Origin of the sequence: Aquihabitans sp. G128, assembly GCF_019048865.1 — a bacterium.
In the GTDB taxonomy this organism is placed as follows: domain Bacteria; phylum Actinomycetota; class Acidimicrobiia; order Acidimicrobiales; family Iamiaceae; genus Aquihabitans.
Map to the genome: position 1 here is coordinate 969,455 of NZ_CP077604.1, position 57,671 is coordinate 1,027,125.

The 57,671-nt window shown below is 73.6% G+C and carries 44 protein-coding genes and 2 pseudogenes (2 of these 46 running past the window's edge); 24 read left to right on the forward strand and 22 right to left on the reverse strand.

Annotated features, from left to right (window positions below; genetic code table 11):
* The 10 genes from KSP35_RS04560 to KSP35_RS04605 all read left to right on the forward strand — a co-directional run.
* A protein-coding gene (locus KSP35_RS04560; RefSeq protein ID WP_254126987.1) for an ABC transporter permease subunit crosses the window boundary here: on the forward strand, positions 1–521 show its 3' portion. 40 nt of this gene lie to the left of the window's left edge; 521 of the gene's 561 nt are visible here — the last part of the coding sequence; its start codon lies beyond the left edge, outside the window; its stop codon occupies positions 519–521.
* Positions 522–665: 144 nt separating this feature from the next.
* Positions 666–1,457 (forward strand): ABC transporter permease, encoded by a 792-nt coding sequence (locus KSP35_RS04565; RefSeq protein WP_216999322.1) that lies wholly within the window; start codon positions 666–668, stop codon positions 1,455–1,457.
* A 71-nt stretch (positions 1,458–1,528) separates the two neighbouring features.
* Positions 1,529–2,635 (forward strand): ABC transporter ATP-binding protein, encoded by a 1,107-nt coding sequence (locus KSP35_RS04570; protein WP_371748956.1) that lies wholly within the window; start codon positions 1,529–1,531, stop codon positions 2,633–2,635.
* Positions 2,635–3,672 carry an ABC transporter ATP-binding protein gene (locus tag KSP35_RS04575; protein WP_216999323.1) on the forward strand — a complete coding sequence of 346 codons (1,038 nt, stop codon included), beginning with the start codon at positions 2,635–2,637 and terminating at the stop codon, positions 3,670–3,672. The genes KSP35_RS04570 and KSP35_RS04575 overlap by 1 nt, the downstream gene beginning before the upstream one ends.
* Before the next feature lie 80 nt (positions 3,673–3,752).
* Positions 3,753–4,232 carry a TetR family transcriptional regulator gene (locus KSP35_RS04580; RefSeq protein WP_254127185.1) on the forward strand — a complete coding sequence of 160 codons (480 nt, stop codon included), beginning with the start codon at positions 3,753–3,755 and terminating at the stop codon, positions 4,230–4,232.
* Positions 4,233–4,282: 50 nt separating this feature from the next.
* A complete protein-coding gene (locus tag KSP35_RS04585) occupies positions 4,283–4,804 on the forward strand; it encodes a peptidylprolyl isomerase (RefSeq protein ID WP_216999325.1) in 522 nt (173 codons plus the stop codon).
* 29 nt (positions 4,805–4,833) lie between these two features.
* The gene (locus tag KSP35_RS04590) at positions 4,834–6,462 is read left to right on the forward strand and encodes an acyl-CoA synthetase (RefSeq protein WP_216999327.1); all 1,629 of its coding nucleotides are present in this window, start codon (positions 4,834–4,836) and stop codon (positions 6,460–6,462) included.
* A gap of 98 nt (positions 6,463–6,560) precedes the next feature.
* On the forward strand, positions 6,561–7,457 hold the full coding sequence (locus tag KSP35_RS04595) for a DNA-3-methyladenine glycosylase (protein ID WP_216999329.1): 897 nt from the start codon (positions 6,561–6,563) through the stop codon (positions 7,455–7,457).
* 106 nt (positions 7,458–7,563) lie between these two features.
* Entirely contained in the window at positions 7,564–7,848 is a 285-nt protein-coding gene (locus KSP35_RS04600; RefSeq protein WP_216999331.1) for a hypothetical protein, read from the forward strand.
* Between the two features lie 53 nt (positions 7,849–7,901).
* On the forward strand, positions 7,902–8,108 hold the full coding sequence (locus KSP35_RS04605) for a hypothetical protein (RefSeq protein ID WP_216999333.1): 207 nt from the start codon (positions 7,902–7,904) through the stop codon (positions 8,106–8,108).
* Between the two features lie 21 nt (positions 8,109–8,129).
* Here the strand turns inward: KSP35_RS04605 and KSP35_RS04610 are convergent, their stop codons facing one another.
* Positions 8,130–9,779, reverse strand: coding sequence for a glycosyltransferase family 39 protein (locus tag KSP35_RS04610; RefSeq protein ID WP_216999335.1), 1,650 nt, complete (start codon positions 9,777–9,779; stop codon positions 8,130–8,132).
* A gap of 212 nt (positions 9,780–9,991) precedes the next feature.
* On the opposite strand from KSP35_RS04610, the gene KSP35_RS04615 reads away from it, so the two are divergent.
* The gene (locus KSP35_RS04615; protein ID WP_216999336.1) at positions 9,992–11,593 is read left to right on the forward strand and encodes an NAD(P)/FAD-dependent oxidoreductase; all 1,602 of its coding nucleotides are present in this window, start codon (positions 9,992–9,994) and stop codon (positions 11,591–11,593) included.
* Positions 11,577–12,332 (forward strand): annotated as a pseudogene (locus KSP35_RS24005) (ArnT family glycosyltransferase); the annotation flags it as partial. The gene KSP35_RS04615 and the pseudogene KSP35_RS24005, both read left to right, overlap by 17 nt.
* 647 nt (positions 12,333–12,979) lie before the next feature.
* Here the strand turns inward: KSP35_RS24005 and KSP35_RS24010 are convergent.
* Genes KSP35_RS24010 through KSP35_RS04630 form a run of 3 tightly spaced genes read right to left on the reverse strand, consistent with a single transcriptional unit; the run spans position 12,980 to position 18,205 of the window.
* Positions 12,980–13,777, reverse strand: a complete 798-nt coding sequence (locus tag KSP35_RS24010; protein ID WP_254126989.1) for a polyprenol monophosphomannose synthase — start codon at positions 13,775–13,777, stop codon at positions 12,980–12,982.
* Between the two features lie 10 nt (positions 13,778–13,787).
* Positions 13,788–15,554: a hypothetical protein gene (locus KSP35_RS04625; RefSeq protein WP_216999340.1), complete on the reverse strand. Its 1,767-nt coding sequence runs from the start codon at positions 15,552–15,554 to the stop codon at positions 13,788–13,790.
* Entirely contained in the window at positions 15,551–18,205 is a 2,655-nt protein-coding gene (locus KSP35_RS04630; protein ID WP_216999342.1) for a glycosyltransferase family 39 protein, read from the reverse strand. Before KSP35_RS04630 ends, KSP35_RS04625 begins: the two co-directional genes overlap by 4 nt.
* Before the next feature lie 100 nt (positions 18,206–18,305).
* Here KSP35_RS04630 and KSP35_RS04635 point away from each other — a divergent pair, with 100 nt between their 5' ends.
* Positions 18,306–18,623 carry a hypothetical protein gene (locus KSP35_RS04635; RefSeq protein ID WP_216999344.1) on the forward strand — a complete coding sequence of 106 codons (318 nt, stop codon included), beginning with the start codon at positions 18,306–18,308 and terminating at the stop codon, positions 18,621–18,623.
* The gene (locus tag KSP35_RS04640) at positions 18,620–20,041 is read left to right on the forward strand and encodes a GMC family oxidoreductase (protein WP_216999346.1); all 1,422 of its coding nucleotides are present in this window, start codon (positions 18,620–18,622) and stop codon (positions 20,039–20,041) included. Before KSP35_RS04635 ends, KSP35_RS04640 begins: the two co-directional genes overlap by 4 nt.
* Positions 20,042–20,267: 226 nt before the next feature.
* Here KSP35_RS04640 and KSP35_RS04645 read toward each other — a convergent pair whose 3' ends face one another.
* The 3 genes from KSP35_RS04645 to KSP35_RS04655 are packed head-to-tail and all read right to left on the reverse strand — an operon-like array spanning position 20,268 to position 24,228.
* A complete protein-coding gene (locus KSP35_RS04645) occupies positions 20,268–22,175 on the reverse strand; it encodes a hypothetical protein (RefSeq protein WP_216999348.1) in 1,908 nt (635 codons plus the stop codon).
* Complete coding sequence (locus KSP35_RS04650) at positions 22,172–23,200, reverse strand: NAD(P)-dependent oxidoreductase (RefSeq protein ID WP_216999350.1); 1,029 nt, start codon at positions 23,198–23,200, stop codon at positions 22,172–22,174. Before KSP35_RS04650 ends, KSP35_RS04645 begins: the two co-directional genes overlap by 4 nt.
* Positions 23,197–24,228 (reverse strand): NAD(P)-dependent oxidoreductase, encoded by a 1,032-nt coding sequence (locus KSP35_RS04655; protein ID WP_216999351.1) that lies wholly within the window; start codon positions 24,226–24,228, stop codon positions 23,197–23,199. The genes KSP35_RS04650 and KSP35_RS04655 overlap by 4 nt, the downstream gene beginning before the upstream one ends.
* Positions 24,229–24,345: 117 nt before the next feature.
* Between KSP35_RS04655 and KSP35_RS04660 the strand changes: the two genes are divergently transcribed.
* Complete coding sequence (locus KSP35_RS04660; protein ID WP_216999354.1) at positions 24,346–26,241, forward strand: hypothetical protein; 1,896 nt, start codon at positions 24,346–24,348, stop codon at positions 26,239–26,241.
* 9 nt (positions 26,242–26,250) lie between these two features.
* Here the strand turns inward: KSP35_RS04660 and KSP35_RS04665 are convergent, their stop codons facing one another.
* From KSP35_RS04665 to KSP35_RS04675, 3 genes are read right to left on the reverse strand one after another with little or no spacing between them, the layout of a single operon-like run.
* Complete coding sequence (locus KSP35_RS04665; RefSeq protein ID WP_216999356.1) at positions 26,251–27,603, reverse strand: glycosyltransferase family 39 protein; 1,353 nt, start codon at positions 27,601–27,603, stop codon at positions 26,251–26,253.
* Entirely contained in the window at positions 27,600–28,292 is a 693-nt protein-coding gene (locus KSP35_RS04670; protein ID WP_216999358.1) for a glycosyltransferase family 2 protein, read from the reverse strand. The genes KSP35_RS04665 and KSP35_RS04670 overlap by 4 nt, the downstream gene beginning before the upstream one ends.
* Before the next feature lie 43 nt (positions 28,293–28,335).
* A complete protein-coding gene (locus KSP35_RS04675; protein WP_216999360.1) occupies positions 28,336–29,091 on the reverse strand; it encodes a class I SAM-dependent methyltransferase in 756 nt (251 codons plus the stop codon).
* A 159-nt stretch (positions 29,092–29,250) separates the two neighbouring features.
* Here KSP35_RS04675 and KSP35_RS04680 point away from each other — a divergent pair, with 159 nt between their 5' ends.
* From KSP35_RS04680 to KSP35_RS04690, 3 genes are all read left to right on the forward strand, one after another.
* Entirely contained in the window at positions 29,251–30,438 is a 1,188-nt protein-coding gene (locus KSP35_RS04680; RefSeq protein WP_216999361.1) for a glycosyltransferase family 4 protein, read from the forward strand.
* Complete coding sequence (locus KSP35_RS04685; protein WP_216999363.1) at positions 30,435–34,865, forward strand: alpha-(1->3)-arabinofuranosyltransferase family protein; 4,431 nt, start codon at positions 30,435–30,437, stop codon at positions 34,863–34,865. The genes KSP35_RS04680 and KSP35_RS04685 overlap by 4 nt, the downstream gene beginning before the upstream one ends.
* 137 nt (positions 34,866–35,002) lie before the next feature.
* Positions 35,003–36,892, forward strand: coding sequence for a bifunctional diguanylate cyclase/phosphodiesterase (locus KSP35_RS04690; protein WP_216999365.1), 1,890 nt, complete (start codon positions 35,003–35,005; stop codon positions 36,890–36,892).
* A gap of 23 nt (positions 36,893–36,915) precedes the next feature.
* Here the strand turns inward: KSP35_RS04690 and KSP35_RS04695 are convergent, their stop codons facing one another.
* From KSP35_RS04695 to KSP35_RS25600, 7 genes and pseudogenes are all read right to left on the reverse strand, one after another.
* Positions 36,916–37,236: an STAS domain-containing protein gene (locus KSP35_RS04695; protein ID WP_216999367.1), complete on the reverse strand. Its 321-nt coding sequence runs from the start codon at positions 37,234–37,236 to the stop codon at positions 36,916–36,918.
* 100 nt (positions 37,237–37,336) lie between these two features.
* A complete protein-coding gene (locus KSP35_RS04700) occupies positions 37,337–38,347 on the reverse strand; it encodes a Gfo/Idh/MocA family protein (protein ID WP_216999369.1) in 1,011 nt (336 codons plus the stop codon).
* A gap of 74 nt (positions 38,348–38,421) precedes the next feature.
* Positions 38,422–39,006, reverse strand: a complete 585-nt coding sequence (locus tag KSP35_RS04705; RefSeq protein ID WP_217002121.1) for an ATP/GTP-binding protein — start codon at positions 39,004–39,006, stop codon at positions 38,422–38,424.
* 1 nt (position 39,007) lies between these two features.
* On the reverse strand, positions 39,008–39,361 hold the full coding sequence (locus KSP35_RS04710; RefSeq protein ID WP_216999371.1) for a DUF742 domain-containing protein: 354 nt from the start codon (positions 39,359–39,361) through the stop codon (positions 39,008–39,010).
* Positions 39,358–39,780, reverse strand: a complete 423-nt coding sequence (locus tag KSP35_RS04715; RefSeq protein ID WP_216999373.1) for a roadblock/LC7 domain-containing protein — start codon at positions 39,778–39,780, stop codon at positions 39,358–39,360. Before KSP35_RS04715 ends, KSP35_RS04710 begins: the two co-directional genes overlap by 4 nt.
* Positions 39,777–41,486 carry a sensor histidine kinase KdpD gene (locus KSP35_RS04720; protein ID WP_216999375.1) on the reverse strand — a complete coding sequence of 570 codons (1,710 nt, stop codon included), beginning with the start codon at positions 41,484–41,486 and terminating at the stop codon, positions 39,777–39,779. The genes KSP35_RS04715 and KSP35_RS04720 overlap by 4 nt, the downstream gene beginning before the upstream one ends.
* A 259-nt stretch (positions 41,487–41,745) precedes the next feature.
* Positions 41,746–42,996: pseudogene (locus tag KSP35_RS25600) on the reverse strand (nitrate- and nitrite sensing domain-containing protein); the annotation flags it as partial.
* A gap of 190 nt (positions 42,997–43,186) precedes the next feature.
* Between KSP35_RS25600 and KSP35_RS04730 the strand changes: the two are divergent.
* The 3 genes from KSP35_RS04730 (at position 43,187) to KSP35_RS04740 (ending at position 44,986) form a co-directional block, all read left to right on the forward strand.
* Positions 43,187–43,696 (forward strand): RDD family protein, encoded by a 510-nt coding sequence (locus KSP35_RS04730; RefSeq protein WP_216999377.1) that lies wholly within the window; start codon positions 43,187–43,189, stop codon positions 43,694–43,696.
* Between the two features lie 151 nt (positions 43,697–43,847).
* The gene (locus KSP35_RS04735) at positions 43,848–44,537 is read left to right on the forward strand and encodes a DUF4190 domain-containing protein (RefSeq protein WP_216999379.1); all 690 of its coding nucleotides are present in this window, start codon (positions 43,848–43,850) and stop codon (positions 44,535–44,537) included.
* Positions 44,537–44,986 (forward strand): DUF2752 domain-containing protein, encoded by a 450-nt coding sequence (locus KSP35_RS04740; RefSeq protein WP_216999381.1) that lies wholly within the window; start codon positions 44,537–44,539, stop codon positions 44,984–44,986. The genes KSP35_RS04735 and KSP35_RS04740 overlap by 1 nt, the downstream gene beginning before the upstream one ends.
* Before the next feature lie 64 nt (positions 44,987–45,050).
* On the opposite strand, the gene KSP35_RS04745 is transcribed toward KSP35_RS04740, so the two are convergent.
* Together KSP35_RS04745 and gltB are read right to left on the reverse strand one after the other, a co-directional pair.
* The gene (locus tag KSP35_RS04745) at positions 45,051–46,502 is read right to left on the reverse strand and encodes a glutamate synthase subunit beta (RefSeq protein WP_216999383.1); all 1,452 of its coding nucleotides are present in this window, start codon (positions 46,500–46,502) and stop codon (positions 45,051–45,053) included.
* 11 nt (positions 46,503–46,513) lie between these two features.
* Entirely contained in the window at positions 46,514–51,055 is a 4,542-nt protein-coding gene (gene gltB, locus KSP35_RS04750) for a glutamate synthase large subunit (protein ID WP_216999385.1), read from the reverse strand.
* Positions 51,056–51,268: 213 nt separating this feature from the next.
* Here gltB and KSP35_RS04755 point away from each other — a divergent pair, with 213 nt between their 5' ends.
* Both KSP35_RS04755 and KSP35_RS04760 read left to right on the forward strand, forming a co-directional pair.
* Complete coding sequence (locus KSP35_RS04755) at positions 51,269–52,564, forward strand: M18 family aminopeptidase (protein ID WP_216999387.1); 1,296 nt, start codon at positions 51,269–51,271, stop codon at positions 52,562–52,564.
* A gap of 22 nt (positions 52,565–52,586) precedes the next feature.
* A complete protein-coding gene (locus KSP35_RS04760) occupies positions 52,587–53,237 on the forward strand; it encodes a J domain-containing protein (protein ID WP_216999389.1) in 651 nt (216 codons plus the stop codon).
* A gap of 85 nt (positions 53,238–53,322) precedes the next feature.
* Here the strand turns inward: KSP35_RS04760 and KSP35_RS04765 are convergent, their stop codons facing one another.
* From KSP35_RS04765 to KSP35_RS04775, 3 genes are all read right to left on the reverse strand, one after another.
* Positions 53,323–54,282 (reverse strand): hypothetical protein, encoded by a 960-nt coding sequence (locus tag KSP35_RS04765; protein WP_216999391.1) that lies wholly within the window; start codon positions 54,280–54,282, stop codon positions 53,323–53,325.
* Positions 54,283–54,396: 114 nt separating this feature from the next.
* The gene (locus KSP35_RS04770) at positions 54,397–55,713 is read right to left on the reverse strand and encodes a M23 family metallopeptidase (RefSeq protein WP_216999393.1); all 1,317 of its coding nucleotides are present in this window, start codon (positions 55,711–55,713) and stop codon (positions 54,397–54,399) included.
* A gap of 105 nt (positions 55,714–55,818) precedes the next feature.
* Positions 55,819–57,114: an acetyl-CoA hydrolase/transferase family protein gene (locus KSP35_RS04775; protein ID WP_216999394.1), complete on the reverse strand. Its 1,296-nt coding sequence runs from the start codon at positions 57,112–57,114 to the stop codon at positions 55,819–55,821.
* A 166-nt stretch (positions 57,115–57,280) separates the two neighbouring features.
* Here KSP35_RS04775 and KSP35_RS04780 point away from each other — a divergent pair, with 166 nt between their 5' ends.
* Positions 57,281–57,671 carry the start of an AMP-binding protein gene (locus KSP35_RS04780; RefSeq protein ID WP_216999396.1) on the forward strand. Its footprint extends 1,109 nt past the window's final position, so only the first 391 of its 1,500 coding nucleotides appear in the window; the start codon lies at positions 57,281–57,283; the stop codon falls past the right edge of the window.

Sequence of the window (57,671 nt, forward strand, 5' to 3'; positions counted from 1 at the left end):
ACTTCGCGGTGGCCCTCACCTTGAGCTACTTCCTCGGCGTCAAGGCCGGCCTGGTCCCGGCCCAGGGCTACACGGGGCCGACGGAGAACCTGGTCGAGCACGTCAAGTCCATGGTGGTCCCGGTGCTGGCCCTCTCCCTGGGCCAGATCGCCGTGTACATGCGGCTGCTGCGCTCGGACCTGGTGGCCACGCTGCAGGAGGACTTCATCCTCATGGCCAAGTCCAAGGGGATCTCCAACGGGCGGGTGCTCTGGCGCCACGCCCTGCGACCCTCCAGCCTCACCCTGCTCACCGTGGCCGGCCTCAACATCGGCACCCTGATCGGCGGCACGCTGGTGGTGGAGTACCTGCTGGGCATCCCCGGCCTCGGCGTCCAGGTCGGCGAGGCGATCTTCGCCCGGCAGTACGTGCAGCTCCAGAGCCTGGTGGCGATCATCGCCATCTCGTTCGTGCTCATCAACTTCCTCGTCGACTTCCTCTACACCGTCCTCGACCCCCGCATCCGGGAGCGCAGCGCATGAGCACCGACCTCATCGGCACGGGCGACCCATCCGGCGCCACCGGGCCCGCCGCCCCCCCACGTCGACGCGATCGACCCCGACGCCGGCGGCAAGAAGAAGCTGGGCTTCGCCGCCTGGCTCTCCATCGGGTGGCTCGGCCTGCTGGTGTTCACCTCGGTGTTCGCCTCGGTGCTGCCCATCAAGAACCCCGACGTGCAGAGCACCGACACCCCGCTGCTGGCTCCCGGCCAGGGCGGCCTGCTGCTCGGCGCCGACGGCAACGGGCGCGACATGCTCTCCCGCCTCATCTGGGGCGCCCGGGTCTCGCTCGAGGTGGGCTTCGCCTCGGTGGCGGTGGGCTTCTTGATCGGTGGCCTGCTCGGCCTCTTCGCCGGCTACTACCGCAACTGGATCGGCAAGCTGCTCGCCGGCCTGTTCGACATCCTCCTCGCCATCCCGGCGCTCGTGCTGGTGCTGGCCCTGGTGGCGGTGCTCAAGGGCGATCCCAGCCAGGACGAGGCCCTGCCCGGCGTGGTCATCCTGATCATCGCCATCGGGCTGGTGTCGATCCCGCTGCTGGCCCGCATCACCAGGGCCCAGACCCTGGCCTGGTCCCAGCGCGAGTTCGTCCTGGCCGCCAAGGCCCAGGGCGCCGGCAGCGGACGCATCCTGTTCCGGGAGATCCTCCCGAACGTGCTGCCGGCCATGGGCTACATCGCCCTGCTGGGCATCGGCATCGCCATCGTGGCCGAAGGCGCCGCCGCCCTGTTCGGCGCCAGCGTCAACCCGCCCCAGGCCACCCTCGGCGTCATGATCGACGCCGGGCGCGGCGACATGGAGGATGCGCCGTTCGTGATGTTCCTGCCGATCGTGGTGATCTTCTTCACGGTCATGTCGCTGAACTTCCTGGGCGACGTGGTCCGCAACCGCTTCGACGTCCGGGAGAGCGCCCTGTGACCGATCCCGTGACCGACCCCGCCCCGACCGTGGCCGAGCCCGAGGTGGGCGTCGACGACCTCGACGTCGCCATCCAGGACGACCACTCCCTCGACCTGCCCACCGTGGCGCCCGGCGAGGTGCTGCTGGAGGTCGAGGACCTGCACACCACCTTCTCCTCCCCTCGCGGGCCGGTGCTCGCCGTGCGGGGCATCAGCTTCGAGCTGCGGCGCGGCCGCACGCTCGGCATCGTCGGCGAGTCCGGCTCCGGCAAGTCGGTCCTGTCCCGCTCGGTGATGGGCCTCATGCCGTCGAACGCCACCCGCTCGGGCAGCGTCCGCTTCGCCGGCAACGAGATCCTCAACGCCAAGCCCAAGGTCATGCGGGGCTACTGGGGCGACCAGATGTCGATGGTCTTCCAGGACCCCATGACGGCGCTGAACCCGGTGCTGCGCATCGAGCAGCAGATCACCGAGTCGCTCCACGAGCACATCGACCTGTCGAAGAAGCAGGCCCACGACACCGCCCTGCAGCTGCTCACCTCGGTGGGCATCCCCGAGCCCGATCGCCGCCTGCGGATGTACCCCCACGAGATGTCGGGCGGCATGCGCCAGCGCATCATGATCGCCATCGCCCTGGCGTGCGGCCCCAAGCTGCTCTTCGCCGACGAGCCCACCACTGCCCTCGACGTCACCGTCCAGGCCCAGATCCTCGACCTGCTGCAGTCCATGCAGCGCGATCGACAGATGGCCATGATCCTGGTCACCCACGACCTCGGCGTCGTGGCCGGCCGGGCGCACGACATCGCCGTCATGTACGCCGGGCGCATCGTGGAGCAGGCGCCCTCGAAGGCCCTGTTCGGCGCCGTGCGGCACCCCTACACCGAGGCGCTGCTGCGCTCCATCCCCAAGCTGGAGATGGCCAAGCACACCAAGCTGGACGCCATCGGCGGCCGGCCACCGGACCTGGTGCACCTGCCGGAGGGCTGCAAGTTCGCCCCCCGCTGCGCCTACGCCCAGGACGTCTGCCTCGTCGAGGACCCCGAGCTCACGCCGGACCCCGCCGATCCCACCCACCTCTTCGCCTGCCACTTCCCCGTCTCGGGCGTGGGCACGGCGGTGCCGACCCCGGTCGCGGTCGCCGCACCGGTGTCGTCCTCCCCTGCCCCCGCCCCCATCGATCCTGAGGTCAGCGCCTGATGGCCGGCACCGGTACCGCCCACCTCCGAGCACCGGAGGACGCCCTGCTGCGGGTGGAGGACCTCGTCGTCGAGTTCCACACCGGTCGCAACCAGACCGTGCACGCCGTCACCGACGTCAACCTCGACGTGCTGCCGGGCGAGACGCTCGGGCTGGTCGGCGAGTCGGGCTGCGGGAAGAGCACCACCGGCAAGGCGATCATGCAGCTCCCGTCGCCCACCAGCGGCAAGGTCGTGTTCGAGGGCACCGACCTCACCTCGCTGGGTGCCAAGGAGCTCCGCCAGGTCCGCACCAAGCTGCAGATGATCTTCCAGGACCCGATCTCGTCGCTGAACCCGCGACGCAAGGTCGAGGACATCGTGGCCGAGGGCCTCGACATCTGGAAGCGGGGCTCCCGGGCCGAGCGCAGCGAGAAGGTCGACGAGATGCTGCTCACCGTCGGCCTCGACCCCGACGTGGCGCGCGGCCGGCGCCCGTTCCAGTTCTCCGGCGGCCAGTGCCAGCGCATCTCCATCGCCCGGGCGGTCATCACCGACCCCCAGCTGATCGTGTGCGACGAGCCGGTCTCGGCGCTCGACGTGTCGGTGCAGGCCCAGATCCTGAACCTGCTCGAGGACATGAAGGCCCAGTACGGCCTGACCATGATCTTCATCGCCCACGACCTGGCGGTGGTGAAGAACATCAGCGATCGCGTGGCGGTGATGTACCTCGGCCGGCTCTGCGAGGTCGGCGACCCCGACGTCCTCTACGCCCAGCCCGCCCACCCGTACACGTCCGCCCTGCTCAGCGCCATCCCCGTGCCCGATCCCGACGTGCGCCCGGACGCCCGCCAGACCCTGGGCGGCGAGATCCCGTCGCCGCTGTCGCCTCCGTCGGGGTGCCGGTTCCGGACCCGGTGCCCCAAGGCCGACGAGCAGTGCCGCGACGAGGTGCCGGTGATGCGCAAGGTGGCCGACGACCAGTTCGTCGCCTGCCACCACCCGCTGGCGCCGGGCGAGGTCGTCACCACCGTCTCGCTGGCCGGGGCGTCGGCCTGAGCGGCCCCGCGGAGCGGCCCCGGGCCGCTCGCCTCGACCCCGACACCCGTCGGGGCCTCATCGTCGACGCCGCCGAGCGCCTGCTCGACGAGCACGACCCCTACTCCGTCACGTTCGATCAGGTGGCTGCGGCCGCGGGCGTGTCTCGCGCCCTCGTGCACACCTACCTCGGCGACCGCCGTGGCCTGATCGACGCGGTGCAGGTCCGCATCGTCGGACGCCTGGACGCCCGGGTGGCCCCGTCGCTCGCCCGCTCCGAGGACCACGCCGCCCGCCTGCGCACCCTCGTGGGCGCCCTGTTCGCCTTCGTGGGCGAGGAGCGCGAGGGATGGGGCGTGCTGCTGGCCAGCGGAGGCCTGGACCACCCGGCGCTGCACGGCGTGCGGGCCCGTTGGGCGGCCGTGCTGGCCGACGGCGCGCCCGGTGGCGAGGTGGCCGCCCAAGCCGCGGTGGCCGCCCTGCTGCTCGGGATCGGCGGCTGGGTGGGGCGCGGCACCGAGCCCGGCGCGGTGGTCGCTCCCCTGCTGGCGGGCCTGGGCGCGCCGGCCGCACCGTCCTGACCGCAGCGACCGGAGGCGGCGCCGCGAGCGCGACGTGGCAGGATCAGACGATGCAAGCAACGCTCCACACCAACCACGGTGACATCCGCATCACGCTCTTCGCCGACCAGGCGCCCAAGACCGTCGGCAGCTTCGTCGGCCTCGCCAAGGGCGAGCCCACCTGGCGGGACCTCGAGCTCGGCAAGACCCGGGACAAGCCCTTCTACGACGGCGTGATCTTCCACCGGGTCATCCCGGGCTTCATGATCCAGGGCGGCGATCCCACCGGCACCGGCACCGGCGGCCCCGGCTACGACTTCGACGACGAGATCGCCCCCGGCCTCGACTTCGCCACCCCGTACAAGCTGGCCATGGCCAACGCCGGCACCCGCGGCGGCAAGGGCACCAACGGCTCGCAGTTCTTCATCACCGTCGGCCCGACCCCGCACCTGCTCGGCAAGCACGCCATCTTCGGCGAGGTGGCCGACGACGAGAGCAAGCGCGTGGTCGACAGCATCGCGTCGACCCCCACGGCCCGCGGCGACCGCCCCGTCGACGAGGTCGTCATCAACTCCGTCACCATCGAGGACTGAGCGATCCTGGCTCCGGCAGCGCGCCGCTGATGGAACTGAACCTGGCGGCCATCCACGAGGCACTGGCGACGGCGTTGGCTGATCGCCCGTGCCTCGTGTGGCGCGACCGCACCTGGACCTGGGCCGAGGTCACCGACCGCACGCGCCGCCTGGCGTCGGTGCTCGCCGCCCACGGCATCGGCCGGAACCGCGACCTCGCCGACTGCGAGGGGTGGGAGTCGCCCCACGACCACGTGGCGCTCTACCTCCACAACTCCAACGCCTACCTCGAGGCCCAGCTGGCCGCGTCCAAGGCCGGCGCCGCGGCGTTCAACGTCAACTACCGCTACGTGGCCGACGAGCTGGCCTACCTGTTCCGGGACTCGGGCGCGGCGGCGATCGTCTACCACGGCGCCTTCGCCGCCACCCTGGCCGACGTGCTCCCACGGCTCGACCACCAGCCCTTGCTGGTCCGGGTCGACGACGGCTCGGGCGACGACCTGCTGCCGGGCGCGATCGACTACGAGGAGGCGATCGCCGGCGCCGCGAGCACCGAGCCGGTGGCCGAGTGGCGCCCGGACGACCTGTACGTCCTCTACACCGGCGGCACGACCGGGAACCCCAAGGGCGTGCTCTGGCGCCAGGCCGACTTCCTGGTGGCCGCCCTCGGCGTGCGTCGCAAGGACGGCACCGACTTCGAGTCGCTCGACGAGCTGGTGGGGCCGGCGCTCCGGCGCAACCTGGCGACCTTGCCCGCCCCGCCGCTCATGCACGGCGCGGCCATGTGGAACGCGCTCAGCACGTGGATCAGCGGCGGCACCATCGTCATCCAGGACACCGTCGACCGCCTCGACCCCGCCGACGTGCTCGACACGTGCGAGCGCCACGGCGTGACCTCGCTGCTGATCGTGGGCGACGCGTTCGCCCGGCCGCTCCTCGACGAGCAGCGCCGCCAGCCGCGCGACCTCTCGGCGCTGCGCTTCCTGCTCACCGGGGGCGCCATCCTGTCGCCGAGGCTGCGCGCCGAGCTGCTCGAGGTGGCGCCCCAGCTGCGCATCGTCGACGTGCTGGGCTCGTCGGAGACGGGGCGCCAGGCCGTGGCCAACACCCGCGCCGGCGACGACCTCGGCCCCACCCGGTTCGAGCCGTCGGCGACCACCGCGGTGCTCGACGCCACGCTGAGCCGCCGGCTGGCGCCCGACGAGGCCGACATCGGCTGGTTGGCCCAGGGCGGCCGCATCCCCCGCGGCTACCTGGGCGACGAGGCGAAGACCCGAGCGACCTTCCCGGAGATCGCCGGCGAGCGCTGGGCCGTGGCCGGCGACCGGGCGGCCTGGCGGGCCGACGGGTCCATCGAGCTCCACGGGCGGGAGTCGGTGACCATCAACACCGGGGGCGAGAAGGTCTTCGCCGAGGAGGTCGAGCAGGCCATCAAGCACCACCCCGGCGTCTACGACGCCCTCGTGGTCGGCCGCCCGAGCGAGCGCTGGGGCCAGGAGGTGGTGGCCGTCGTGGCCGTCCGCCCCGGAGCCGAGGTCGACCTCGAGGGGCTGCGCGAGGTCGCCGCCGCCCACCTGGCCCGCTACAAGCTGCCCAAGGACGTGGTCTTCCGGGACCGCATCTCCCGCAGCCCCAGCGGCAAGCCCGACTACGCCTGGGCCCGAGACCAGCTCGGCTGAGGCCGCAGCACGGCTCGCCCGAGGGGCTGGCCCCGGCGCCCGAGCGGGCGCTACCGTCTCAGGCCCGGCGGAACACCTGTTCTGGCGGCACCCCCGCCATGCAGCAGCGCGTCGTCCCCCTCCCCTTCCCGATCGACCTCCCGGGCACGCTCTCCGCGCTCCGTCGCGGGGCGTACGACCCGTCCCTGCGCTTCGCCGCCGACGGCATCTGGCGGGCCTCTCGCTCCCCCGCCGGCCCGTCCACCGTGCGCCTCGTCCACCTGGGTGACCGGGTGGAGGCCACGGCCTGGGGCGAGGGGGCCGAGGCGGCGCTCGACGCCGTGCCCAGCCTGGTCGGCGTGCACGACGACGACGGCGGGTTCGACCCCCAGCACCCGGTCGTGGCCCGGCTGTGGCGCGACTTCAGCGATCGCCGCGTCCCCCGCTCGGGGGCCGTGACCGAGGCCCTGGTGGCGTCGGTCCTGGAGCAGCGGGTGACCACCTTCGAGGCGCGACGGGCCCAGACCCAGCTGGTGGCGCGGTGGGGCGAGGACGCGCCCGGCCCCACCGACCTGCGGCTGCCCCCCGACCCCGAGGTCCTGGCCGGCGTGGCGTACTACGACCTCCACGTGCTCGGGGTGGAGCGCAAGCGGGCCGACACCGTGCGCCGGGTGGCGGCCAACGCCCGCCGCCTCGACGCCCTGGGCATGCTCCCCGTGCCCGAGGCCCACCAGCGCCTGCTGCACACCACCGGCGTCGGCCCGTGGACGGCCGCCCAGGTGGCGCTGGTGGCCCTGGGCGACGCCGACGCCGTCTCGGTGGGCGACGCCCACATCCCGGCCGACGTCACCTACGCCCTCACCGGCGAGGCCGTCGACGACGACGACGCCCTCCTCGAGGTGCTCGAGCCGTTCGCCGGCCAGCGCGGCCGGGTGATCCGCCTCATCGGCGCCGCGGGCCTGCACGCCCCGCGCCACGGCCCCCGGTACGCCCCGAGGGACATCCGGGACCAGTAGCCCGGCTGCCGAGCCTGTGGACAACTTCGGCAATCCACAGGGCGCCGCCACTCGTTGCGCACAGGCGATCCGTCGTACGTTGCTCCCACGGACGAGAGGAGGCGCCATGTCCAGCTACCAGGTGACCTTGAAGGACCGCACCACCGAGCGCATCGACGGTGCCGACGCCTACCAGCAGGAAGGGCAGATGACGACGTTCTTCCAGACCGGCTCGGGCCGGAACGTGGTCGACACGTGGAGCACCCGGCTGGCCAGCTTCCGCACGTCGGAGGTCGTCATCATCCGCCGCCTCGACGCCGTCCCCGCCGAGCTCGCCGCCGTCGGCCCGTTCGCCGCCGAGCTCTTCGACGCCGCCCCCTTCGACGGCCGGGCCGAGCGCCGCAGCGCGTGAGCGACCCCGCCCCGGTCCCCGCCCGCCCGGCCATCGTGCGCGATCCTGGGGCCATGACCCTCACCGAGCCGGCGCCCGACACGCAGAGCTACACCTGCCCGCGCTGCCAGGACGACGTGGTCGAGGCCTGGTACGGGCCGTGCTCCTCCTGCCGGGCCCAGCTCCGGGCCGACCAGGGCGGGGAGGCCCGGGAGATCGTCCAGGAGGACTACGTCCCGAAGATGAACGTCACGCCCAACGCGGTGGCCACCAAGGACTGACGTCCCGGCCGGCGGCGCCCGTCAGCGGGCCGCCGGCTCCAGGACCACCACGCCGGCCTGCTCGAAGGCGTCGGTGGGCTGGGTCAACGTCTGGGGCACCCGCTTCTCGCCGAGGGCCTCGAGCACCTTCGGACAGATGGCCCGGTGGGTGGTGTAGTTGAGGCTGTACACGAAGAAGATGCGGTGGCCCTCGGCCCGGGCCAGCAACTTGGTCGCGAAGGCGCGGGGATCGGCCTTGGCCAGCTGCTCCTTGTAGTCCACCCAGTCGACCCGCTCGGGGCGGCGGAAGGCCGGGTACGTCACCTGGTCGAACTCCTCGCCCAGCAGGCGAGAGCCCGACGGGCCGAGCTGGTCCGGGCAGTAGACGACGACGTCGCCGGCCTGCCCGGCGGCCTGGATGGCCTGCACCGACCGACGGGCGTCGGTGCGGTCGGTGACCACGTTGCGGACGCCGCCGATGCCGCCCAGCAGCAACAGCACGGCCAGCGCGCCGACCACGATGGGCCGGCTGCGCAGGCGGTCGACGCCCAGGCCGGCCAGCACGATGACGAACGGGAAGATGACGGCTGCGTAGCGGCTGGCGTAGGTGGCCCCGGTGGCGTAGCCGACGACCTCGGCGATGGCCATGGTGCCGATCACGAGGATGGCATAGGGCCGCGCCTCCACCCGGCTGCGCAGGTCGAGGTCGACGTCGAAGCGGCTGGCGGTGGCCTTGCCCAGCACGCCGAGCAGCACCGCGATGCCGAGCAGCCAGCCCAGCATGGTGGCCTCCGCCTGGGGCCCGCCGCCGAAGTCGGCCAGGGTGAACATCACCATCTCGGTGGGCCGCACGGGGCGGGCCCACGGCGTGCCGGTGTGGGCGCCCTGGTAGAGCAACGTCGGGAGCCACGGCAGGAAGGTCAAGCCGCCGACCACCAGCGCCCCGATCACCCGGACGGTGGCGCCATAGGCGTCGTGGCGTCCGTCCTTGCGCGCACGCCAGCCGTGCACGAGCAGGCCGATGCCGGCCGCGGCGAGGAACCACATGGCCCAGTAGTGGGTCCAGAGCAGCAGCCCGGTGATCGCGGCGATGGCAGCGAGCCGCCCCGGGGTGGGGCGCCGCAGGCCGTCGTCGACCAGCAGCCAACCGGCCAGGGCGAGGACCGACAGCATGGCGTACATGCGCGTCTCGGTGCCGTAGCGGATGGCGAAGGGCGACAGGGCGAGGAGGGCCACGGTGTAGACGGCCACGCGGGTGCCGCCGATGCGCCGGGCCGCCACCCAGGCCAGGGGGAACAGCGCCAGCGACCAGAGGCCCGAGAAGGCCCGCACCGCCACCGAGCCCTCGCCGAACGCGTCCATCCACCCGTGGAGGAGCACGTAGTACAGCGGCGGGTGCCCGTCCATCTTCAGCGCGGCGGGGATGTCGCCCAGCGGGAGGCGGGCGATGTTCACGCTCAGCGCCTCGTCGAGCCAGAGCGGCGACCGGGTGACGAAGCGCAGCACGACCCCGGCGAGGACCGCACCGACCACCAGGGCCCGCACGGCCCACACCCAACGACCCCAGCCGGCGTCGACCGCCAGCGGGTCGCCAGCAGGGGTCGCGTCGGCCAGCGGCTCGGCTCCCGGGTCGACCTCGTGGTGCTCGTCGGGGTCCCCCGCCGGGACCGTTCGTTCCTCGGCGGTGGTCACGGGCGGCGACGCTACCGCTCGCCGCCCAAGCGCCCAAAGCACCCCGACCGGACAGGCGCCGATGATGCGGCCCGGGGCCCACCGGTCCGGTAGTTTCGGACGGTCGCGTGCCGCGCGCCGACCCCCTGGACCGCCGAGTCGGACCGGAGGGCGCGAGGACCACGCCGAACCCTTCTCCCCTTCCCACGCTCGACAAGGACGGTCCCCGCACGATGTCCGAACACGCCGCCGACACCCCCGACGCCACCGAGGCCAGCGAGGCGGGCACCGCGCCCGGCACGCCGGCGCACGAGGTGGTCGTCATCGGCGCCGGGCCGGCGGGGCTCACCGCCGCCTTCCAGTTCCACAAGCACGGCATCAGCTCCACCATCCTCGAGGCCGACGACATGGTGGGCGGCATCTCCCGGACCGCCCAGAAGGACGGCTGGCGCTTCGACATCGGCGGCCACCGGTTCTTCACCAAGGTCCAGCCGGTCGAGGACCTCTGGCACGAGATCCTCCCGGACGAGGACTTCCTGATGCGGCCTCGCAAGAGCCGGATCTTCTACAACGGCAAGTACTTCGACTACCCGATCAAGGCCGTCAACGCCCTCAAGAACCTCGGGCCGATCGAGGCGGTGCTCTGCGTGGGCTCCTACGTCTCGGCGCGCGTCCGGCCGCCGAAGGACCAGACGAACTACGAGGGCTGGCTGGTGGCCCGCTTCGGCTGGCGGCTCTACCGCACCTTCTTCAAGACCTACACCGAGAAGCTCTGGGGCGTCCCGGTCAGCGAGATGCCGGCCGACTGGGCCGCCCAGCGGGTGAAGGGGCTGTCGCTCGGCAACGCCATCGTCAACGCCCTCACGCCGAAGCGGAACCAGAAGGAGATCACCTCGCTCATCGAGGAGTTCCAGTACCCGAAGTACGGGCCCGGGATGATGTGGGAGACGTGCCGCGACAAGGTGGTCGACCAGGGCTCCACCGTCACCATGGAGACCACGGTCACCAAGGTGCGCCACGCCGACGGCAAGGCCTTCAGCGTCGAGTCCACCGACCGCGACGGCGTGGTCACCGCCCACCCGGCCACCGAGGTCATCTCCTCGATGCCGATCTCGCACCTGCTCGAGGCCATGGACCCGCCGGTGCCGGCCCAGATCAAGGCCGCCGCCGAGGACCTGCGCTACCGCGACTACCTCATCGTCGCCGTGGTGCTGCCCGAGGCGCTCGTCGACTTCGACGACAACTGGATCTACATCCACGACCCCAAGGTCCGCACCATGCGCATCCAGAACTTCGGTTCCTGGTCGCCGTACATGGTCAAGGAGGGGCGCAACACCCTGGGCCTCGAGTACACGGTCTGGGAGGGCGACGACGAGTGGAACGCCGACGACGCCTGGCTCGTCGAGCGGGCCAAGAGGGAGCTCGAGCAGCTCGGGCTGGCCAAGGTCGGCCAGGTCGAGGAGGGCTACGTCGTCCGCCAGCCCAAGGCCTATCCGATCTACGACGAGCGCTACCGCGCCAACGTCGACGTGCTGCGCGGCTGGCTCTCCGAGCACGCCAGCAACGTGCACCCCGTGGGGCGCAACGGCATGTTCCGGTACAACAACCAGGACCACTCGATGTTCACCGCCATGCTGACGGTGGAGAACATCGCCACCGGCACCACCCACGACGTCTGGGAGGTCAACGTGGAGGAGGAGTACCACGAGGAGGCCACCAGCCGGGTGAAGGAGCGGGTCCCCGGCAGCCACGGCACCGGCCGCGACGCCCCGGTGATCGCCCGGGCCACCATCGAGGCCGCTCGCGCCAAGTCCGCGGATGAGCCTGCGGGCTGACGAGCCCGACGGGGCTCCGGGCACACCCGGAGCCGCACCCCCCGCCGAGCCCGAACCCCGCACCGCCGCCCTCCCCGAGGGGGGCGGTGCCTCCGAGGTGGCCGACGAGCCACCGTTCGCACCACGGGCTCCGTGGTTCACGCCGGCCCTCGCGCTGGTGGCCCTCGCGGGCCTCGGGCTGCGCACCTGGCACCTGCTCGCCTCCCGGGTCGACCGCGTCCCGGTCTTCGAACAGGGCGACGCCTTCTGGTACAGCACCGTCGCCATCAACCTCGGCGACGGCCGCCTGTTCCGCAACCTCTTCACCGGCAGCCCCACGGCCGACCACCCGCCGCTCACCGTGCTCCTCCTCGGCCCGACGTCGTGGCTCTTCGGGACCAGCACGTTCGCCCAGCGGGTCACGATGGTGGTCCTCGGCACGGCCACCATCGCCGTGGTGGGCCTCGCCGTGCGGAACCTGGCCGGCCCCCGGGCGGGGATCGCCGCCGCTGCGGTCGCCGCGCTGGCGCCGGCGCTGTGGGTGAACGACGTCCTGGTCATGAGCGAGACCCCCACCGCACTGGTGGTCGCGCTGGTGCTCTGGGCCGGCATCGCGCTGTCGCGGCGTCCGAGCCTCCGCCTCGCCGCCGTCGCCGGCGCCCTGTGCGGCCTCGCCGCGCTGTCGCGGGCCGAGACGGGGCTGTTCCTGCCGCTCATGGTGTGGCCGCTCGTGGCGCTGGCTCGCCCGCTGCCCGCCGCACAGCGCCTCCGGCTGGCCGGTGCCGCCACCCTCGCCACCCTGGTGGTGCTCGCCCCGTGGACGCTGCTCAACCTCGGTCGGTTCGAAGAGCCGGTGGCGATCTCCACCAACGACGGCCTGACGCTGGCGGGCGCCAACTGCGCCGAGACCTACCACGGCGCCATCACCGGCGGCTGGACGCTCACCCCGTGCGTGGTCGACGGCTACGCCCGCATCGAGGCGGCGAAGCCGGATCCGGCGCCGGCCCTGCCGGCGGGCACCGACCCGAACCGGCCCTGCGGCGATCCCGAGCAGCACCGGCTCCCCTGCCTGGACCCGTCGCAGGTGTCGAAGGTGCTGCGCCAGCAGGGCACCCGGTACGTCCGCGCCCACCTCGGCGACCTGCCGAAGGTGGTCGCGGTGCGCAACGCCCGGGTGTGGGGCCTCTACGGCCTCGACCAGGCGATCGGCACCGGGAGCAACGAGGGGCGCACGCCGTGGGTGACGCGCCTGGGCTTCCAGGTGACCTGGCTGCTGGTGCCCTTCACGGTGGCCGGCGCCGTGCTCCTGCGACGGCGCGGCACCACGGTGGTGCCGTTCGTGGCGTCGGTGGCGATCGTGGTCGTGGTGTCCACGGCCTTCTACGGGCTGGTGCGGTTCCGGCTCCCCTACGACGTCGCCTCGTGCTTCCTGGCCGGGGTGGCCATCGCTGCGGTGTGGGACCGGCTCAGCCCGCCGCTGGTCGTCGCGCGCCGCCGATCCCAGCGGGCCCTGATGCCGTTGGCGGTCACGATCGCCATCGACTCGGTGATGATCCGCGCCGACATCTTCGAGGTGCCCTCGGCCCGATCGACGAAGGTGATGGGGACCTCGACGATCTTGAGGTCCGCCTGCACCATGCGGTGGGCCAGCTCGCTCATGAAGGCGTAGCCGTTCGACCGGGTGGTGGCGACGTCGATCCGCTCGAGCGCCGAGGACCGGTAGGCCCGGAAGCCCGAGGTGGCGTCGCGCAGGCCGAGGCCCAGGACCGAGGACGTGTAGCGGTTGCCGTACCGGCTCAGCACCTGGCGGTGCAGCGGCCAGTTGGGCGTCGACCCCCCGGGGACGTAGCGGCTGCCGATGGAGCAGTCGGCGCCCTGCACCACCGCTTCGACGAGGTCGGGGACCATGGCGGGGTCGTGGGAGAAGTCGCAGTCCATCTGGACGATGACGTCGTAGCCCTCGGCCAGGGCCCAGGCGAAGCCGTGGCGGTACGCCGCCCCGAGGCCGTCCTTGGCCCGGCGGTGCAGCACGGTGGTGCGGCCCAGTTCGGCGCCGACCTTCTCGGCTAGCTCGCCGGTGCGGTCCGGGCTGTTGTCGTCGACCACCAGGAGGTCCGCCGCCGGGGCCGCCGCCCGCACCGCCGCGAGGAAGCGCTCGACGTTGTCGGCCTCCTGGTACGTCGGCACCACCACGAGGCTGCGCATCGGCGCCACGTTACCGGCTGGTGCAGCGCCGATAGACCTCGAAGGGGCCGTAGGTGCCGGCCCCGCAGAAGTCCTTCCGGACCACCTGGTTCGGGGCGTCGGAGCCCTGGTCGCGCGAGCCGTTGGGCTCGGACCAGCCGTCCCAGATGTGGCTCAGGATCAACCAGTCGGCGCTGGCCACCTCTCCGGCCATGCCCGAGTCGGCGCGGTTCGCCATGCCCGGGTCCATCTCGATGTAGCGGGTGGCTGGCTCCAGGTCGGGCAGCAGGTAGTAGAGGTACGCGTCGGAGTACGGCGTCTTGCGGAGGTCGGCGGTCCCCACGAACAGGCGTTGGCCGGGCTCCATCTTCGGGCCGACCTCGTCGAGCATCCGCTGGGCGTCGTCGGCGATCGGGCCCGAGCCCAGGTAGAAGGTCCGGCCGTCGTGGCGCAGCGGGTAGCCGAAGATGTCGTCGCGCGTGCCCTGGCCCACCAGGTCGACCCACGTGCGCGCCGTGAAGTGCGGGATCACGAAGAGGGGGACGAGGGCCACCAGCGCCACCGACCACGAGGCGGCGTGGTGGCGGACGGCCGGCAGCCGCACGTGGGCGAGCAGCTCGGCCACCGCGGCGGGCAGGAAGCTCAGGGGGACGCAGCTCACCCAGGCCAGGTGGGTGGAGTCGGGGCGCTGGAGGGCCTGGGGCATGAGGCCCAGGCCGAGCAGGCCCACGACGAGCAGGACGCGGGGCCGCCACGCCGCCGGCTCGGCCCGCACCCGCCACCAACCGACCCCGAGGACGAAGGCCACCACGGCGGGCAGCAGGAAGAACCAGATGAACGCCTGGTTGGGCGAGGCGAGCGAGGGCAGCGACCACGAGGGCTCCCGCAACGAGGCCACCTTCTGGAGGGCACCGTCGAAGTGGCCCCACGAGGGCGGCCGGGGCAGCGACCGGCCGTCGCGCAGCTTGAACACCGGGTCGATCAACATGCCCCGGATGGCGTCGCCGGGCCCGGCCGTGGCGAACAGCACGAGGTACGGAGCCACGCCGACGGCCGCGCCGACGGCCCATCGCCGCCGCTGCGCCCAGCTCAGGCCGGCCAGCACCGCGAGGGCGCTCAGGCCGACGCCCACGATGACATCGGGTCGGAAGAGCAAGGCCAGCCCGGCGAGGAGGCCCGATGCCGGGAGCAGCAGGGCGGCGCGCCGGGCGGCGGTGCCGTCGGCGTCGGCCGGCGCGTTGGGCTCGGCGCCGGCATCGGTGAGCCACCGGCGGGCGCGCAGCCCCAGCCACACCGAGGCGACCGCCAGGGCCACGGCCCCGTTCCACGCGAGGGCGGTGAGGCCGATGGCGGTGGTGGTGAGCAGCGCCCCGAGCACGCCGGACAGCGCGGCGGTCCGACGGCCCCAGGGCCGCACGAGGGCCATCACGCCGAAGACGATGCCGGCGAGCTGGCCGAGGCCGAAGATCCGCTCGGCGGTGATCGAGACGCCCAGCGCCTTGTACCAAGCGGCCAGGGCCCACAGCGAGCCCGGGCCGTAGAGGTGCAGGAAGTCCCGGTGGGGCACCTGGCCGTGCAGGACCTGCTCCGGGAAGACGAGCATGAAGCCCTCCTCCATGGGCGGCCCCTGGTAGCGGAACAGCGCCCGCAGCGGGAGGCCGAAGACCACGAGGACGACCACCACGGCGAGCACCGTGCGCCAGTCGAAGCGCACACGGGCCCAGGCGGGCGCGGCCCGACCGGGGGCGTCCGCCGGTGCGGGGACGTCGTCGACGGGGGCAGCGGTCTGGTCGGTCATCGGGCTCCGGGCTCGGGCTGGGCGGGGGTGGCGGGATCGAGGGGGTCGCGGCCGTCGGGGCCGTGGTCGTCGGGGCCACGGGAGCCTGCCGCGCCATCGGGGCCGGCGGCGACCGCTGGGTGGGGTCGGGCGAGCTCGAGGACGGCGTCGACGGCCACCGCGGCACCGACGATCAGCACCAGGTCGCCGACGGTGCGGAACCGGACGTGGCCGTAGGCGTAGACGGCGGTGACGGTGATGCCGACCAGCATGGCCACCAGCGGCCAGGCCTCGCCTCGACGGCGCCGGTGCACCAGCCACAACCCGACGAGGCCGGGGAGCGCCACGATCCGGTAGATCCAGAGGCCGCGCTGGGACCACTCGAGGGGCCGCCCCTCCAGGGCGATCGCTCGCGCGCTGTTCTCGGCGTAGCGCAGGTCCCAGACCCGGCTGATGCGAGCGGCGGCGACGTAGGGCAGTCGGGCCTTGTGGGCCGAGGCGTACTCGCGGCCGAGCTTGCCCCACGCGGCGGCCCGCTCGGACTCGTCGCCGGGCGGATCGGCCGGCTGCCCCTGGGCCACCCGCTCGGCGCGGGCCCGCTCCTGGCAGTTGAAGGACCAGTAACCGATGAACTGCCCCTGGTACGTGTCCGGGCAGTTGGCGTAGTAGAGGACCTCTTCGCTGTTGGTGGAGACCGGCACCGGGTGGTCGAAGTGCGTGAGGTTCCGGAGCGTCCACGGCGCCAGCAGCCCGAGGGCCACGATCCCCATCACCCCGGCGTGCACCACCCAGCGGGTGGCCTCGCGCCGGCCCGACCACGCGAGCGGCAGGCAGAGGATGGGCAGCAGCAGGAGCGCCTCGCCCCGCGTGAGCACCGCGGCCCCGACCCCGGCGCCCACCAGCGCCGCTCGACCGAGCGACGGGGCGTCGCGCCAGCGGTAGGCGGCGAGGAGGGTGAGGCCGACGGTGGCGGTGTACAGGCCCTCGGGCCACAGGGTGCCGTCGATGATCCAGAGGTCGGGGTAGATCGCCACCAGCGCGGCGGCGGCCAGGCCGGCCCGAGGGCCGGCGAAGCGTCGCGCCAGCAGGGCCGCCACCACCACCACGCCCAACCCGGCGAAGGCGGCCATGGCCTTGTTGGTGAGGAAGCCGCGGGCGCCGAGCATCGAGGCCGGCGTGAGCCACAGCGTGAAGAGCGGCGGGTGGATGGCCGAGGCCACGAACCGGCCCTGGGTGAGCCACTGGATGGGCTCACCGAAGCCCACGCCGTCGGCCAGCATGTTGGCCTGCGAGTGGTAGAACCAGGGGTCCCCGTTGCCGGGGTTGCGGGCCGTCGCCGTGCCGATCGACCACAGCCGGCCGGCGAAGCTGCACAGGACGATCGCCCACAGCCCCGTGGTGAACCTGCTCACCGGGTGGTCCTCCACCCGGCGCAGCGGTCGGGTCACCAGCAGCCAGGTGAGCGCAGCGAGCACCAGGCTCACGGCGAGGGTCCACGTCACGGTGGGCACCAGCGCCACCGAGAGCGACTGGCCCGGGTGGCGGGCGGCGTCGGGAAGGCCCGAGGCGACGGCCGGGCTGACCCAGCGGCCCAGCGCCAGGGGCGCCCACAGGAACGCCGGCAGCGCGAGTCGGCCCAGCCAGGTGCCCACCGGCCCGTCGCCGGGAGCGGCACCGCCGTGGGCCCGGCGCAGGACGAACGGCACGGCCAGCGCCAGGGCGGCGACGCACTGGGCGCCGTGGGCCACCAGGCCCCGTCCCTCGGCCACCACCAGGCCTGTGGCCGGCACGTCGACGCCGAGGGCGACCGCTGCCAGCACCGCCACCGCCAGCGCGGCGCCCACGATGGGTGCCGCCGACGCGGCGACGGCGCGCCGCAGTCGATCGGGCAGCTCGCCGGTGGGGCGGGTGGCGGCGACGGCCAGGGCCATGCCGGCGGCGAAGAGGTGCAGGTTGGCGGGCAGCCAGGTGAGCAGGTCCGGGTGGCTGGGCGCGGCCACCACGGCGACGAAGCGGAAGGTGCCGCCCAGGACGGCCAGCGCCACCGGCACGGTCCACGGGGAGCGGCCCCTGGAGGCTCGGGCGGCGAGGTGCGGCACCAGCAGGCAGAAGGCCAGCGCGGTGGCGACCGGCCAGAGGTGCGACGCCGGGCCACGGAGCGGGTGGCCGAGGTACGGCGACGTGAACGACGCCAGCTGGGCCAGGGCGCGCAACGGCACCTCGGTGGCGCCGGCCGCCACCGGGCTGAACGCGGTGGACGGCGGCTCGCCGCCACGCGCCGGGGCGAAGAGGTACGCCGCCACCAGCACCAGCCAGGTGACCGGGACGAGCCGCAGCAGCCACCGCCGGGCCTCGGACCACCAGGTCGGTCCCGGCCGGTCCGGCGTCGCCGTCTCGGCCGGGGCGGCAGGCTCGCCGTCCGCTCGGGCCGGGACGAGGAACGGCCGGTAGGCGAGCAGGCCCACGAGCACGAAGCCGACCGCCACGGCGACGGGGTACTGGGCGAGCAGGCGGCCCAGCGCACCGGTGCCGACGTCGGTGCTGTGGGCGGCCGTGCCGACCACGAACACGGCGGCCGCCAGCCCTGCGAGGGTGCCCACGCCAGGGGCGGCCGGACCGCTCCCGGCGGCCCGGGCCCCGTCTCCCCGCGGGGCTTGCCTGGTCACAGCCATGAGGGGCCAGCTTAGGACCCGGAGGTGCCCCGACCCGGGGTCCCGGGCGGTGGCGGCCCGGCCTCCGTTGGCGGCAGGGGCGAGCGGTAGGGTTGCGCCGATGTTCTCCTACGAGCGCCGGGTCGTCACGTCGATGCTGACCACCGACGACCAGGCCCAGCGCTCCGAGGTCGTGGCCTTCGTCGGAGGCGCCCTCGCCGCCATGCCGGAGTTCCTCCGCCTGGGCATCACCGCCATCACCGTGGCGCTCACGGCGTGGAGCGGCCTGCGCCGTGTCGTCGGTGCCGGGCGCTCGGGCCCCGACGACCTCGCCTGGCTCAAGACCCACCCCATCGGCCTCGTCCGCCAGTGGGTCCGCGCCCTGCAGTCGCTGGTGCTGTTCGCCGAGAACGAGAAGATGGAGGCGGCGACACCGTGAGGGCCATCGACACCGAGGTGCTGGTCATCGGCTCCGGGGCCGGCGGGGCCACCACCGCGGTCCGCCTCGCCGAAGCGGGCCGCTCGGTGACCATCGTCGAGGAGGGGCCCGAGGTCCACCCGGACGCCGTGGAGCCGTTCTCGCTCGAGGAGATGGTGGCCAAGTACCGCCACGGCGGCGGCGCCGGCGCGCTGGGCCAGCCCCCGATCGCCTACACCGAGGGCCGCTGCGTGGGCGGCAGCACCGAGGTCAACAGCGGGCTCTGGCACCGCCTCCCGTCGGAGCTCACCGAGCAGTGGCGCTCGCGCTACGACATCGACGAGTTCGACCCCGCCACGCTCGACCGCGAGGCGGCCGCCATCGAGGACGAGCTCGGCGTGTCGTCGCTGCCCGGTCCCCCGCCTCGGTCCTCGGCGGTCCTCGACGAGGGCGCCACCAAGCTCGGCTGGCGCTCCACCGAGTTCCCCCGGGTCTTCCGCTACGACGAGCGCGGCCGGGGCGTGAAGCAGACCATGGCCCGCACGTTCCTGCCCCGGGCGCTGGCCGCCGGGGCCGTGCTGCTGCCCGACTGCCGCATCACCAAGCTCGAGCGTGCCGGCGACCGCGTCACCGGTGCCCGCGCCCGGCTCACCCGCGCCGACGGCACGGTGGAGGACGTCGTGCTGCGCGCCGACGTCGTGTTCGTGTGCGGTGGGGCCATCCACTCCCCCGCCCTGCTCCAGCGCTCGGGTGTGCGGCGCTCCATCGGCCGTGGCCTCAAGCTCCACCCCACCATCAAGATCGCCGCCCGCTTCCCGTTCGCCACCGACCACGACGACGTGGCGATGCACCGCATCACCGAGTTCGCCCCCGCCTTCACCATCGGCGGCTCCGCCAGCCGGCGGGGCCACGTGGCCATGGCGCTGGCCGAGACCGCCGTCCCGTTCGAGGACGCCCTGGCCGACTGGCGCAACGTCGGCGTGTACTACGCCGCCATCCGCAGCGAGGGCTCCGGTGCGGTGGTGGCCATCCCCGGGCTGGCGTCGCCGCTGGTGACCTACCGGCTCACCCCCAACGACCTGTCGAAGCTGGCCCAAGGCCTGGTGGCGCTGGGCGAGGCCCTGCTGGCGGCTGGGGCCGTGGAGCTCTACCCCTCGGTCACCGGCGCGACGGTCGCCCGCTCCCGAGCCGACCTCGCCAGCTGGTGGGACGCCGTCACCCCCAAGGCGGCCAACCTCATGACCGTGCACCTCACCTCCAGCATCCGCATGGGCGAGCGGGGCCACCTCGCCGGCACCGACTCCTTCGGCCGCGTCCACGGCTACGCCAACCTCCACGTCAACGACGCCTCGCTCCTCCCCGACGCCCCCGGCGTCAACCCCCAGGCCGGCATCATGGCCATCGCGTCCCGCAACGCCGCCCACTTCCTCACCCGCTGACCCGCCCCGGCGCCCGTCCCCGCCCGACCGCCTCGCCGACGGCACCAGCGTCCGCCGACGAACTTGTGGGCCCTCCCTGCCGTTTCCGGCGGTCTCCGCCCACAAGTTCGACGGGGTGCCCTCCGCCGTGACGAACTTGTGGGCCATCGCTGCCGTTTTCGGCGGTCTCCGTCCACAAGTTGCAGGAGGGTTGGGGCGGGTGCGCTGGTGGCCGCGTGGCGGGGGGTCAGGGGGTGGCGTCGGTGGGGGCGAGGAGGTAGATGGCGACGGGGGCACGGATGGCGAGGACCTCGCGCATCTGGACCTTGATGGGCTCGGGGACGTCGGGGTCGAGCGAGGTGGTGAAGAGGTTGCCGCTCCACTCGCCGGCCTGCTTGGTGAGGCCGGCGTCGGTGAGCTCCTGCTGCACCTGGGCGACCATGCGGTCGTACCCCGCCCGCTCGGCCGGGGTGCGGGCGTCGCGGTAGGCGATGCGCCGGGCCAGGGGGTTGGCGTCCCAGGCGGGGATGTCGGGGCCGGTGACCAGCTGCAGGACGCCGGTGGCGTCGGCCAGCGGCAGCACGCGGTGCTGGGTGGCCCCGACGCCGAAGGGCTTGTCGACGCCGACCGTGAAGCCCTGGCGCTCGAGCTCGTTGACCAGGCCGAAGCCCTGCGAGCCGATGGTGACGCGGTCGGTCCAGCGCACGAGGTAGCGGCCCGACCGCCCGCTGCCCACGAGGTCGCCCGACGCGAGCTTGGGCACGGCTTGGCGGGACACCGCGCCGAGGTCCTGGGAGAGGTCGGTGCGGGCCGGGACGGCGTCGAGGTTGCCGACCGAGAACGACGCGGCGGCCACCACGGCCACCAGGACGGCGACGGCGGCGAGCCGGGGCGAGGTGGCGACGTCGCCCGCCGCCGGCCAGCGGTGGCGGGCCACCACCAGCAGGCTCCACGCGGTGGCGACGACCAGCAGGGCGGTGAGGCCCCACGCCCAGAGGAACAGGTACGACCAGAGGAGGCCGTAGATGCGGGTGGAGGAGATGGCGGCGAGCGCCAGCGCGGCGGCGAGCACCAGGTGGAGCCGGACCAGGGTGCGGTGCCCGAGCCGCCAGACGGCCACGGCCGACGCCGCCCAGGCCACCAAGAGGAGCAGGGCGGCCCAGCAGACGCCGGAGCCGGTGCTCACGCCGGTGAGGTCGCGGCCGGTCAGGTAGGCGGTGGGGTCGAGGTTGCGCAGCAGCTCGGCGAAGCCGCCGCGGATGCCCGACACGCCCTCGGTGGGGTTCGACACCGAGTCCTTGATGCGGGTGAGGTTGCCCACGCCCCAGATCTCGTCGATCACCGGCGGCGTCCACAGCAGCACGGCGAGCACCACCGCGCCGGCGCTCCAGCGACGGGCCCGGGCGGCGGCGGCCTGGTCCTCGGCCGTGCGGCCCTTCCACAGCGAGATGGCCAGCGGGACGGCGAGGAAGACCCCCAGCCCGCCGACCAGGCCGACGTAGGGCAGGTGGGTCTGGGCGCAGAAGGTGCCGGCCACGACGGCGGGCACCACCATCACGACGTCGCCCTCGAGCACCGACCACACGGCCAGCAGCAGCACGAGCCACCACAGCACCGGCAGGTACGGGTTCCACGGCTCGATGAACACGTGGTGGCCGTAGAAGCGGGTGAGCACCGCGAGCGCGGCGGTGAGCGCCAGCACCAGGGGCAGGCCGCCCCGGCGCTTGCCCATCCACAGCACCAGGCCCATGGCCAGGGCGTGCAGGCTCACCGCGGCGGCGGTGAAGGCCCACGAGGTGCTGCCGAGCAGCCGGTAGACCGGCGCCAGCATCCAGAAGCTCAGCGGGCCCGGGTGGCTGCCGGGGTCGTACCAGGGCCCGATCCGCCCGGCGAGGCCGATGAGCGGGGTGTGGCGGCCGCCGACGTCGCGCACCCGCAGCTCGTACTGGGCCAGGTCGGCGACGGGGTACCAGTGGGGCCGGTAGGCCGCCACCAGCGCGACCACCAGCGGCACGGTGACCAGGGCCCAGCAGCCGACGGTGATCCAGGTGTCACGGGCTGGCGCCCGGCGGCGCGCCGTCGGTGCCACGGGCGCGACCCGCTCGTCGGCCTCGACGAACAGCGGGTCGCCCGGGGCGTCGGCCACCTCGGTCACGGCAGCTTCTTGATCAGCTTCATGAGGCCGAGGGGCAGGGGCGACTGGTGGTGCGAGCCGTGGCGGTCACCGAGCCCCGCCCGGTTGCGCAGGAACCACTCGTAGGACTCGATGAGCATCTCGGCGTTGTCCTGGGTGGGCGCCCAACCGAGCTCCTCGCGGGCCTTGGTGGTGTCGAACCAGAGGGACTCGCCGTACATGAGCCAGTGATAGGGGGCGAGCGGGATCCACCCCGGGCCGGCGAGCAGCTTCATGGCGGTGGCGGCCGGGCCGGTGGGCAGGGAGCGCACCTTCGAGCCGGTGCCGGCGTGCTCGACGAGGGCGGTGAGCGTCTCGCGCATGGTGCCGGGGCTGTCGCCGCCGATGTTGTAGGTGGCCGGGCCCTCGCGGTCGGCCGCCAGGAGGGTGGCGTCGGCGAGGTCGTAGGCGTGGACGAACTGGTAGCGGTTGCGGCCCCCGCCCATCACGAACACGGGGGCGCCCTCGGCCACGAACTCGAACAGGATGGCCATGATCCCCAGGCGGCCGTGCCCGAGGATGGTCCGCGGCCGGATGATGCTCACGTCGAGGCCGGCGGCTGCCGCCTCGTGGCACAGGAGCTCGGCTTCGAGCTTGGCCCGGCCGTAGGCCTCGAGCGGCTTGCCGGGCGTCGCCTCAGTGACCGGGTTGGTGTCGGGGATGCCGAAGATGGCGCTCGACGAGGTGTGGACCACCTTGCTGACGCCGGCGTCGCGTGCGGCGAGGAGGACGTTGGCGGCGCCGAGGACGTTGACCGACCAGAACAGCTCGTGGTCCTTGGCCAGCGGCACCTGGGCGACGTTGTTGAGGACGACGTCGACGCCCTCGAAGGCGGCGCGCACCGCGCCGCGGTCGCGCACGTCGCCGCGCACCACCTCGATGTCGGTGGCGTCGGCCGGCGCCTCGAGGTCGAAGATGCGGACGTTGTCGCCGCGCGCCTTGGCCCGCTCGGCGAGGAGGGCGCCGAAGTAGCCGCTGCCGCCGGCCACGAGGACCGTGCGGCTCACAGCCGCGCTCCCCGGGCGAGGCAGGAGCGGATGCTGGCGCGCATGCCCTCGACGAGGGCGACCTCCGGCTCGTAGCCGAGGTCCTTGCGCGCCGCCGAGATGTCGCAGGCGATGGTGTCGCGCAGCTCGCCCAGGACGTGGACGGGCTGCACGTAGCGACCCGCGGCCTGCAGCAGCGTGTCGGCCTTGACGGCGACGTCGGCCAGCAGGCGCGGCACGGGCCGCAGCTTCCCCGAGACCGGCAGCCCTTCGAGGGCGAGGGCTTCGCGCACCCCCTCGAAGATGCGGCGCAGCTCGTAGGGCTCGGCGTCGGCGATCCAGTAGGCGTTGCCCGGCGCCGCGTCGGCGACCTCAGCCCTGCGGCACCCCTGCACCAGGTTCCCCGTGAACACCATCGAGCGCTGCTGGCGCCCGTCGCCGATGAGCGGGAACCGACCCTTGCGGAGGGCCGAGAAGAACTGGTCCTGCCGGGCGGGCTGGTGCGGCCCGTAGAACCACGGCGGGCGCAGGACGACGGCTTCGAGGTCACCGCGGTCGTGGGCCTTGCGCACCAGCTCCTCGCCCTCGAGCTTGCTCTGCCCGTAGGAGAGGTAGGGGTTGGTGGGGCTGTCCTCGGTGAAGCGGTCGGTCGGGCGGGCGTTGGCCCCGAACGGCGAGTTGGAGGAGACGTGGACGAACCGGCCGGCGCCGGCGCGGCGGGCGCCGTCGAGCACCAGCCGGGTGCCGCCGACGTTGACGTCGAAGAAGGGCCGCGTGGTGCCGGGCGGGTGGATCACCCCGGCGGTGTGGAAGACCGTGGCCGACCCGACGCCGTCGAACAGGGCCTCGATGGCCGCCGGGTCGCGGACGTCGCCCACCACGGGCTGGACGGCCGGCGACAGCACCTCGAGCAAGGCCCCCTCGGCGGGCTCGCGCACCAGGCAGCGGACGACGCTGCGGCCGTCGTCGACGAGGTCGCGGACCAGGTTCTGGCCCAGCCAGCCGGCCGCTCCGGTGACGACGACGTTCGGCGGCGCTGCTTCGGGCATGGGCCACGAACCTAGTCCAGGCACCCCTGACCACCCGGGCACGGGGGAGCCCGGCGAGGCGACCCGGATCGAGCCCGGGCGGGGCCGCGAGCAGGTCGACCACTACGCTCGCCGCCGATGCTGCCGCCGGCCGATCCGTCCCCCGCCGACGACGCCGGCACCCCACCGAGGTGGGCGCGCTGGTGGCCGCTGCTGGTGGTCGTCGCCGGCCTGCCGCTGGTGGTGCTGGTGGTCGCGCTGGCCCAGCGCACCTGGTACCCCACCGGTGACCTCGCCCAGGCGGAGCTGCGCATGCGCTCGCTCCCGTCGCACCCGCCCCTCGTGGGCGCGGCGGGCCGCATCACCGACGCTGCCGGCCGCCAGGGCAACCACCCCGGCCCCCTCATGTTCTGGGTCACGTGGCCGCTCTACGCCCTGCTCGGGCGCTCGTCCTGGGCGTTCGAGGCAGCCACCACGCTGGTCAACCTGGCCTGGCTCGCCACCTCGGTGTGGCTGGTGCGCAAGGCCGCGGGTGTGGCCGTCGCCGCCGGCTACGTGGCCGTGGCCCTGGTGCTGGTCGGTGGCTTCGGCCTCGACGGCCTCTCGCAGCCGTGGAACCCCTGGGTGGCGCTGCTGCCCTTCACCGTGCTGCTCGTGACCACCTGGAACGCCCTCGACGGCTGGCGCTGGGCCCCGGTGGTCGCCGTGGCGAGCGGGTCCTACGCGATCCAGGGCCACGTGGGCTACGCCCCGGTGGCCGCCCCCCTCGTGCTGGCCTCGGTGGTGGCCCCCATCTGGCTGGCGCGGCGCCGAGCCCGGCGGCCCGAGCCGGGGACCTCGGGCGACGACGGCCAGGTCACGGTCCGCCTGCGCTACCGCGAGGCGCCGTCCTGGGTGCTGCCCACGGCGAGCGCCCTCCTCCTGGGCGTGACCGCCTGGAGCGGCCCGATCGTCGACGCCGTGCGCAACGACCCCAGCAACGCGCAGAAGCTGGCGTCGAACTTCGGCTCCCCGTCGGAGGACCCGGTCGGCGTGGTCGAGGGCGCCAAGCTGCTCCTGCGGACGGCGGCACCCCTCGGGGCCTGGGTGACGGGCGGGCTCGACCTCCACGCGTCGATCGTGCCGGGCCTGGCCCTGCTCCTCGCCTGGGCCGCCGTCGCGGCGGTGGTCGCCCGCCGCGGGGACCAACCGGCGCTGGTCCGGCTCGACCTGGTGCTGGCCGCCTCGCTGGCCTTCGGGCTCTTCGCCACCAGCCGCATCTTCGGCGCCGCCTACCTCTACGTCTTCCGGTGGGCCGTGGTCCTCGCTGGCCTGGTGGTGTTCACGCTGCTGTGGGGTGTGGCCACCTTGCTCCCCCGGCCCGCGCCGGGGCTGACCCGCCGGCTCGGCGCCGCCGCGGTCGCCCTGCTGGTCCTGGGCAGCGTCGCCACGGCGGTCCGGGTCTCGCGCCAGGAGATCCCCTACGACTACTCCTGGAAGGCCGAGGAGGTGCTGGCGCCCCGGACGGCCGCCGCGCTCCAGCCTGGCACCCGCTACCTCGTCGACTGGGAGGACCCCGTCTACCTCGGCGGCGTGGGCTTCGGGCTGCTGCTCGACCTGGAGCGGCGCGGGTTCGACGTGGGGAGCCCGGCGCCCACCGCCACGGCCGTGGAGCCTCGCCGCGTGCGGTGCCCCGGCGGCTACGACGCCGTGCTCACGGCGGTCACCGGCCCGCTCGCCATCGCGGCGTGGAAGGCCAAGCCCGACGCCCGCGTGCTGGCCGAGAGCGGTCCGTCGGACCCCGGGTTCGACTACCAGGCCACCTTCGACGAGCTGCAGCGGACGCTGGCGGCCGAGGGCACCGACCTCGACCCGGCCCAGCTCGAGCGGTCGCTCACGCTGGTGGTGCTGAGCCCGGCGGCGCCGGCAGCTGCGCACCGCCTGGCCAGCCGCCTGGTCAGCGAGGGCGTCCCGACCGCGGTGTTCCTGCAGGACCCGGCGCCCGTGGCGGGCCCGGTGGCCCACACCGTCGCCAACGAGCCGTGCTGGAAGTAGTCCCCGGCCTCAGGTCCGCGCGGTGGCGAAGCGGCGCACCGCGTCGGTGACCGCCAGGGCGGCGACCACCACCACCACCGGGTCGGCCACGGCGCGGAAGCGCAGGTTGCCGTAGGTGGCCACCACCGTGGCCAGCACGGCCACCAGCGGGACGACCAGCACCCACCGCGGGCCGTCGCCGCGCCGACGCCACGGCACGACGGCGCCGGCCAGGGCCACCAGCGCGAGCAGCTGGAACAGGCGGGTGCCGTTGCGGTCCCACCGGGCGGTGCGGCCCTCGAAGCGGGCGAAGTTCACCTGCTGGTCGAAGCGGTAGAGGCCGACGGTGCGTCCGATGCGGGCGAGGGCGACGCCCGGCAGCTCGCCGGCGTGGTCCCGGGCGTAGCGCAGGCCGGCGCTGCGCAGCGCGGCGGCCGACTGCGCCTCGTCCTGGCCGTGGGTCACGTCGAAGCCGGTGAAGCAGCGGCCGTCGGGGTCGACCTCCAGCCCGCCGTCGGTGGCGACGTTCGTGACCCAGAGGCCGCGGAACTCGCCGTGGTAGGCCCGGTCGCAGTTGGCGCCGCGCGCCACCGAGCCCAGGTTGTTCGACACCGGCACGAACCGGCCGAAGGCCACGGCGTTGCGGATGGTCCACGGTGCAAGCACCGCGGCCATGGCGCCCAGCCCCAGGGCCAGCGCGGCGAGCCGGCGGCGGTGGTCGCCAGGGAGCCGCCACGCCAGGGGCAGCACGAGCAGCGGGCCCACGAGGAGGAGCTCGGCGCGGACCAGGCCGCCGAGCCCGGCCAGGGCGCCGAGGGCCACCCACCGCCACCGGCTGGGCCGCTGGTGGACCGCGAGGGCGGCGACCACGACCGCCATCCCGAGGAAGGCGGCGAGCGGTTCGGCGAGCGGCGAGGTGTCGGTGGACCACAGCGACGGGTGGGCCGCCGCCAGCGCGGCGGCGAGCAGCGCGGCGTGGCGACCGCCGAGGCGGAAGCCGGCGACGCCGACGAGGCCGACGGTGAGGCTGCCCACCAGGCACAGCACCGCCCGCTGCCCGGCCTCGGACGAGACCCCGACGAGGTCGGCGGCGGCCAGGAGGGCGGGGAACCCGGGTGGGTACTCCGCCGAGGCCACCGACCGGCCGTCGCGCTGCAGGTCGAACGGCCGGACGTAGCCCTTGCCGTCGGCCAGGTTCGACGCGAGCAACCGATAGGCAGCGGCGTCGCTGACCGCCGGCGCGGGCGGGATCGGCGACGAGGTGTTGCGCAGCAGGTCGACGCGGACGACAAACGCCACCGCGACCAGCAGCCCCAGCAGGACCAGGGTCCGCCGGTCCGGGAGGAACCGGCCCTCGGCCGCTCCCCCGGGCGTCTCGGTCACTTCCCCCGCAGCCGGATCCGGGCCAGGATCCACAACGCCGCCACGCCGTCGGTCCACTGGATCTTCTTGCCCTCTTCCCGGCCGCGGGCGCGGTAGGAGATCGGCACCTCGAAGATGCGCTCGGACATGGCCAGCAGCTTGCCGGTGAGCTCGGCCTCGATCCCGAAGCCGTTCGACTGGAGGTCCACGCGGCGCCAGGTGGTGGTGGGCGCCACCTTGAGGCAGGTCTCGATGTCGGTGAGCCAGGCGTCGAACAGGAACGACGCCCACAGCGCCAGCATCTTGTTCCCCAGGACGAACCAGAAGGAGTAGGCGGCGTGGCCGCCGTAGGACCGAGCGCCGTAGACGACGTTGGCGTCGCCGTCGAGGATCGGCTGCAGCAGGGCCGGGAAGTCGGCGGGGTCGTACTCGAGGTCGGCGTCGAGGACGGTGAGCAGCTCGCCGGTGGCCTCCTCGATGCCCCGCCGCAGCGCCTTGCCCTTGCCCTGGTTGGGGTCCTGCGTGATGAGCCGGACCTGGCCGGCCTCCACCAGGTCGGCGATGGTCTCGGTGCACCGGTCGGTGGAGCCGTCGTCGACGACCAGGACCTCGGTGGGGATGGGCATGGTGACCGCGAGCAGCCGATCGAGGGCGGTGCGGAGCGTCTCGCGCTCGTTGTACACCGGCATGACGATGGTCAGGGACGACATGGAGCCTTGCTTTCCTGCGGGGAGCGGGACGACGGGGACGACCTCAGTGCGGCCAGGTCTCGGGATCGTGGCCGAACACCCGGGTGACCTGGCCCAGCTTGGCCAGGATCAGGGCCTTGATGACGACGTTGCGGACGAACCACGGCAGGTTGGCGGCCTGCCGGGCCGCGTTGCGGGCCCGCTCGCCGGTGCCCAGAGGCTCCTTGCGGTAGTGCGTCATGGACTCCGAGCGGCCCAGGTACCGGAAGTCGGAACCGAAGAACAGCGAGGCCACGAGGGCGCCGGTGACGCCGATCGACGAGAAGCAGTCGTGGATCAGGAGGTCCCCGCCGGGCTCGATCTTGGCGCTCCAGCGCTTGATGTCGTCGAGGGCGGGACCGAACCGGTGGGCGCCGTCGATGTAGAGCAGGTCGATGGCGCCGGGCACGTCGGCCAGCGCCTCGCCGGAGAACTTGCGGACGTGGCGGACCCGGTCGGCCACGCCGGCGGCGGACAGGTTGGCGTTGAACACCTCGAAGTCGTCGGCCGCCGCCTCGGCGAAGCCGTCGATCTCCTGGGGGCCCCGGTCGTTGCCGGCGTGGGGGTCGATGGCCACCAGCTCGACGCCCTCGGCGGCCGCCGAGGCGAGCACGATCATGGACCGGCCACGGAAGGAGCCGATCTCGACGATGCGGCCGCCGGTGCGCACGGCGCGAGAGCACGTCCACAGCCGCCGGGCCTGGCCCGGCGTCATCCAGCCCTCCACCCCGGCGACGGCCTGGGTGACCTCCTCGAAGGTGCTGGCGGTGGGTGTGGACATGCGCGGCGCCTCCGGCGGTGTTCGGGGAGTCGATGCCCTCGGTGTGTGGCAGGCCCGCACTAGGGTGCTTCGGAGCCTGCCGGGCGGGTCGTCGACCGGTTGCGCAGCGTACTGCACCGGCACCCGTGCCCCAGCGATCCACCGACGTCGAAACGACCCGTGACCGACTCCTCCGACCACCTCCAGAAGCTGGGAGACATCGCCGCCCGAGCGGGCCTGCGGCGGATCCACATGCTGGCCTGGCGCGACCTCGACGACGTCGAGGCCGGCGGGTCCGAGGTCCACGCGCCGGAGGTCGCCCGGCTGTGGGCCGAAGCCGGCATCGAGGTCGTGATCCGCACCTCGTTCGCCCAGGGCCACCCCAGCCACGCCCACCGCGACGGCTACCAGGTGGTCCGCAAGGCCGGCCGCTACCTCGTGTTCCCCCGGGCGGCCGCCAGCGAGGCCACCCGGCGCTACGGCGAGCGCGACGCGCTCGTGGAGATCTGGAACGGCATGCCGTTCTTCTCGCCGCTGTGGGCCCGCGGCCCGCGTGTCGTGTTCCTGCACCACGTCCACGCCGACATGTGGAAGATGGTGCTGCCGCCGAACCTTGCGAAGCTGGGCGACACGCTGGAGAGCCGGGTGGCCCCCAAGCTGTACCGCCGGTCGCGCATGATCACCCTGTCGCCGTCGTCCAAGCGGGAGATGCTCGACATCGGGTTCCGCGACGACCTCGTCGACGTCGTGCCCCCCGGGGTCGACCCCCGCTTCTCCCCCGGCGGCGAGCTCTCGCCCACCCCCTTGGTGGTGGGCGTCGGGCGCCTGGTGCCGGTCAAGCGCTTCGACCGCCTCATCCGCGCCGTGGTGGCCGCCCGGCAGCACGCCCCCGAGCTCGAGCTGGTGCTGGTGGGCACCGGTCCCGACCGCACCGACCTCGAGTCCCTCGTGCACCAGCTCGGCGTCCAGGACCACGTCCACTTCGCCGGCCGCATCTCCGACGACGAGCTGGTGGCCACCTACCGGCGGGCGTGGGCCGTCGCCTCGTCCTCGGTGCGCGAGGGCTGGGGCATGACGCTCACCGAGGCGGCAGCCTGCGGCACGCCCGCGGTGGCCACCCGCATCCCCGGCCACGTCGACGCCATCGCCGAGGGGCAGAGCGGCCTGCTGGCCGACGACGACGCCGAGCTGGCCCGCCACCTGGCCGCCGTCGCCACCGACCACGCGCTGCGGGACCGCCTCCGCGCCGGCGCCCTCGTCCACGCCTCGCAGTTCACGTGGACCAACACCGCCACGCAGATCCTGGAGGCCCTCGCGGACGAAGCGCTGGGCCGCCGCCACCGCCCCGGCGCCGGCTCGCGAGCTTGAGCTCGCCGCTGCGGCGGCGGCTGCGAGCCGCCGTCCCGTCCACCATCCTCGCGGTCACGGTCTACGTGCCGCTGCTGCTGACCAAGCCGGGCAAGGTCGGCGCCGACACCAAGACCTACCTCTACCTCGACCCGGGCCGGATGCTGTCGCGGGCCACGTCGATGTGGGACCCCAACATCGGCATGGGCACGGTCACCCACCAGAACATCGGCTACCTGTGGCCCATCGGGCCCTACTACTGGCTGGCCGACCAGCTCGACGTGCCGGACTGGGTGGCCCAGCGGATCTGGCTCGCCACGATCCTCGTGGTCGCCGGCATCGGCGTCCGCTTCATGCTCAAGGCCATGGGCCAGGAGGGGCCGCACGTCACGGCCGCCACCTTCGTCTACGCCCTGACGCCGTACGTGCTCACCCTGGGCGCCCGCCTCTCGGTGATCCTGCTCCCCTATGCCGGGCTCCCCTGGCTCATCGGCCTCACCGTCCTGTCGCTGCGGCACAAGCGGTGGCGGGAGCCGGCGCTGTTCGCCCTCGTGGTGGCCACCATCGGCAGCGTCAACGCCACCGCGCTCATCCTGTGCGGGTTCGGCCCGCTGCTCTGGATCGCCAACGAGCTCTGGATCACCCGCGAGGTGCGCTTCCGCGATGCGGCCAAGGCGGTCGGGCGCATCGGCGTGGTCACCGTCGGCTGCTCGCTCTGGTGGCTCTCGGGCCTCTGGGCCCAGGGCGGCTACGGCATCGACATCCTCAAGTACACCGAGACGGCCCGCACCGTGGCCGTCGCCTCCCTGTCGCTCGAGGTCCTGCGCGGCCTGGGCTACTGGTTCTTCTACGGCGAGGACCGCTACGGCCCCTGGATCGCCGCGTCTCGCGAGTACATGGAGGGCCCCAAGGTCCTCTTCGTGACCTACCTGCTCCCGGGCCTCGGCCTGGTGGGCGCCGCCCTCACCCGGTTCCGTGAGCGCGCCTTCTTCCTGCTCATGCTGGTGGTCGGGCTGTTCCTCGCCGTCGGCGGCCACCCCTGGGACGACGGCGCCGCCGCGCCCGCCGCCATGAAGGCGTTCCTGCTCTCCGACGCCGGCCTGGCCATGCGCAGCCTCCCGCGGGCGGCGCCGCTGGTGGTGCTCGCCCTGTCGGTCTTCACCGGCTCGCTGATCGCCTCGATCACCGTCCAGCGCCCACGGCTGGCCCGGCCGCTCACCGCCGCCGTCATGGTGCTGGCCGTGCTCGGCCTGCCGCCGCTGTGGCGGGGCCAGCTGGTCGACTCGAACCTCGACCGCGATGAGGACATCCCGGCGTACTGGAACCAAGCGGCCGCCGCCCTCGACCGGCGCGACGACGGCAGCCGCGTGCTGGAGGTCCCGGGCTCGGACTTCGCCTCGTACCGCTGGGGCAACACCGTCGACCCGGTGCTGCCGGGGTTGATGGACCGGCCCTACGTCGCACGCGAGCTGATCCCCTACGGCTCGCCGCCGTCGGCCGACTTCCTCAACGCCCTCGACCACCGCCTCCAGGAGCAGACGCTCGACGCCCGGGCCCTGGCGCCGATCGCCCGGTTCATGGGGGTCGGCGACATCTCCGTGCGCTCGGACCTGAGCTACGAGCGGTACAACACGCCCCGGCCGCGCACCCTGTGGCAGCTCCTGCGCACCGCGCCCGACATCGGCACGCCGCTGGGCTTCGGGCCCGCCGAGCGCAACACGCCGCGGGCCGACCTCCCGCTGTTGGACGAGGCCGAGCTGGCCATCCCGCCGTCGTTGCCCGATCCGCCCGAGGTCGGCATCCTCCCGGTCGACGACCACGAGGCCATCGTGCGCACCGCGCCGACCACCAGCCCCGTCGTGCTGGCCGGCAACGGCGACGGGCTCGTCGACGCCGCGTCGGCCGGCCTGGTCGACGGCCACGAGCTCGTCCTGTACTCCGGGTCCTACGCCAAGGACCAGAAGGCCCTGCAGCAGCAGATCGACCGCGACGCCGCCCTGGTGCTCACCGACACCAACCGGCGCGAGAGCCGGCGCTGGAGCACGGTGCGCGACAACACCGGCATCACCGAGCGAGCCGGCCAGGAGCCGATGGAGGCGGACCCCACCGACGAGCGGCTCGAGGTCTTCCCCGACCAGACCGACGCCCAGGCCACGGTGGTCGAAGCACGCGGCGGCGTCTACGCCGATGCGACGGGCTACGGCAACTCGGTCTCCTACACCCCTGAGGACGACCCCACGAACGCCGTCGACGGCAACGTCAACACCGCCTGGAAGGTCGGCGGCTTCGGCTCGGCCGACGGCGAGACCCTCCGGCTCACCTACGAGAAGCCGGTCACCACCGACCACCTGCGCGTCCTCCAGGCCTTCGGTGGCGTGCGGACCCGCTCGATCACCAAGGTCGACGTCAGCTTCGACGGCGGCCCCGCCACGTCCTACGACCTCGACGACTCCTCCCGCCCGGAGAAGCCCACCGAGGGCTCCGCCCCGGGCCAGGTCCTGCGCTTCGGCGAGCGCAGCTTCACCACCGTGTCGCTGACCATCCGCGAGACCGATCCCGACCACCTCCGCCGCTGGGACGGCATCAGCGCCACCGGCTTCGCCGAGGTCGTGGCCGTCGATCGAGACGGGACCCGGCCCGTCGCCGACGACGTCGTCCGCCTGCCCACCGACCTGCTCGCCGCCGCCGGCACCGGCTCGCTCGAGCACCCGCTGGCCATCGTCCTGAGCCGCCAGCGGGTGGCGGGCACGGTGGCCGTGCGCACCGATCCCGAGCTGGCCATGGCCCGCACGTTCGCCCTGCCGGCCGCCCGCTCGTTCGGGCTCCGAGGCCAGGTCCGCCTGTCCAACGGCGCGGCCGCCGACAACGTCATCGACCAGGCCCTGGGCCTGCCGAGCGCCGAGGACGGCGGCGTGACGGCGACCTCCAGCCGCCACATCCCCGGCGGGCTGGCGAACCGCGCCATGCAGGCCATCGACGGCGACCCGGACACCTGGTGGAGCCCCGGCTTCCTCGGCCAGCAGCGCGAGTGGGTCGACTACGTCACCGCCGAACCGGTCACCGTGCGCGACCTCGACCTGTCCGTCCTCGCCGACGGTCGGCACTCCGTGCCCCGCCAGCTGGTGGTCACCGTCACCGACGCCTCCGGCGCCGACGTCGCCCAGACCGTCGACGTGCCGGCGATCGACGACCAGCCCGCCCCGAACGCCCACCAGACCGTCTCGGTCCGCCTGCCGAAGGCCGTCACCGGCACCCACGTCCGGGTCGCGGTCGCCGACGGACCCGATGCGGTGCGGGAGGAGCAGACCATCGACTGGTTCACCGGCAAGGCCATCACCCTGCCGATCGGCATCGTCGACCTGGGCATCGCCGGCCTGCAGGCGCCGAAGCTGCCGAAGGCGATCGACCCGGGGTGCCGCGCCGACCTCGTCGAGGTCGACGGCAAGCCGGTGGGCGTCTCGCTCCGCGGGACCACCGCCGACCTGCTCGCCGGCCAGGCCATCGAGGCGCGGACCTGCGCCCCCGACGGCGTCGCCCTGCGCTCGGGCTCCCGCACGCTGCGCACCACGCCCGGTGCCTTCACCGGGCTCGACCTCGACCGCCTGGTCCTGCGCTCGGCGGCCGGCGGTGACGCCGATGCCGGCGACGGCACCATCACCACGCCATCCACGCCCGGGCGCGGCCGTCCCGAGGTCCGCATCGACCACCAGGACCGCACCAGCCTCGACCTGACCGTCACCGGCGCCGACGACGCGTTCTGGCTGATCCTGGGCCAGAGCCACAACGCCGGCTGGAAGGCCACCGCCGGCGGCAAGGACCTGGGCGCCCCCACCCTCGTCGACGGCTACGCCAACGGGTGGCAGGTCCCCGCCGGCCAGACCATCTCGGTCCACCTGGAGTGGACGCCGCAGAAGGTCGTGTGGGCCTCGCTCGCAGCCTCGGCCCTCTCCATCCTGGCCGCCCTCGTGCTGGTCCTCTGGCCCCGCCGGCGACCCGCCGGCGCCGAGTCGGAGCTGGGCTGGATCCCCCTCGACGCCCGGCCGAGCATGCCGCGCGCCCTCCGCCTGTCGCGCGTCCTGCGCTACGCCGGACCGACGCCGTCGCGCTTCGCCCTCGTGGCCACCACGCTCGGCGGCCTGGCCTTCGGCGCCGCCATGATGGGCCCGGGCTACGGCCTGCTGCTCGGTGCCGTCGCCCTGGTGGCGCTGCGGGTGCCACGGGCCCGCCCCCTGCTGACCCTCGGCGGTCCCCTCCTCTTCGCAGGCACGGTCCTCGTCGTCGCCCACAACGCGCTGCTCGACCACCTCCCGCCGGGCTTCGACTGGCCGACCTACTTCGAGAGCGTGCACCGCCCCGCCTGGCTGGGGGTGGCCCTGCTGGCCTTCGACGTCGTGATCGACCGGTGCTGGCTGCGGCGCTGGTGGCCCACGGAGGACTCGCCGGCCTGATCCCACGCCGCCCGGCCGGACGTTCGTCCCGCCTTCCGGACGGCCCGTCACCCGAAGGTGCCAGAACCCCTCATGGCCGCGGCACCGGTGCCGATGGGTACCGATCCGGCAGAGGCCCGGACCCGCGTCAGGGGGAGGTGGGGGACATCGACGTGCGCAGCAGGACCGCCACCCGGAGCCGACGACCGACCGCCGACCACGGCGTGGTCGAGATCGTGGTCCTCACCCTCTCCTGCCTCGTGCTGGCCGTGGTCGCGGTCCACTACCGGGCGGTCGATGCGCTGTCCCGCCACGTCCCGGCGGCGCGCCACGGCACCTACGACGGCATCGTCGCCCTGGTGGTGCTCCTGCCCGTGGCCACCCTCATCTACGCTCGTCGCCGCTACCGCGAGGTCACCGCGGTGCGCCGCGAGCTGGTCCACCTGTCGCTGCACGACGCCCTGACCGGCCTGCCCAACCGGCGCCTGCTCGTCGACTGGCTGGTCGACGACATCGCTCGCTCGCAGCGCGAGAACTCCCAGGCGGCCGTGCTGTTCGTGGACCTCGATCGCTTCAAGTACGTCAACGACACCCACGGCCACGAGGTCGGCGACCGCCTGATGCGCGCCGTGGCCGACCGGCTCAAGAAGGTCACCCGCCCCGAGGATCGCCTGATCCGCTTCGGCGGCGACGAGTTCGTGCTGCTGCTCCCGTGCCTCAACGGGTCGGCCGCCGCCGAGAAGGTCGCCCAGGAGGCCATCCGGGTCATCGAGCAGCCCTTCACCGTCGGCGACGAGTCGCTCCGGATCTCGGCCAGCGTCGGCGTGGCCTTGGCCGAGCACCGGGGCGTCAAGCCGGAGGACGTGCTGCGCGACGCCGACGTGGCGATGTACCAGGCCAAGGCCAGCGGGCCCGGCCAGGTCGTCACCTTCGACCGCTCCATGACCGGGCGCCTCACGCCGGCGACGGCCGAGGAGACCATCCGCGCCGCCCTCGAGGCGGGGGACTTCCACCTCCACTACCAACCGGTCGTGGACCTGGCGACCGGCCAGATCGTCGGCGCCGAGGCGCTGCTGCGCTGGATCTCCCAGTCCCGGGGCACGATGTCGCCCGGTGAGTTCATCCCGATCCTCGAGGAGACGGGCCTGATCGTGCCGGTCGGCACCTGGGTGCTCGAAGAGGCGTGCCGTGAGGCCACCCGCATCCGCCAGGTCCTCGGCGACCACCCGCCCATCACCATCACCGTGAACGTCTCGGCCCGCCAGATCTCCCAGGTGGGCTTCGGCGACGTGGTGGCCAACGCCCTCTCCGCCGCCGGCGTCGGCCACGGCCAGATCCACCTCGAGATCACCGAGGGCGCCCTCATGCACGACGTGAGCTCGGCGTGGGCGGTGCTGCGCCAGACCAAGGCCCTCGGGGTGAAGCTGGCCCTCGACGACTTCGGGACCGGGTACTCGTCGCTGTCCTACGTGCGCCGCTTCAGCCTCGACATGCTCAAGATCGACAAGAGCTTCATCGACGGCATCGACTCGAGCCCCGAGGATCGGGCGATCGTCGAGCACGTGGTGGGGATGGCCGACGCGCTGGGCATGACCACGGTCGCCGAGGGCGTCGAGCGACCCGAGCAGCTGGCGTGGCTGCGCCGGCTTGGGTGCCGCCTCGCCCAGGGCTACGCCCTCTCCCGGCCCTTGAGCGCCGACGACCTCGAGGCGCTGCTGCGCCGTCGCCAGAACGATCCCTACGAGATCGGCTCGGTGCCGACGGGCCCCGCCGACCTCGAGATCCCCGCCCTCTGGGGTCGGGCGTCGGGCGAGCCCAACGAGCACCACGAGCTCGACGGCCCCTTCGAGCTGCCGCGCTCCCGACCGGGCGCAGCGGAGCCCGACGCCGCGCCGCCCCGGGCTCCGGCGGCCGCTGCGCCGGGCCCCACGCGCGACGACGTCATCGACGTGTCGGAGCCGGTCCGCCCGGCCCGCCAGGGCAGCCCCGCACTCCCCCGCCTGCGCGAGTACCGGCCGCCGCAGGACCCCGAGCAGCAGCTCGCCTAGCTCCGGTCGGCGGGGCCGTGGGCTCAGCTGTCGATGGTGAAGAACCGGTCGAGGCCGGTGGTGGCCAGCGCCGAGGCGGGGATCCCCCGGAAGTGCCGCAGCACCAGGTCCCCGCCGGCGAGGCGCAGGCGCTTCGTGGCGGCCACCATGGCGCCCAGCCCGGTGGAGTTCACGAAGGTGACCTCGGCGAAGTCGAGCACCACGGTGGCGGCACCGGCGGCGATGGCGGCGTCGATGGCGTCCACCAGCAGGTGCGAGGTGGCGAGGTCGATCTCCCCGCTCAGGGCGAGCAGCTCCGTGCCGGGGCCGGCCGCAGCGGTGATGGTGAGCGGGGGAAAGGGCATGGGCGACACCGTGCGGTGAGGAGGGTCTGACGCACCCCGGGAACCGAGATACTTCCAGAACTCGGGCGGCTCGGCCAGCGGCTGCGGTCGTCGTGGCCGGTCAGGGCCGGACGGGTGACCCTCCCCCGGCCGCCGAGCGGTAGATCGCGTCGACCAGCCGGTGGGGCCGCACGGCGTCGCGGAACGACGGCGTCGCGGCCCGCCCGGCCGCCACGGCCTGGACGAACGCCGCATCGGGGTTCACCGTGGTGACCCCTGCGGCCCGGCACGCCTCCCGCAGCGCGTCGCCCGCCAGCACCTGTTCGCCCGCCTCCTCGCCGGTGGTCGTCCACGAGAGGGGCCCGTCCCAGTCACCTTCGAGCACCAGGTGGCGCCGCTCGCAGAAGACCTCGACCCGGCGCAGGCTGGGCCGCTCCATGACGTCGTGCCAGATGGTCGTGTGCACGCCGACGCCGCCGCCCTCCAGGTCGAACACGGTGGCCACCGAGTCCTCGATGCCGTCGAGGCCGTGGAAGTTGGCGGACCGCGCCGAGACCGACGCGACCGGGCCGATGGCGTGCTCGAGGATGTCGACGTCGTGGATGGAGTGCTCGAGCAGGGTGCCGGCCCCGGCCCGCTCCTTGTCGCCCCGCCAGACCGAGGCGTACATGCCCTGCACCGGGATGTACTGGTCGTCGCGGAACACGACCGACATCACCCGCCCCGCCGCCGGGTCGGCCACCAGGTGGCGGAGGTAGCCGAACGCCGGCGAGCTGCGCAGCACGAGGCCGACCTGGTTGATCACGCCGGCGGCCTCGACCGCTGCGGCCATCGCTTCGGCCCGATCGCCGTCGAAGGCCAGGGGCTTCTCGCAGAACACGGGCAGGCCCCGGCGGCAGGCCTCGGCCACGAGGCGTTCGTGCTCGGAAGTCCAGGTGCACACGTAGACGGCGTCGCAGCCGTCGAACACGGCCGCTTCGCTGGGCTCGGCGGTGGCGCCCCACCCGGCGGCGAACTCCTCGGCGCGGGCGTGGTCGGGATCGTGCACGCCGGCGAAGGCGACGTCCTCGCCGGACTCGAAGAGGCCCAAGGCGTGGAAGTTGGCGATGAGCCCCGCCCCGAGGAACCCCACCCGAACACCCATCACGCACCTCCGCGCTCGACCGACAGGCCGCCGACCCTACCGAGCGGCCGGTGGTGCGCCGGTCAGGAGGTGGCGCGGAGCAGGGCGTGCTGGACGAGCTCGAGCAGGGTGGCCTTGGTCGACTCGCGCTCACGGGCGTCGAGCATGACCACGGGGGTGTCGGGCGACACGGCGAGGGCTTCGCGCACGTCGTCGGGCGAGTGGGCGCTGGCGCCGTCGAAGCAGTTCATGCCGACCACGAAGGGGATCTTGTGCTCCTCGAAGTAGTCGACCGCCGGGAAGCACTCCTCGAGGCGGCGGGTGTCGATCAGCACGACCGCGCCGATCGCCCCCCGCACGAGGTCGTCCCACATGAACCAGAACCGGTCCTGGCCGGGGGTGCCGAACAGGTAGAGGATCAGGTCGGTGCCGAGCGTGATGCGCCCGAAGTCCATGGCCACGGTGGTGGTGGTCTTGGTGGCCACCTTCGAGGCGTCGTCGATGCCCTCGCTCACGCGGGTCATGGCGGCCTCGGTGGTGAGCGGCTCGATCTCGGAGATCGAGCCCACGAAGGTCGTCTTCCCGACGGCGAAGCCGCCGGCGACCACGATCTTCACCGGCATCGGCGCCGGGCCGGACGACGGATCGACGACCTCGGTCGTCACCATGTCAGAGGGCTTGGAGGCCATCGAGGACCCTTTCGAGGAGTCGGAGGTCGGGGCGGCCGGTGGCCGACCGGGAGTTGACGGCCACGTAGCCCTCGTCGATGAGGTCGCCCAGGATGACCCTGGTGACCCCCAGAGGGAGGCGGAGCCGGGCCGAGATCTCGGCCGTGGACAACGGGGTGGCGAGCAGGGACAGGATCTGGCCCCGCTCGAGGGGCAGGGCGCTGCTCTGCTCCCCCATGGGCGTGCGGTAGACGATCGCCTCGATCTGCAGCTCGGTGCGGGCGCGCGTGCGCCCACCCGTGATCGCATAGGGACGGACCCGGAGGCCGTCGCCGGCGTCGCCGAACGAGCTCATCGGGGCAGGGCGCCCTGGAGCTCGGCCCGCAGCTCGGGCGTGAGGACCTGGCCGGCGCGCTCGACCAGGACGGTCATCTCGTAGGCCACGAGGCCGACGTCGCACTGCCCGTCGGCCACCACGGCGAGGCAGGAGCCGTCGCTGATGCCCGTGACGAAGAGGAACGCCCGCTCCATCTCGATGACGATCTGGGTCACCGCGCCGCCGCCGAAGCGGCCGGCGGCGCCGTAGGCCAGGCCGATGAGGCCCGACGCCACGGCGGCGAACCGGTCGGCGGCGTCGGGGTCGAGGCCGCGGGACACGGCCATGGGGAGGCCGTCGGCGGAGACCACGACCGACTCGCTCACCCCGGGAACGCGGTCGACGAAGTTCTCGACCAGCCAGTTCACGTTGCGAGCGGCAGCGCTCAGATCACTCATGGGTATCCCTCTCGTCGGAAGCGCCGGCGGTGACCGGCTCCTCGGTGCGTGCTCGCTGTTGCCCGTCGCGGTAGCGCGACAGGAGGTTGCGGACCTCGTCGGGCGAGCGCCGGGTGGCGCTCACGCCTCGTTCGGCGTCTGCTCCCGGGATGGCCCGGGCGGCGCCGCCGGGCGCCTGGCGCGGGGTGCGGCGGGCCAGGCCCGCTCCCGTCCGCGTGGGCAGAGCGGTACCGGCGTCGGGCGCTGGTCCGCTGCCGGCGTCGGTCGACGACGGGGCGTCCGGTGCGGCAGGGGTCGACGGGGCGGCGCGGCGGGCCAGGGGCGGGGCCTCGGCGCCGGAGCGGCTGAGCCCGGCGGGCGGGGCGCTGCTGCCGAACAGGCGGGGTGGGGCGCCGTCGGTGCCGGCCGGGGCCGGCTCGTCGTTGCGGCCGAAGAGCCGCGGCGGGGCGGCGTCGTCGAGGAAGAACGGCTTGCTGGCCGCCGCGGGGGGCCTCGCTCTCGCCCGCGCCGGGCCGGGCGCTGGGCGCCCGGCTGGGCAGCGGGGGCAGGGCGGGCGGGGGCCCGTCGAGGCGGGCGCTGGCGGGCGCCTGGACGCCCGAGGCGGCGGTGGCACCGAAGGCGATGGGCTCCGGGAGGGCCTCGGGCGCGGTCGGCGCCGCGTGGGAGGCGGGCTCCGGGTCGACCGGGCCGGTCGACGGGGGCTCGGGCGTCGCGGTGGACGGCTCGACGTTGCGGGCGAACAGCGGCGTCGGGCGATCGTCGAAGGCAGGCGCCGGGCTCTCGGGCGCCGGTGCGGCCGGGGCTGCGGGCGGCGGCGTGAAGGCCATCGGGCCGCCGGCGACACCGATGGGCTCGCGAGGCGGCGGCGGCGAGGCCGTGAGCCGGCGGGTCGGGAGGCCGTTGGCGTGCTGGGCGCCTGCCTCGCTGCTGGACGGGCCCGAGAGGGCCACGACGGGCGGGGCGGCGCTCTCGCCCACCAGGGCGTCCAGGCCGGCGTCGAAGGCCGGGCCCGAGGGCACGGCCTCGGCGAAGGTGGCCGGGCTCGGCCCGGCGCTCTCGGCGCCGTACGGCGTGAAGGCGAGGGGGGCGAGGTCGCCCGTCTGTGGCGCGCTGAGCGTCGGCTCCAGCACCGGCTTGAGCCGACCGGGCACCTCGACCAGCGAGGGGCCGACGGGCCCGGCGCCGGCGGCGAGGGCGTCGGTGACGAGCGACGGCGGGATCGAGACGACGGCGGTCACGCCGCCCGACGGCGACGGCATCATCCGCACGGCGATGCCGTGGCGCCCGGACAGGCGTCCGACCACGATGAAGCCGAGCGACCGGGACAGGGCCAGGCCGACGAGCGGCGGCTTGGCCAGGGACTCGTTGGCGTCGAGGATCTGCTCGCTCGACATGCCGATGCCGTGGTCGGTCACCGAGATCACGTAGCCGTCGGCCTTGGTGCGGTGGCCCACGACCTCCACCCGGGTCTCCGGCGGCGAGAAGTTGGTGGCGTTCTCCATCAGCTCGGAGAGCAGGTGGGCGAGGTCGGCGGCGGCGTTCGAGGCCACGAGGATCTCGTCGAAGCTCAGCAGCTCGATGCGACCGAAGTCTTCGACCTCGGCGAGGGCGGCCCGCACGACGTTGGCCAGCGGAGCCGGCCGGCCCCGGCGCCGGGGCGGCTCGGCACCGGCCAGCACCAGGAGCGACTCGGCGTTGCGCCGCATGCGGGTGGCGAGGTGGTCGAGCTTGTAGAGGTTCTCGAGCTGGTCGGCGTCTTCCTCGCCGCGCTTCGAGCTCGTCGATGAAGTCGATCTGGCGGTCGAGCAGGGCCTGGTTGCGCCGGGCCAGGTTCACGAACATCTCGCCGATGCCCTTGCGGAGCAGGGCCGCCTGCTCGGAGGCCACCTCGCCGGCCACCCGCTGCACGTCGTTGAACGAGCGGGCCAGCCGGCCGATCTCGTCGTTGGAGCCCACCTCGATGGTCTCGAGGGCCCCGAGGTTGATGCCCAGCTCGTCGTCGGACGGGTTCCGCAGCGAGTCGACGAGGCGAGGCATCTGCTCGGTGGCCAGCCGGTCGGCGGCGTCGGTGAGCTTGTTCAGCGGGCGGGTGATGCGCCGGCCGAGGAGCACGGCGCCGGCGGCGGCCACCAGCACGGCGACGGCGGCACCGATCAGGAAGAGGTTGACGGCCTTCTCGGCGTCGGCCTGGGTGGCCTGGCTCTCGGCGATCAGGGTGTCGGCCAGGGTGGTCTCCACCCCGTGGACGTCGCCCAGCACGGTGCTGGTGGCGGCCGTGAGGGCCTTGGGGTCGTTGTCCACCTGCGCCTCGGCGCCGCCGGTCACGGCCTGGTCGCGCGCCGCCACCAGCTGGTTGCGGCTGTCGCTCGTGAGGGCGTCGCGGACCTGGCCCTTGCGCGAGGTGTCGGCGATCGAGGTGAAGATGTCGCTCTGGCTGCTCTCGGTGGCGATGGCCGTCCGGAGCAGGCCGAAGGCCTCTGCGTCGCCGAAGCTCCCGGCCTCGCCGGCGCCCACCAGGAGGGCGCCCTGCTGCGCGATGGCCGCCTTGTAGGCGGCCAGGGCGGCCCCCGTGCGCAGCTGGCTGGCCACCTGCGGGTCGGTGAGGGACTCGGCGACGGTGTCGTTGACCTCGAGGAACGTGGTCTCGAGCGACTGGTAGGTGGTGGCCACCTGGTCCCAGGAGTACCCCTGGTCGACCGCCGAGCGGATGTAGCGGAGCTTGTCGGCGCCGTCGACGGCCAGCGTCGCGGCCGAGCGGAAGCCGGCCGACGAACCGCCCGCCTCGGACTGGAGCTGCGGCAGGGACTCGCCGAGGGCGGCGTCGGTCGCCTTGCGGCTGGCCGCCACCTCGTCGGTCCAGGCATCTCGCCCGGCACCCACGAACGCCGTGCTGTAGAGGGCTTCCTTCTGCAGGGCATCGACCACGTTGCCGTTGGCCCGGGCCACCGCGACCAGGCTGGCGACCCGCCGCCCCTCGTCCGCCGAGTCCTGCCGCGACGCGCGCCGAGCGCGGCCAGCAGCACGATGATGACGATGGGACCCGCCACCAGCAGGATGAGCTTGTTGCGGATCTTCAGGTCGTCGAACACGGGCGTCCTCGCACGTGGAAGGTCGGGGAGCGAGGCAAGCCTCGGTACCTGGGACAGATCGGCCGATCGGCCGCCACCTTGAGCGCGCCGCCGATCGGCGCCCGAGGAGTTGGGCCGTTCGGCCCACGCGCCGACGGCTACGCTCCGCCGGACCCCCCTATCGAGTGCGGGAAAGAGAAGGACAACGACCTCATGAGCGACGTTTCGCAAGGCCCCGGCTGGTGGCAGGCATCTGACGGCAAGTGGTACCCGCCGGAGTCGGCGCCGCCCGCCGCCCCCACCAGCCCGCCCCCCCGCCGGTCCCCCGGCCGGCTTCGGTGGGCCCCCCCGGCCCGTCCTACGGCGCCCCGGCCGGCCCTCCCGGGTTCGGTGCCCCCGCCTACGGCGCCCCGGCGGGCCCTCCCGGGGGTCCCGGCCAGCTGGCCGAGTGGCCGCAGCGGGCCGCCTCCGGCGCCATCGACTTCGTGGCCATCGGCATCATCGGCGCCATCGTCCAGCAGGGCAGCGTGGCGCTCGGCTCGCTCATCAGCCTGCTCGGCCTGGCGTTCGGCATCTACAACGCCTACCTGAACGGCACCACCGGCCAGAGCGTGGGCAAGAAGATCGTCGGCACCCGGGTGGTCGGCGAGGCCACCGGCCAGCCGATCGGCGGCGGCGCCGGCATCATCCGCTGGCTCTGCCACATCATCGACGGCATCATCTGCGGCATCGGCTACCTGTTCCCGCTGTGGGACGCCAAGAAGCAGACCATCGCCGACAAGATCATGAAGACGGTGGTCATCACCGGCCAGCCGAAGCAGTCCTTCGGCGACGCGATCAAGCCCTGATCGAACCCTGAGGGCCGGCCCCGCGCCGGTCCCCGCCACGAGGCCCCGGGCGATCCCCGGGGCCTCGGCGCCCGGGCGCCGGCGGGCGCCCGGGAGCCCACCGGCTACGTTGCGTCGAACCCGAACGCCCGAGATGTGGGAGCGACCACCGATGAGCGACTTCTCCCAAGGCCCCGGCTGGTGGCAGGCCTCGGACCTCAAGTGGTACCCGCCCACCGAGGTGCCCGGCCCCGAGCCGGAGGCCACGACGCCGGCCACCCCCGACTGGGGCGCACCGGCCGGCACCACGCCGTGGGGGACCGACGTCTCCTCGTCGGGCCCGAGCGACTGGGGCTCGGCGCCCGCTGCGGCCGATCCGGGCGCCGCGGCCAGCCCTCCCCCGCTGCCCGGCTCGTACCCGCTGCCCGGCTCGTACCCGCCGCCCGGTGCCGGCACGCCGCCCACCGCTTACGGACCGCCCGCCCCGGGGGCGCCCGCTCCGGGCTGGCCGGCCGCCCCGAGCTACGGCGGCCCCACGGCCGGACCCGGATTCGGCGGGGTGCCGGGCTACCAGGCCTACGGCGCCTACCCCGCCGGCTACGGCAGCGGGAAGCCGTCCGTGCAGGGCCTGGCCACCGCCTCGCTCGTCCTCGGCATCATGGCCATCCTGTTCTTCTGGTGCTGGATCCTGGGCATCCCCCTGGCCGTCATCGGCCTCCCGCTGGGGTTGGTGGCCCGAAGCCGCATCGCCAAGGGTGAGGCCGATCCCGGAGCCAACGGGCTGGCCCTCGCCGGGGTCATCTGCTCGGGGCTGGCCTTGCTCGGCGGCATCGCCGTGGGCGTGCTGATCTTCGCCAGCTGATGGCCGTCGCCCTGCCGCCGTCCCGGCTGGAGCTCCGCGGCGCGGAGGTCGAGCGCGTGCCGCCCGTCGCGGCGCGCGGGTCGGTCCCGGGGTGGGTGGCGGTGGGCGTCGCCGGCGCCGGCACGGTGCTGCTGGCCGGCCGGGCCCTGGGCCTCCACCCTGGTCCGTGCCTGCTGCGTGCCCACGCCGGCCTCGCCTGCCCGGCCTGCGGGCTCACCCGGCTCAGCCTCGCCCTCGGCCGAGGCGACCTCGTGGGTGCCGTCGGTCGCGACCTCCCCGGGGTCACCCTCCTCGCGCTGCTCGCCGTGGCGGCCGGCGCCCAGCTGGCCGCGACCTCGGGCCGGCCGCCGGTCCGGTGGCTCGCCAGCCCGTGGCTGGCCCCGGCGCTCGTCGCCCTGCTCCTGGCCCACTGGGCCGTGACGGTGGCCTTCGGCGGCTTCGCTCCCTGACCGGGGGGCGCGCAGGCTCACCGACCGACGCCGTTGTCGGTCGGCGAGGCCCGCAGCCGCCGCGCTAGCGCAGCGGTGCGGCGGTGGGCTCCAGCGGAGCCGGGAGCAGGGTGTGGCCCATGAGGTCACGGTCGACCGCGGCGGCGCAGGAGCGGCCCTCGGCGATCGCCCACACGATGAGGCTCTGCCCCCGGCCCATGTCGCCCGCCACGTAGACGCCCGGGACGTTGGTGCTCCACTCGCGGTTGCGGGCCACGTTGGACCGCCCGTCGAGCTCGACGCCGAACTGCTCGGTGATCCACGCCGACTCGGGACCGGTGAAGCCCATGGCCAGGAAGACGTAGTCGGCCTCGATCTCGGACTCGGAGCCCTCGACCTTCTCGAAGCGGCCGTCGACCATCTCGACCTCGTGGACCGCCAGGGCGCGGACGCGCCCCTGGCCGTCGTCGATGAAGCGCTCGGTGTTGACCGAGAACACCCGCTCGCCGCCCTCTTCGTGGGCCGAGGCCGTGCGGTAGACCAGCGGCCAGGTGGGCCACGGGGTGGTGTCGGGGCGGTGCTCCGGAGGCTTGGGCATGATCTCGAACTGGCGGATCTCCGAGGCGCCCTGCCGGTGGGCGGTGCCCAGGCAGTCGGCTCCGGTGTCGCCGCCGCCGATGATCACCACCTTCTTGCCGTGCACGTCGATCGGCGAGTGGGTGAGGTCGCCCTCCTGCACCCGGTTGGCGAACGGCAGGTACTCCATGGCCTGGTGGATCCCGCCGAGCTCGCGCCCGGGGATGGGCAGGTCTCGCGCCGCGGTGGCCCCACCGGCGAGCACCACGGCGTCGTAGTCGGCCTTGAGCTGGTCGCCGGTGACGTCGACCCCGACGTTCACGCCGGTGCGCAGCTCGGTGCCCTCGGCCTGCATCTGCTCGAGGCGCCGGTCGAGCTGGCGCTTCTCCATCTTGAACTCGGGGATGCCGTAGCGCAGCAGGCCACCGATGCGGTCGGCCCGCTCGAAGACCACGACGTCGTGGCCGGCGCGGGTGAGCTGCTGGGCGGCGGCCAGCCCGGCCGGGCCGGAGCCGACGACGGCGACCCGCTTGCCCGTCTTGCGCTCGGCCATGACCGGCTTCACCCAGCCCTCGTCCCAGGCGCGGTCGATGATCGAGACCTCGACCTGCTTGATGGTGACCGGGTCCTGGTTGATGCCCAGCACGCAGGCGGCCTCGCAGGGCGCGGGGCACAGCCGGCCGGTGAACTCCGGGAAGTTGTTGGTGGCGTGGAGCCGCTCGATGGCCTCCTGCCAGCGGTCCCGGAACACGAGGTCGTTCCAGTCCGGGATGAGGTTGCCCAGCGGGCAGCCGTTGTTGCAGAACGGGATGCCGCAGTCCATGCAGCGGCTGGCCTGGGTCTCGAGCCGCCCCTCGGCGAAGGGCTCGTAGACCTCCTTCCAGTCCTTGAGGCGGACCGGGACCGGCCGCCGCGCCGGCAGCTCGCGCCCGTGCTTGAGGAACCCCTGGATGTCTCCCACGTCTTCCTCTCTCAGCTCTTGGCGGCGGCCATGATGGCCTCGTCGATGTCGACGCCGGCTTCTTCGGCGTCGCGGATGGCGCCCAGCACCCGCTTGTAGTCCCGCGGCATGACCTTCACGAACTGGCGCACCGAGTACTGCCAGTCCGAGAGGATCCGGCTGGCGACGTCGGACCCGGTCTCGTTCTGGTGGCGGAAGATGGCGGTCACGAGCCACGAGGTGTCGAGGTCGTCGAGCGGGTCGAGGTCGACCATCTCCTTGTTGACCAGGCCTTCGAAGACCCCCTCGGGGTCCCACACGTAGGCGATGCCACCCGACATGCCGGCGCCGAAGTTGCGGCCGGTGGGGCCGAGGATGACGGCCCGCCCGCCGGTCATGTACTCGCAGGCGTGGTCGCCCACGCCCTCGACCACCGCGGTGGCACCGGAGTTGCGGACGCAGAACCGCTCGCCCACCTTGCCCCGGAAGAACGCCTCGCCGCCGGTGGCGCCGTAGAGCAGCACGTTGCCGGCGATGATGTTGTCCTCGGCGGCGAAGTCGACGTGCGGCGCCTCCGGCGGGCGGACCACGATGCGGCCGCCCGACAGGCCCTTGCCGGCGTAGTCGTTGGCCTCGCCGTACAGGCGCAGGGTGACGCCCTTGGGCACGAAGGCGCCGAAGCTCTGGCCGGCAGCGCCCCGGAAGGTGACCTCGATGGTGTCGTCGGGCAGGCCGAGCCCGCCGTGGCGCTTGGTGACCTCGTGGCCGAGCATGGTGCCCACCGTGCGGTTCACGTTGCGGACCGGGAACTCGAGCTGGATCGGCGTGCTGGTGTCGATGGCCTGGCGGGCCGCCGAGATCAGCTGCTGGTCGAGCGCCCGCTCCAGGCCGTGCTCCTGGCCCTTGGTGTTGTAGAGCTCGTCGCCGAAGGGCCGCTCGGGCACGTGGAGGATGGGCGTGAGGTCGAGGCCGGCGGCCTTCCAGTGGTCGACGGCCTTGCGGGTGTCGATGGCCTCGGCGTGGCCGATGGCCTCCTGGATGGACCGGAAGCCCAGCTCGGCGAGGTACTCGCGGACCTCCTCGGCGATGAACTCGAAGAAGTGCTCGACGAACTCCGGCTTGCCGGCGAAGCGCTCGCGCAGCTCGGGGTTCTGGGTGGCGATCCCCACCGGGCACGTGTCCAGGTGGCAGACGCGCATCATGATGCAGCCCGAGACGACCAGGGGGGCGGTGGCGAAGCCGAACTCCTCGGCGCCCAGCAGGGCGGCCACGACGACGTCGCGGCCGGTCTTGAGCTGGCCGTCGGCCTGCACGACGATGCGGTCGCGGAGGCCGTTGAGCAGCAGGGTCTGCTGGGTCTCGGCCAGGCCGAGCTCCCAGGGGCCGCCGGCGTGCTTGAGCGAGGTGAGCGGGCTGGCGCCCGTGCCGCCGTCGTGGCCCGAGATGAGCACGACGTCGGCGTGGGCCTTGGACACCCCGGCGGCCACGGTCCCCACCCCGACCTCGGCCACCAGCTTCACGTGGATGCGGGCGGCCGGGTTGGCGTTCTTGAGGTCGTGGATCAGCTGGGCCAGGTCCTCGATCGAGTAGATGTCGTGGTGCGGCGGCGGGCTGATCAGGCCCACGCCGGGCGTGGAGAACCGGGTCTTGGCCACCCACGGGTACACCTTGTGGCCCGGCAGCTGGCCGCCCTCGCCGGGCTTGGCCCCCTGGGCCATCTTGATCTGGATGTCGTCGGCGTTGGTGAGGTACTCGCTGGTGACCCCGAAGCGGCCCGAGGCCACCTGCTTGATGGAGCTGCGGCGCTCCGGGTCGTACAGGCGGTCGGCGTCCTCGCCGCCCTCACCGGTGTTGGACTTCGCGCCCAGCCGGTTCATGGCGATGGCCAGGTTGGTGTGGGCCTCGGCGGAGATCGAGCCGTAGCTCATGGCGCCGGTGGAGAAGCGCTTCACGATCTCGCTGACCGGCTCGACCTCGTCGATCGGGACCGGCTGGCGGTCGCCCGGGGTGAGGTCGAACAGCCCGCGGAGGGTGGCCAGGCGGGCGCTCTGGTCGTCGACCAGCTTGGTGTACTCCTTGAAGACCTCGTAGCGACCCGTGCGGGTGGCGTGCTGGAGCTTGAACACCGTCTCCGGGTTGAAGAGGTGGTACTCGCCCTCGCGGCGCCACTGGTACTCGCCGCCGACCTCGAGCTCGCGGTGGGCCCGCTCGGTGGGGCGATCGGGGTAGGCCTTGGCGTGGCGGGCGGCCACCTCGGCGGCCACCTGCTCCAGGCCGATGCCGCCGAGCTTGGAGGTGGTGCCGGTGAAGTACTCGTCCACCAGCTCGGCGCCGAGGCCCACGGCCTCGAACACCTGGGCGCCGGTGTAGCTGGCCACGGTGGAGATGCCCATCTTGGACATGACCTTGAGCACGCCCTTGCCGGCGGCCTTGATGTACTTGCCCACCGCGTCGTCGAGGGCGACGTCGGCCAGGGCGCCCCGGGCGATCATGTCCTCGACCGTCTCGAAGGCCAGGTAGGGGTTGATGGCCGCCGCGCCGTACCCGATGAGCAGCGCCATGTGGTGCACCTCGCGGGCGTCACCGGCCTCGACCACCAGGCCGACGTTGGCCCGGGTCTTCTCCCGCACCAGGTGGTGGTGCACCGCCGAGGTGAGCAGGAGCGACGGGATGGGCGCCAGCTCGCGGGTGGAGTCGCGGTCGCTGAGCACCACGATGTTGGCGCCCGAGGCGATGGCCTCGCTGGTCTGGCGACGCACGTCGTCGAGCGCCTGGCGCAGCGCCTCGCCGCCGCCGGCCACGGGGTAGAGGCCCTTCACGACCACGGCGCCGAAGTCGTCGAGCGCCTCGCCGACGTGGATCAGCTTGGCCAGCTGGTCGTTGTCGAGGATCGGGAACGGCAGCTGGATCTGGCGGCAGGAGCGGGCGGTGGGCTCGAGCAGGTTCTGCTCCGGGCCGATGGTGCCGCCGAGGCTGGTGACGAGCTCCTCGCGGATGGCGTCCAGCGGCGGGTTGGTGACCTGGGCGAAGAGCTGGGCGAAGTAGTCGAACAGCAGCCGCGGCCGCTCGGAGAGCACGGCGATCGGCGTGTCGGTGCCCATGGAGCCGAGGGCCTCGCCGCCGGTGCGGGCCATGGGGGCGATGAGGATCTTCTGGTCCTCGATGGTGTAGCCGAAGGTGAGCTGGCGGCGGACGACGTCGCCGTGCGGGTAGCGCACGTGCGGGCGATCCGGCAGGTCGTCGAGCTCGATGATCCCGGCGTCGAGCCACTCCTGGTAGGGGTGCTCGGCGGCGAGGGCGCCCTTGACCTCGTCGTCGGAGACGATGCAGCCCTGGGCGGTGTCGACCAGGAACATCTTCCCGGGCTGGAGGCGGCCCTTCTGGACCACCTGCTCGGCCGGGATGTCGAGGAGGCCGGCCTCGGAGCCGAGGACCACGAGCCCGTCGGTGGTCACCCAGTAGCGCCCGGGGCGCAGGCCGTTGCGGTCGAGCACCGCGCCGACGACCGTGCCGTCGGTGAAGCACACGTTGGCCGGGCCGTCCCACGGCTCCATGAGCGACGAGTGGAACTTGTAGAACGCCCGCTTGGCGGGGTCCATGAGGTCGTGGTTCTCCCACGCCTCGGGGATCATCATCAGCACGGCGTGGTGGATGGGCCGCCCGCCGAGGTGCAGCAGCTCGAGGACCTCGTCGAAGCTGGCGGTGTCCGACGCGTCGGGCGTGCAGATCGGGAACATCCGCTCGATGTCGCCGGGGAACAGGTCGCTGGCGAGCAGGGCCTCACGGGCCCGCATCCAGTTGCGGTTGCCCTTGACCGTGTTGATCTCGCCGTTGTGGGCCAGGTAGCGGTACGGGTGGGCCAGCGGCCACGACGGGAACGTGTTGGTGGAGAACCGCGAGTGCACCAGGGCGAGGGCGCTCTCGAAGCGCTCGTCGGCCAGGTCGGGGTAGAAGTCCCGCAGCTGCGGGGTGGTGAGCATCCCCTTGTAGACGATCGTGCGGCACGAGAGGCTCGGGAAGTAGACGGTCTCGTCGCCTTCGGCGATCTCGTGCTCGATGCGCTTGCGGGCCACGTAGGCCCGGCGCTCCAGGTCCAGGCCCTCGAACGAGGCGCCGGGCCCGGCCAGGAAGAGCTGCTTGAAGGTGGGCATGGCGCCCAGCGCGCCGGAGCCCAGCGAGTCGGCCACGGTGGGCACGTCCCGCCACGCCAGCACCTCGAGGCCCTCGGCGGCGACGATCTTCTCGATGGCCTCCACCGTGCCCGCCACGGCGGCATCGTCGCCCCGGATGAACGCGATGCCGGTGGCGTACCGGCCGGCCTCGGGCAGCTCGACGTCGAGCACGGCGCGGTAGAACGCGTCGGGGATCTGGGTGAGGATGCCGGCGCCGTCGCCCGTGTTGGTCTCGGCGCCCGAGGCGCCCCGGTGGTCGAGGTGGACGAGGGCGGTGATGCCCTGCTCGACCAGCTCGTGGCTCTGGCGCCCGTGCATGTCGACGACGAACGCGACGCCGCAGGCGTCGTGCTCGAACGCGGGGTCGTAGAGACCTTGGGCAGGCGGCGGCGAGGTGGTCATCGGCGTCGGTTCCTCCAACGGGTGGGACGGGGGAACTGGGATTGGGGACGCCGTTGGCCCGTATCGCAGGTCGGACGATCGTACCCGAGGAACCCGATCTGCCACGAACCGGTTCGGGCCCCGGGCGGACAGGTGCCCGACAGGTCCCCGAGACCGAGCCGACGCCGGGAGGAGCTCCACCGGGGCGCTCCGGAGCGCCGTAGCCTCGCCCTCGTGCACCCCGTCGACGACCTGCTCGCCTTCGTCTCCGCCGCGCCGTCGCCGTACCACGCGGTCGAGGAGGCCTCGCGGCGCCTGGTGGCCGCCGGCTTCACCGAGCTCGACCTGGCCGGACCGTGGGACGACCCCACCGATCGAGGCTTCGTGGTGCGCGGCGGCGCCCTCGTGGCGTGGGCCGTGCCCGCCTACGCACCGGCATGGGCCCCCTTCCGCATCGTCGGCGCCCACACCGATTCGCCCAACCTCCGGGTGAAGCCCCGGCCCGACACGGGGGCGGCGGGCTGGCGGCAGGTGGCCGTCGAGGTCTACGGCGGTGCCCTCTGGAACTCGTGGCTCGACCGGGACCTCGGGCTCTCGGGGCGGGTGGCCGTCAGCGGCCGGCCCGACCCGCTGCTGGTCCGGGTGGACCGACCGCTCCTGCGGATCCCGCAGCTGGCCATCCACCTCGACCGCGACGTCAACGGCGGCGGGCTCAAGCTCAACCCCCAGCAGCACCTCACCCCGGTCTGGGGCGTCGGGCCGGTGCGGGAGGGCGACTTCGTCGACTTCCTGGTCGACGAGCTGCCCGACGGCGTCGACGCCGCCGACATCACCGGCTGGGACCTCATGGTCCACGACCTCACCCGACCCGCCCGCCTCGGGCTCCACGAGGAGCTGGTGGCGTCGGCCCGGCTCGACAACCTGTGCTCGTGCTGGGCCGGCATCGAAGCGCTGGTCCAGGCCAGCTCCGCCGACGGGTTCGACGAGGGCGCCGATCGGGCGGCGGTCCAGGTGGTCTGCCTGTTCGACCACGAGGAGGTCGGGTCCACGTCGTCGACGGGCGCCGACGGCGCCCTGCTCGCCCAGGTCCTGGAGCGCTCGGTGCTCAGCCGGTCCGGTGACCGCGACGACCTGATCCGCGCCCTCGCCGGCTCGCTGTGCGCCTCGGCCGACATGGCCCACGCCACCCACCCCAACTACGCCGAGCGCCACGAGCCGGGCCACCACGTGGCCATCGACGGCGGGCCCGTCATCAAGGTCAACGCCAACCAGCGCTACGCCACCGACGGCGTCACCGCGGCGGCCATGGTCGACGCCTGCGAGCGCGCCGATGTCCCCCACCAGGTCTTCGTGGGCCGCAACGACGTGCCCTGCGGATCCACCATCGGTCCGCTCACCGCCGCCCGCCTCGGGATCGCCACGGTCGACGTCGGGGTGGCCCAGCTGTCCATGCACTCGGCTCGCGAGCTCTGCGGGGCCGAGGACCCGCCCCGCCTGGCCGCCGCCCTCGCCTCGTTCCTGGCCCCGTGAGCCGCCAGCGTCGGATGGCCCGGTGAACCGGGTGGAGGCGTCCCGCGTGCTCGGCGTCGAGCTGGGGGCGCCGTGGGGCGAGGTCCGCCAGGCCTACCTCGAGCGCATCCGCGCCCACCACCCGGACCACGCCGGCAGCTCCGGCACCGACGAGTCGGTGCGCATCATCGAGGCCTACGCCTTCCTCGAGGCCCGCAAGGCCGACGCGCCCACCGCCCGGCCCGACCCTGCGGCGGCGGCCACCGCCCGGGCCCAGGCCCGGGCCCGGTCGCACGTGGCCGACCCCGAGCCGGTCGCGCCGCCGGTCGAGCGTCCCCGCTGGTCGTCGCGCTGGGTGGCGCCGGAGGGCCCGGTCCCCCGCTTCGCCCGCCTCGACGCCGACACCATCGCCTTCGCCGCGCCGGCCGACGAGGCCTTCCGCTGGCTCATCGACGTCGCCCACGACATCGGCGAGATCACCTACCTCGACCGGTCGGTGCCCATCCTCGAGGTGCTGTGCCGCTTCGTGGGCGAGCCCGCCACGTCGCTCGTCATCACGCTGCAGGGCCGCCAGGACGGGACCGAGGCGTTCTGCACCGCCGAGTCCATCGAGGCCCGTCCCGCGCCGCCCACCGAAGCGGTGGTCGACCTGCTCGAGGCCGCCCTCACCGACCGGGCCGAGCGCGAGGCGTGAGCCCCGACGGCCAGGCGGCCGGGGCGCGCGACGGCCCCGGACCAGAGGTCCGGGGCCGTCGCCCGACAGGGCACCCGCTCGGGGGCTACCGGTTGTAGTAGCCGGCGGTGTGGACGGTCAGGGCGATGTCCTCGACCACGCTGACCTTGAGGTCACCGGCATCGAGCCGATCGATGAACGGCCGGGCGGCGGCGGCGCTCGGCGACCGGCCGGTGAGGGTCTGGAAGGCGGCGGTCACGGTGTCGCTGTTCGTGGCCGGGGCCTGGGGCTTGTGCTGCAGGGCGGCCAGCAGGTTCTTGGCCTTCACGTTGAGGACCTCTCGGGCATCCGCCTTCACCTTCAGCGCCGCGGCCTCGGCCCCGTGGATGCCCATGCGGTCGATCTGCGGCAGGGCGTTGGGGTCGACGGTCATCGAGACGGCACCGACCGGCTCGGTGGTCGCACCCAGGTTGCGGAGGGCCTTGACGTTGGCAGCCGCAGACGTCCGGCGAGCCACGCCGACCTTGCGCCGGGGTGCGGCCTTGCGGGCCTTGGCCACGGCCGATCGGGTCGGCTTGAGCGCCGCACTGGCGGTGGCCGTGCGGAGGCTGCTGGTGCTGCGGAGCGCCCGGGCCTCGGTGGGAGCGGCGGCGACCGTGTAGGCGAAGGTCGGCGAGAGGTACAGGACCGCCGGCTCGGACTCGCCGTCGAGGGGGCCCTCGGCGCAGTACCAGTTGAGCTCCAGCTGCTTGTCGGTGTCGTTCAGGCCGATCTGGGCGTCGAGGTGCAGGGAGCCGCCGGCCCCGGTGATCGACTCGAACTGCTCACCCTGGCCCCCGTCGAGCCAGGTGAGGAAGTAGCCGATGTAGGCAGGGTCACCGGCGTCGGTGACGCACCCCTCGATGTCGATGGAGATGGCCTGGTTGTAGACGCCGACGCCGCCGTCGACGACGGGGCTGCCGTTCGAGGTCACGCTGATGATCGGATCGGCCGAGGCGGTGCCCGGGGCGAGGACGGCAGCACCGCCGAGGGCGAGTGCGGTGGCAAGGACGGAGATGCGCTTCATGGTGGGTTCCTCCCGTGGTGCCCAGGTGGCTGAGCGTCGTCGGTTCTGACGACTGCCCAGACCATGCGCCTCGGACCATGACCGAACCATGAACGAGGGCGGGGCCCTCGGGATTCAGTTGCCGCCGGCGGCGGTGCGCTCGCGGGCTTCCTGCTCGTAGGAGCCCACCGGGAGGTTGAAGTCGACCACGCCCTCGGGGTCGATGGGGACGCCCTTGATCCGCGTCTCGAAGTGCAGGTGCGGGCCGGTGGAGAGGCCGGTCGAGCCGACGCGGCCGATGGGGTCGCCGCGCTTCACGACCTGGCCGGGCTGCACCAGGATCTGGCTCTGGTGGCCGTAGAGCGTGGCCAGCGAGTGGCCGTGGTCGATGACCGTGGCGTTGCCGTAGCCGCCGCGCTCGCCGGCGATCACCACGACGCCGTCGGCCGGGGCGTAGATCATCGTGCCGCTCGGAGCCCCGAGGTCGCCGCCGGCGTGCAGCCGGCTGACGTGCAGGATCGGGTGGAACCGCATGCCGAACTTGGACCCGATCTTGTAGCCGGGGATCGGGTTCGTGATCTCGACGTCGCCGGGCACCCAGTCCGGCTGGCCCGCCTGCAGCTGGGCCAGGATCAGCTGGACGCCGTCGGAGGAGCGGTTGATCGAGTTGATCCGCCCCTCGATGATCGCCTTGCGGGCCTGGACCTCGCGGAGCTTCGCCTGCTCGTCGGCCACCTGGACGTTGACCTCGTCCACCAGCTGGCCCTGGTTGAGGGTGGAGGCGGCGATGAACCTCGACGCCTCCTCGATGTCGTCGCGGCGGGCCTTGGCCTTGGCACGGGCCCGCTTGGCCGACCGCTCCGCCCTGCGGCGATCGGCGCGGGCGTCCTCGAGCTCCTTCACCAGCTGGTCGCTGTCGCCCACCGCGGCGCGGGAGTAGGCCACCGCCTGTCCGGCCTCCTCGCCGTTCTCGGCGCCGAGGATGGCGGTGAGCACGTCGCTGTCGTCGCCGCCGCGCACGTAGGCCGCCACGATCTGCTTGCGCAAGCGGTCCTCGGCGTCGGTCACGCGCCGGTCGGCGGCCTTGCGCGCCGCCACCTGGCGCTTCTCCAGGGCCAGGGCGTCGTCGAGGGCGGCGTGGGCCCCGAGCAGGTCGACCTGGGACTGGTGGAGGTCGGCCTTGAGGCGGTCCAGCTCCTTGGTGAGCGCCACCCGCTTGAGCTGGGAGGCCTGGTACGCATCGACCAGGGCCGACTCCTGGCCGATGACCTCGTCGTACTCGCCCTTGAGGCTGGTGTCGGCGCCGTCCTGGCCCTCCTGGCGGGGGGCGGCCGGGGTGGCGGGGGCCGCGCCGCTGAGGGTGGGCGCGGCGAAGGCCGAGGTCAACAGGGCGGCGGCGACCACCGCCGAGGCCACCCGACGGCGGCCGATGGCGCGAACGAACCTCTGCAAAGCCTTCATCTCTCCCCGAGTGTTCCCCTCGGGACGACGGTAGTCCTTCTCCAAGGGTTCCCCATCGGCGGCCGGCCCCCGAAATCGAGGGCCTCCTCCGGGTGATCAGCCGGGCGGCCACATCTCGGCGTCGGCGAGCAGCTGGTCGCGGAAGTCGGGGTGGGCGATGGCCGCCAGGGCTCGGGCCCGCTCGCGGACCGTGCGGCCCCGCAGCTCGGCGACGCCGTGCTCGGTGACCACGACGTCGAGCTGGTGGCGGGGCGTGGTGATGATGGTGCCGGCCGGGAACTGCGACGCGATGCGCGAGACCCGCTGGCCGTTGACGGTGGTGCTCGACCGGAGGCAGATGAGCGACCGGTCCTCCAGCTCCAGGCCCGACGCCGCCACGAAGTCCTCGTGGCCGCCGATGCCGGAGTACTGGGCCCCGGCCAGGGTGTCGGCCACCGCCTGGCCGGCGAGGTCGACCGCCAGCGCCCCGTTGATGGACACCATCTTCGAGTTCTGCGAGATCACCTCGGGCGAGTTCACGAGGTGGACGGGCAGGAACCGGACCTCCTCGTTGCCGTCGAGCCAGTCGTAGAGCTCGCGGGTGCCGGCGGCGAAGGTGGTGATCGAGTAGCCGTCGTAGACGCCCTTGACGTTGGTGACCTTGCCGGCCTGGTGCAGCTTCATGCAACCGGTGGTGAACATCTCCGAATGGATGCCGAAGCCGCCCACCGGGCCTTCCGCCAGCAGGGTGGCGACGGTGGACGGGATGCCGCCGATGCCCGTCTGGATGGTGCAGCCCTCGGTGACGAAGGCGGCCACCTGCTCGGCGATGGCACGCTCCTCCGGGCTGGGCTCGGGCTCGCCGATCACGAAGGGCTCATGGTCGGTCTCGACCAAGACGTCGATGCGATCGACGTGGATGCGGTGGCCGTGCTCGCCCAGGCCCAGCGTGCGCGGGTAGCGGGAGCTGGCCTCCACCACGAGGATGCGATCCGGGTCGTCGGCGGTCTTCTCGATCTGGCCGATGGTGGCCCCGGCGTGCAGCGACAGCGAGCACCAGCCGCCGGCGTCGGGCGGGGTGGCCGCGGTGGCCATCACCCGGGGGTTGATGGCCTCCAGCGCCGGGGCGAAGCGGCGGAAGTCGGCGGGGACGAACTCGATGGCCCCGCCCTGGTCGCGCATGAGCCGCTCCAGCGGGCCGAAGAACCCCGACAGGAACCGCACGTTCGGCCGGCCGAAGACCTCGTAGAAGTCGGTGAGCAGGGCCCCCGTGATCAGGAGGTCCTCCCAGTCGGTCCGGCCGCCCAGGGCGTGCAGGAAGCCGCCGGGGTGGCCAGGCCCGAGCGGGATCCCCACCACGTCCACGGGCCGCACCAGGGCGGCCGCCTCCTCAGGGCTCAGTCGCTCCGTCATGGCCCCGGACACTAGGTCCCCGCCCCGCTCCCGCCGTTCGACCACGCCCGTTCCCGCCACCCCGCCGAACGGGGCTGGAACCTGCCGCCGGGACGACCAGATCCCGACCCGCTTCGAGGTGGTGGGGTGCGGGGCCGGGCCGAGGTGGCCGCTACCGTCGGCGGCCATGGGATCTGACGGGGCGTCACCTCTGCCGGCGGCAGCCACCTCCCTGGTGGTCGACGAGCGGCGGGCGTGGTCGGCCGACGAGGTCTGGGACGTCGCCGACCGCATCGCCCACCTCACCCGGGCCGCCACCGGCGACGGGGACCTGCGCATGGCGGTGTTCGCCGAGAACGCCGCCGAGTCGGTCATCGCCCACGTCGGCGGCCTGCGGTCCGGGTCGTCGGTGGTGCCCGTCAACAGCCACCTGAGCGCCACCGAGGCGGCGTACCTGCTCCGGGTGGCCGACGTGTCGCTGGTGGTCGCCGGGCCCGGCACCGCCGAGCGGGCGCGAGCTGCGGCGGCCGAGGTCGGCCACTGCGAGGTCCACGTGTGGGACGAGACCGGTTGGGACG

Excerpts from the sequence above, each read along its gene's own strand:
- KSP35_RS04575 (WP_216999323.1), top strand. The coding sequence starts at position 2,635 with ATGGCCGGCACCGGTACCGCCCACCTCCGAGCACCGGAGGACGCCCTG.
- KSP35_RS04585 (WP_216999325.1), top strand. The coding sequence starts at position 4,283 with ATGCAAGCAACGCTCCACACCAACCACGGTGACATCCGCATCACGCTC.
- KSP35_RS04590 (WP_216999327.1), top strand. The coding sequence starts at position 4,834 with ATGGAACTGAACCTGGCGGCCATCCACGAGGCACTGGCGACGGCGTTG.
- KSP35_RS04595 (WP_216999329.1), top strand. The coding sequence starts at position 6,561 with ATGCAGCAGCGCGTCGTCCCCCTCCCCTTCCCGATCGACCTCCCGGGC.
- KSP35_RS04600 (WP_216999331.1), top strand. The coding sequence starts at position 7,564 with ATGTCCAGCTACCAGGTGACCTTGAAGGACCGCACCACCGAGCGCATC.
- KSP35_RS04605 (WP_216999333.1), top strand. The coding sequence starts at position 7,902 with ATGACCCTCACCGAGCCGGCGCCCGACACGCAGAGCTACACCTGCCCG.
- KSP35_RS04615 (WP_216999336.1), top strand. The coding sequence starts at position 9,992 with ATGTCCGAACACGCCGCCGACACCCCCGACGCCACCGAGGCCAGCGAG.
- KSP35_RS24010 (WP_254126989.1), bottom strand. The coding sequence starts at position 13,777 with ATGCGCAGCCTCGTGGTGGTGCCGACGTACCAGGAGGCCGACAACGTC.
- KSP35_RS04625 (WP_216999340.1), bottom strand. The coding sequence starts at position 15,554 with ATGACCGACCAGACCGCTGCCCCCGTCGACGACGTCCCCGCACCGGCG.
- KSP35_RS04630 (WP_216999342.1), bottom strand. The coding sequence starts at position 18,205 with ATGGCTGTGACCAGGCAAGCCCCGCGGGGAGACGGGGCCCGGGCCGCC.
- KSP35_RS04635 (WP_216999344.1), top strand. The coding sequence starts at position 18,306 with ATGTTCTCCTACGAGCGCCGGGTCGTCACGTCGATGCTGACCACCGAC.
- KSP35_RS04655 (WP_216999351.1), bottom strand. The coding sequence starts at position 24,228 with ATGCCCGAAGCAGCGCCGCCGAACGTCGTCGTCACCGGAGCGGCCGGC.
- KSP35_RS04660 (WP_216999354.1), top strand. The coding sequence starts at position 24,346 with ATGCTGCCGCCGGCCGATCCGTCCCCCGCCGACGACGCCGGCACCCCA.
- KSP35_RS04670 (WP_216999358.1), bottom strand. The coding sequence starts at position 28,292 with ATGTCGTCCCTGACCATCGTCATGCCGGTGTACAACGAGCGCGAGACG.
- KSP35_RS04675 (WP_216999360.1), bottom strand. The coding sequence starts at position 29,091 with ATGTCCACACCCACCGCCAGCACCTTCGAGGAGGTCACCCAGGCCGTC.
- KSP35_RS04695 (WP_216999367.1), bottom strand. The coding sequence starts at position 37,236 with ATGCCCTTTCCCCCGCTCACCATCACCGCTGCGGCCGGCCCCGGCACG.
- KSP35_RS04705 (WP_217002121.1), bottom strand. The coding sequence starts at position 39,006 with ATGGTGACGACCGAGGTCGTCGATCCGTCGTCCGGCCCGGCGCCGATG.
- KSP35_RS04710 (WP_216999371.1), bottom strand. The coding sequence starts at position 39,361 with ATGAGCTCGTTCGGCGACGCCGGCGACGGCCTCCGGGTCCGTCCCTAT.
- KSP35_RS04715 (WP_216999373.1), bottom strand. The coding sequence starts at position 39,780 with ATGAGTGATCTGAGCGCTGCCGCTCGCAACGTGAACTGGCTGGTCGAG.
- KSP35_RS04720 (WP_216999375.1), bottom strand. The coding sequence starts at position 41,486 with ATGCGGCGCAACGCCGAGTCGCTCCTGGTGCTGGCCGGTGCCGAGCCG.
- KSP35_RS04735 (WP_216999379.1), top strand. The coding sequence starts at position 43,848 with ATGAGCGACTTCTCCCAAGGCCCCGGCTGGTGGCAGGCCTCGGACCTC.
- KSP35_RS04740 (WP_216999381.1), top strand. The coding sequence starts at position 44,537 with ATGGCCGTCGCCCTGCCGCCGTCCCGGCTGGAGCTCCGCGGCGCGGAG.
- gltB (WP_216999385.1), bottom strand. The coding sequence starts at position 51,055 with ATGACCACCTCGCCGCCGCCTGCCCAAGGTCTCTACGACCCCGCGTTC.
- KSP35_RS04765 (WP_216999391.1), bottom strand. The coding sequence starts at position 54,282 with ATGAAGCGCATCTCCGTCCTTGCCACCGCACTCGCCCTCGGCGGTGCT.
- KSP35_RS04775 (WP_216999394.1), bottom strand. The coding sequence starts at position 57,114 with ATGACGGAGCGACTGAGCCCTGAGGAGGCGGCCGCCCTGGTGCGGCCC.